Origin of the sequence: Microcoleus sp. B6-A1 (assembly GCF_036705085.1) — a bacterium.
Classification (GTDB): Bacteria; Cyanobacteriota; Cyanobacteriia; order Cyanobacteriales; family Microcoleaceae; genus Microcoleus.
In genome coordinates this window covers 1-57671 of the sequence record NZ_JAUBTU010000011.1, presented here as the reverse complement: position 1 = coordinate 57671, position 57671 = coordinate 1, and the positions used below count along the sequence as shown (strand labels likewise).

The following is a 57671-nucleotide window of genomic DNA, read 5'->3' as shown; positions in this document are numbered from 1 at the left end:
ATAAAAATTAATATTCCCTTTAAATACAGTAGTTTGAAGTTAACACTAAGGGCTGGCAATTTTGCCAGCCCTTAATTTGTTTTAGCGTTTGACCAACTTCTTAGAAACCTTCCGCAAGCGAATTGATTGTGGCGTTACTTCCACCAATTCATCCTGACCGATGTACTCCAAAGCGCGCTCCAAACTCATATCGACTGGCGCTTGCAATTGTGCCAATTCTTCACCGCCAGATGCGCGGTGGTTTGTCAACTGCTTTGACTTGCAAATATTCAGCTCCATGTCTTCATCTCGGTTGTTTTCTCCGATAATCATCCCTCTGTAAACCTTGGTTCCGGGGGTAATGAAAAATACGCCGCGGTCTTCAGCATTTTTCAGTGAATAAGTAGTTGCAACTCCTTCTTCAAAGGAAATCAATACTCCGTTGCGACGGGCGATAATTTCTCCACCGAGGGGGCGATAGTCGAGGAAGCTGTGGTTCATAATTCCAGCGCCGCGAGTCAACCGCATGAACTCGCCTCGGAATCCAATCAAACCGCGAGCGGGGACTGAAAATTCGATTTGGGTGCGACCGGTGCTGCTGACGTGCATATCTTGCATTTCTGCTTTCCGCTGACCGAGGCGTTCGATGCAGCCGCCGACTGCTTCTTCGGGTACGTCTAACACCAAACATTCAAAGGGTTCGCAGGGACGACCGCCGACTTCGCGGAAGATTACTTGGGGCTGGGATACTTGAAATTCGTATCCTTCGCGACGCATATTTTCGATCAGGATTCCGAGGTGGAGTTCGCCACGGCCGGATACGAGGAATTTGTCGGGAGATTCGGTTTCTTCGACGCGCAAGGCGACGTTGGTTTGGAGTTCTCGCATTAGCCGATCGCGAATTTGACGCGATGTTACCAAACTTCCTTCTTGACCGCAGAACGGCGAATCGTTCACAGAGAAAGTCATCTGCAAAGTCGGTTCATCTACCTTGATTAAAGGCAGCGCTTGCGGGTCGTTGGGGCAGGTAATTGTCTCACCAATATAGGCATCAGCAAAACCAGCAACGGCGACAAGATTACCAGCAGAAGATTCTGGGATATCAATCCGCTTCAGGCCTTCAAAGCCCATCAATTTGGTAATTTTTGATTTGACAAGCGCGCCGCTTTCTGTGATTAAGACTGCTTGTTGACCGATTCTAATCGTGCCGTTGTGGATGCGGCCGATGACGATACGACCGACGTATTCTGAGTAATCTAAGGTGGTTACTTGCAGTTGTAGTGGCTTGTTGGGGTCGCCTACGGGGGGCGGTACGTGGTCGAGGATTTCTTCAAACAGGGGCTTCATATCTACCCCTTCGTCTTCGAGGTGTTTTTTGGCGTAACCGCTTAAGCCGGAACCGAAGAGATAGGGAAATTCGCACTGATCGTCGTCAGCACCTAGTTCGAGGAACAGATCCAAAACTTTATCGACGGCTTTGTGGGGGTCGGCTCGCTCGCGATCGATCTTATTGACAAAGACGATCGGGCGCAGTCCTTTTTCGAGGGCTTTTTTGAGCACGAACCGGGTTTGGGGCATCGGGCCTTCGTTGGCGTCTACGATCAGCAGACAGCCGTCAACCATGCCGAGAACTCGTTCGACTTCTCCGCCGAAGTCCGCGTGTCCGGGGGTATCGACGATGTTGATCAGGGTTTCTCCGTACCTGACGGCGGTGTTTTTGGAAAGGATGGTAATGCCACGTTCGCGCTCGATGTCGTTGGAGTCCATGACGCAATCTGGGATTTCTTCCCCTTCGCGGAAGATCCCGGACTGTCTGAGGAGAGCGTCCACAAGGGTGGTTTTGCCGTGATCGACGTGAGCAATGATGGCGACGTTGCGAATGGGAAGACTCATAATGCGTCTGGAACGTTAAACGGATCTAACTAAAGATTTCTTAATAATTGTAGCGCATGAAGTCAAGGGCCGATCGAGCGCGGCTGTAAGATTGGAGTGCGATCGTCGCTAGAATCAAGATTATGGAAGCGCAACAAGCGTGAAATAGAGCGTTACACCACGCCTGACGGCAGAGTTTTTTTCGATCGGTGATCTTGAGTTGGCCCAGGTGAACAAGGTTGGATACGGGGCGATCGCCGGTATTAAGATGAGGGTGCAAGTTCGATCGACTTTATGGAAGTACAACCCAGAGATATTCAGCGTTATATCAGACAAAATGGCACAGTTCCCTTTGCAGAATGGTTTACAACCCTGCGGGATGTTAACGCTAAAATTAGGATTGATAAAAGGCTTCAGCGGGTTAGCGGTGGCAACTTAGGAGACTATCGCTCAGTTGGCGCAGGAGTCTGGGAATTAAGGATTGACTATGGCCCGGGCTACCGAATCTACTTTGGACAAGCGGGAGCTACGATTGTGCTTATCCTGTGCGGTGGAGATAAAAGCACTCAAGACCAAGACATTGTTAAAGCTCAGGAATACTGGAGAGATTATGAAAGACGCCAAAGTGCCGACGAGTGATAGTTATCATTCTTTTAAAATTTCCAATTTCAAAGACCCAAATTATGCTGCTGCTTACCTCTCACTGATCTTTGAAGAAGAGGAAGAAGGCGATTTAGAGATGGGAATAATGCGAAAATCGCTTCGAGATGTATTTGAGGCTCTGGGCGAACCAATTATGTCTGATGAGGAGGCCTCATTGCATCTGGAAAAATTAGATGTTTTGTTGTCGCAGAATGGAAGCGCCACAATTTATGCTTTGGCTAATTGGCTGAAGGCTTTGGGATTGAAGTTAACGGTTGTGGTTGATGAAGGGGATAAAGGGGAAGAGGAAGATTCTGTTGGTACTGCTGAATTGGCGGAAGTTGGTAATGTTTGATGACTCGCCCATTTCCCAAACATGGCTTTTTAAGTTTTTTTGATTTTAGGGTAGCACTATGTCAGAAACCGAACTAGATTTAGTATCAATAGCCACGAGAGTATTGCAGATTGAAGAAGAGCAAGTTATTCTGAAAAAATATTTAGCCAAACTTAAGAGGCAGTTAGAGGCACAGGAACAGCGATTTAACGATCGCCCTGAACCGCAAATGCTAGAAAGTTTGACTGCTGAAATTGCGTCCCTGCAACAGCCGTGTGATTTGGGAAATGGCGATATGTCTGTCATTGCCGATCGACCGATCGAGCTTGACACCGAGACAGAAAAGCAAAAGTCAGACTTTAAGTATCAGTTAGTATGCGATCGTCCTAACAGTCGCGCTGTGTTGATGGAAGCTTTATCACTAGCTCAAGAGCGGCTGATTATTGTTTGCCCTTGGCTCAATTGTAACAGCATTAATGATGAATTGCTGCAAAAATTTAGAGCGTGTTTGAACCGAGGATGTTTGATAAATATTGGTTGGGGTTATCTGGGAGACAGGCAAAAAATCGGCAAGGGATGGCGCTACAATGCTTTGGCAGATTTGCAAGAATTAGCCAGCGAATATCCCGATCAATTTTGTCTCTCTTTATTGGGAACTCACGAAAACTTTTTAGTCTGTGATTATAGTTTTGCCATGTTGGGTAGCCATAATTTTCTGACTAACAGCGATGAAAGTGCAGAAAAAGAAATGGGAATACGCACGAATGACTGCCAAATTGTCAAGCAATTAATTGAGCGCTTTGACAGCAGCGAAGTATTAAATGAGGAGGAGATAGAAAGGCGGTTTGTAGCGAATTCGGATTCCATCGATCGAGCTGATTATTTGGAAGGCTTGGCGGCGGATGCTGAAGATATTGCTTTAGAGCATAGCTGTGAGGATGTGGAGGATGAGTCTGAGGAATGTCTGGAACCTGTTGTTAGTGTTGAGGATTTTTGGGAACGTTACACTCAGGGAGAAAGGGATTTTACAGGGATTAATTTAGCTGGTGCTAATCTAACCGGTAAAAACCTAGCTTCTGATGTCAACCTGAGTAAAGCTAATTTGAAAGAAGCTAATTTAAGGGGTGTTAATTGGCAGAGCATCAGCCTCAGCGGGGCAATTTTGAAGGGAGCAGATATGAGAGATGGCTCTTTCTCTAGCACAAATTTTAGCGAATCTAAATTATGCGGCGTCAACCTTTCTAAGTCTACTTTATCCAGTGCCAATTTGAATCAAGCCAATTTAGTCAATGCCAACCTCGATCAGGCTAATTTATCCAGTGCCAATCTGAATCAAGCCAACTTAGTCAATGCCAATCTTTCTCAGGCTAGTTTATACAGTGCCAATCTGAATCAGGCTAACTTATCAAGAGCCAACCTCGCTCAGGCTAATTTACAATCAGCTAAACTAGAAAAAGCCAAATTAAGCAAAGCAAGCTTAAGAGGAGCTAAACTAGAAAATGCAAATTTTACTGAGGCATATTTGAACGGTGCAAACGTTAGCGGGGCGAAACTTAATCACCAAACAAAATTCACAACTGCCAACCTGGCTCAAACTAACTTAAGCGGGCTATACTTGAGGAAAGTAGACCTAAAAAAGGCTGATTTGACAAATGCAAATCTGAGTAATTCTAACCTTTTAGAAGCCAACCTCGATCGAGCAAATCTCAAAGGAGTTCAGCTTCAAGGAGCGATTTACAATGAAGCAACTTTATTTCCTACTGATTTCGATCCCGTGAAAGCGGGCGCTTACTTAATTGCTCCTTATGTATCGCTGCCAAATGTCGATCTAACTGGTAGGGACTTGAGCAGTGTTAACTTGATGGGAGCCAATTTACAAGGTGCTAATTTGATTTCAGCAAAATTGAATAATTCCAATTTGAGAGATGCGAATTTGAGTGGGGCAAAACTTCAGGGAGCAAGTCTAGACGGCTGTAATTTGAGTCGGGCTAATTTGAGGCAGGTAAACTTGAATGATGCGAGATTAGTTAGTGCAGATATAACTACAGCCGACTTAACTGAAGCTGACTTGCGGCAAGCTGATTTATACGGTGCAAAACTGCGTGGTGCTGACCTAATTTCAGCAGACCTCCGTGCAGCAAACTTAACAAATGCAGACTTATCTGGCGCTAACTTAACAAATGCAAAAATAGGAGGAGCAAACTTGGGAAATGTTAAACTCACTGGTGCAATTATGCCAGATGGAGCTACTCACGAATAAAATTAGTTAAGGGGTTTGCTAAACAAACTCTACTCAACAAGCGTGAATACACTCTTTCACCACACAATAAATATTCCGCAGCCCCTCTACCTGGGATGCTAACAACCCTTGCTTAATCTTACCTACTAATTTGCCCCAGTTGTAGAGTTCTTCCACACTACGAGACTGCCGGAATTTCCCCTCATAAAAATCTACCCAAAATATCGGTGCTTGATGTTGGCTGCTTCTCCAGCGTTTCCGCCACCGAATGCAATCTTGCAGCGTCGGCGGTTCGACTCCTAAAATTGGCGGCATATCTCCGTAGCTGACAAATCGACTGATCCCAACTCCCACAACGTGGATGACGTAAGCCCAGCAGCGAATCTCGCGGATCAGTTCGGGCTTGACTTTCAAGACTTTGGCCACTGCTTCTTTGGTTACAAAGCGAGAGAGTGGATTTATTTGCTTGGCTTCTGAGTTTTGTTTTGGTATCATGGTTGGTGAATGCGACTTTTTTGGGGTGAATGCGACTTGATGTGGGTGAATGCGACTTGTTTGGGGTGAATCCGACTTGATTTTGGGTGAATCCTACTTTTTGTTGGTGAATCCTACTTTTTGTTGGTGAATGCCAAATTGTCGGTCATTTGAATAAATAGCTGTTCGCTCTTCAGTTTTCGAGGCCGGGGGGCGATCGCTATTTATGATGTAAATATTTTAAGACCAATACTGGCCTGTTGTCAAGAATGGGATTGATTAAGTTGCGGATTCGAGAGCTGGCTGCCGAGAAGGGTTGGACTTTGACAGAGGTTTCTGAGCGATCGGGAGTTCACTACAGCACGCTTAAGAATTATGCTCGTTCGCCCGGGTTAGCAACGGTTGACGTTACTCATTTGCAAAAATTAGCTCGAACTTTTGACCTGTTGATTGAAGATTTGTTTGAGGTTGTGGAAGATTAGGCGCCGGGAATGCGGTTGCGGTGGTCGGCGCTTTCAATCTCATATATAGGTGAGGTGAAATTTCACCCTGATGTCAAGAGGGGAATTGGTTAAATTGCGGATCAGAGAGTTTGCTGCTAGGGAAGGCTGGACGCTGAAGGAAGTAGCCGATCGCTCTGGAGTATCCTACAATACTGTTAAAAGTTATGCCCGATCGCCCGGTATGGCAATGGCTGACATCGGTGCTCTGCTAAAATTGGCCCGGACGTTTGATGTGTCGATCGAAGAATTGTTGGATTTTGTCGAACAACAGTAACAAATTACACTTAAAATAAACCAGCGCTACCAGCGCCAACCAGTTCGACCTCGCAGGGACGATCGACTGTGGGCCCAAGCAACAGATTCGAGAGTTGGCGGATGGGACGGGGCGAAGTGTGAAAGAGATGATATATTCTCAGCGGCAATTGTAGCTGTTCGATCGCCCAAATCGGTCTACAATTTGTAACGTTGAGCCTTATTGAAGTGCAGGAGTGGAGCTGGCTTGGATAACGCTAGTCTGTCAAGAAAACCCCCGCAAGCCTCGGAGCTTGTCGCCGACGAAATTCCAGAAGCAGTGCGAGATCACCCATACCCAGAAGCAGGGCAGAGTCAGTCTAAGAAAAAAGGGCTGATTTGGAAACTGCTAGGGTTGGCCGCCTTAGCCTTTGGGGTCAGCATCTGGCTGCACCTCAACTTTAACTTGTTCCCAGCCACCAGTCAGGCAGAGCAAACTCAACAAGACTCAGCGCCCACCAGTTCCGCGTCTCCGTCTGTCCCAAGTCCAGCTACCACCCCCAAAGCCACCGCCCCCGGCATCCCAGAAAACCTGCTGGGACACTTGCCGTACCCAGAAGCACCAGCAAAAGACTTGGTAAGCGTCACCTCCGACGGTAGCGTCAAACTCCGCACCTCAGCAGCAGCAAAATATCAGGAAATGGTCAACGCCGCAGCGGCATCAGGCATCTATTTCGCTCCCATATCCGGCTTTCGCTCCCTGCAAGACCAACAGCACGTATTTTTTGACGTGAAAGCCGAACGCAGGCAAAACGCCAGCAAGCGAGCCGAAGTCAGCGCCCCACCAGGTTACAGCGAACACCACACCGGTTATGCGATCGACATCGGCGACGGCAGCGCCCCGGAACACAACCTCAGTCCCAGTTTTGAAAATACCGAAGCATTCAAGTGGTTAGAAGCCAACGCCGTCGCCTTCAGCTTTGAAATGTCCTTCCCCAAAAACAATCGCCAAGGCGTCAGTTACGAGCCTTGGCACTGGCGGTTTGTGGGCGACAAGCAAAGCCTCGAAACTTTCTACAAAGCTCATTCGATGAAAAAGTAGAAGGAAGAAGGAAGAAGGAAGTTCGGCAACGGATTCTGTAACGGATGTAACGGATGTAACGGATGTAACGGATGTCCGTCAGAAGAAGGAAGAAGGAAGAAGGAAGAAGGAAGATTTTCCACATCTCCGGCTTTGCCACTCTGCCACTCTCCCACTGCCCCACTATCCTACTCTCCCATTCCCCTACTCCTCCACTCCTCCACTCCCCCCCACTCCGTTGAGCCAAACTCGTGATTGCAATCTATCCAGGCAGCTTTGACCCCATTACCTTCGGTCACGCAGACATTATCGAGCGGGGATCTAAACTGTTCGATCGGGTAATTGTTACCGTAGTCAGAAACCCCAGCAAAACCCCTCTGTTCACCGTAGAGCAACGGATCGAGCAGATCCTGCGCTCTACCCAACACTTGCCAAATGTAGAAGTAGACAGTTTTGAGGGTTTGACAGTAAACTATGCTAAGATTCGACAAGCCAAAGTGCTGCTGCGGGGGCTCCGGGTATTAACAGATTTTGAAATGGAACTCCAGATGGCCCACACCAATAAAACCCTTCTGGGTGAAATTGAAACAGTTTTTTTGGCAACTTCTAACGAGTACAGCTTTTTAAGTAGTAGTGTAGTTAAAGAAATAGCCAAGTTTGGTGGCTCCGTAGATCATCTTGTTCCGAAACACGTCGCCCTAGATATTTACAAATGTTACGCCAGCAGGAACCAACTCGCATCGAACCCGACACTACCGGACGCGGCACTGAGAACGAATCACCTCAGAACACAGCCACCTTCGGAGACCCCACCCGAACCGCAGGAGTAGACATCCAGCGGGAATTGAACAGGCTTGAGGAAATTGTTCTCGACAGTCCGCGAATTCCCATGACCAGACGCACTCTGGTGGATGAAGAACAGTTGCTCGATCAGTTAGACTTGGTGAGGCTAAATTTGCCGATCGCCTTTCAGGAAGCCGAGACGATCATCCGGCACAAGGACGACTTGCTTCAAGAGGCAGAACTTTATGCTCAGGAAGTGATAGAAGCAGCAGAACAGCGAGCTGCAGAAATTTTAAACGATATGGGCCTGCTTCAGCAGGCGAAGATAGAGGCAGATCAGTTGCGGCAGCAAGTTTTGCTCGACTGCGAGGCAATTCAGCAGGCGACGCTGGCGGAAGTCGAACAAATTCGCTACCAGGCTCAAGAGGAATTGGAAGAGATGAGAGTCAGGGCGATGGCTGAATGCGAGGAAATTCAAAACGGAGCCGATGATTATGCCGACCAAGTGCTCGATAATATCGAGCACAAGTTGAGCGATATGCTGCGCGTGATCCGCAACGGGCGCGAGCAGTTGGATAGTGTTTCTGCGTCGCACATCCATCACAACAACGGTTAGCCAACAGTGAACTCATTGCTTGAACATTTCTAAAAGTCTACCTAATTTAGGTAGATTTTTTTTCGCAATAGTTTTTATAGTTTTTATTCCTCAATCCCAGCACTCGGTGACTTGTTTTTGCCGACATAAGTTTTGTGAATATCAAAGCAAGTATAAAATTTTATGATATCCTACTATTCATACCAAATCCGGCTTAATTACCCCCTTTATCTCGCTTGTGCGTGGGAGGGCAGTTCCCTTGACTATTGAGCGATTTCAACCGCCGAATGATAAAAGGGATAGCCAACCCGGATTTTGTATCAGAAAAAACATTCCTAATTTGACTCAAATTGTGGCAATCTAATTTGAACCATGCAAAAAGTTTCTAATCGGTTCGCTGAATTTGATTTGATCCGAGCTTTAGCTATCGTTAGTGTGGTGATTACTCATGCGGGGTTCTTTACATTTCGCGATCGCAGAATTTTATTTGTGGCGATCGATACATTTCAACTATTTTGCGTACCAGCATTTTTATTGTTGAGCGGTTTTTTTCTCACCAACAAACTGGAAAACCAAAATAATCCCGCACTGGTAGTCAAAAAAAGACTGTCCAAAATTATACCCCCTTATCTGTTTTGGTCAGTAGCTGTGTACGTCTTAAATAATTTGGGAGAAATCCAAAAATTTGATTTACTTTCACTACTCAGAGATATCTTGACGGGTTCAGTAATGCCTCCCTATTACTTCATCGTTGTGATTGTTCAATGCTACGGCTGGTGGTGGCTGCTAGTGAAATTCAGAGTTTTAGAACCCAGAAAAGTTTTGGCTTTGGGCTTAACAATTCAAGCAATTTTTACAATCTTCTTCTACTTAACCGCTTTCAAATATATATCAATACCTCTACCTTTGATGGAGCGCTGGATTTTCAGTTGGATTTTGCCATTTTCAACAGGTCTATTTTTGGGCAGCTCGTATGACAGAATTCAACCCGTTCTCGAACGTAAAAAAATGCCAATTTTAGGGGCAACAATCCTTTTTTATCTAGCGAGCATTTGGGAATATTACCTGATAAGTGGAGTTAATTCGGAGGGATGGTTTCTCCGCTCGTTTTTTAAACTATCTGCTCAAGGATACGCAATTTTGTTCGTATTATCTATCCTCGCATTTTCTAAGAGTATCGCACTTCCCAGTAGAGTATCTGGGTTAGTCAAAATATTGGCTGCTTACTCATTCCCTATATATCTCCTGGATTCGACAGTAGTGATATATGTGTTGTTAGTGTTTTATAAGTTTATTGACCCGGTAAATCCCCTGCTGAAGCTCGGCTTTTTAGTTACGGGGACTTTGTTAGGTTGTTTGGCGATTATTTACCTGTTGGAAAAAGTTTTGCCCAAAAATTACAGGCAGTACATTTTGGGAATTTAATCAAATTTTCGGTTTCAGCGGATGTCTTCATAAAACTGCTGGAGATACCTTGGGGAAACGCCAAAACCCCACAAAAAACCAATCGCAAGATAGATCGCAATTGCTTTAAATTCGCCCCAATTCGCCACTCGTCGATCGCTACTTTCCACTACCCGATTGACTAACTTAAGTCTCCCCCGTCGCACTAACTTCAAACACAAATCCGCTTCCTCCATAATTGGCAGCGCAGCATCGAAACCCTCGCATTCCCAAAAATCGGTACGGCGACAAAAAATAACTTGGTCGCCAAACAGCAGGCGCAATCCTTGGAAAAATAAATGAGGTCGAAATAACAGCGGCGCGTAATAAGTTTTCAGGTAATTGTGGAGAGAAAAACCCCATCTTGTTTGCTGCGAACCAGCCATCAGGGAGATAAACCCGCCGCCGGCAATTTCGGCATCGGACAATGTTTTCTGGATGACTGCTACAATGTCGTCGGGAACTAAAGTATCAGCGTGGAGAAAGCACAGAATTTCACCGGTGGCGACTTGAGCACCTAAGTTCATTTGCAGGGAACGTCCGGCTATACTGCTAGAAATAACGCGGATGCCGGCGGAAAGTGCGATCGCGGCTGTGTCGTCTTGACTGCCGCCGTCTACCACCAACACTTCCCAAGCGGGAGGATTAAGGATGCTGAGTTGGCGGAGGGTGCGTTTCAGACAAGTCGCTTCGTTGAGGGCTGGGATGATAATAGAAACGCGATCCATCGGGTTGAAATTTATGCCAGAGATATTATAATAAAAAACTGTGGCGATTCACAACTAACGAGAACATAGAACTTACGCGCACAGATTCAAAAACCCGGTGTCTGCCTGTGAACTCGTCACGAAACATCCGATTTTCTACAGAAATTGGTTTTTTTGGCGTCAGTCCTATAAAATCACGCAAAAGTGCAATCGCCATCTATATTTTCCACTAATCAGGACTGAGAAACCGTGCAGAAAACAGAAGTAAAAAATGACTTAGAATTTTACGAGGAAAATGCCGATAATTGGTGGGACGAAAATGCTAAAATTTATGCCTTATACCATCTAAATAAACCCAGATTTGAGTTTTTCGACAGACACGCGACTAATTGGCAAGGGCTCAAAACCTTAGATGTCGGGTGCGGCGGCGGTTTTTCCTGCGAGTTTATGGCCGAGAGAGGTGCTATTGTTTCTGGAATAGATCGATCGCAAAAATGTATTGTAGCGGCTCAAAATCACGCAGTTACTAGCGGTTATGAGATTGACTACAAGCAAGGTTTTGCCGAAAATATGCCCTACGAAGACAATACCTTTGATGTTGTAATCTGCGTGGATGTTTTGGAACACGTGGCCGATTACAAAAAAGTTGTGTCTGAGGTTCACAGAATTCTGAAGCCTGGAGGATTGTTTTTTTTTGATACAATTAATCGAACTTTTTCGTCGCAAGTTGTGATGATTGGGCTGATGGAAAATATATTGCAGGAAATTAGGCGCGGTGTTCACGATTGGGAAAAATTTGTTACCCCGGATGAACTGTCTGTGGTAATGCGCGATACGGGTTTCGGCAAGATTGAAATTAAAGGTTTTGATATGTTTGGAGAAATGGGCGCTATTTTAGCCCTGATGCACGGTTTTTGGGGGAATCTTACAAGTGGAAAGCAGCTATTTCCTTCGGGGGAGAGTTTCCAACAAGTTTCTCAAGTGCTAATCTCTAATATCGCTAACTATTTTGATTACAAAAAGTCGGGCTTGTTTAAAATCAAAATTAATGAGGATACGTCGATTATGTATGTGGGCGTAGGGGCGAAGAATTAGTCGGTTAATTGGTGACTCTTGTCATTAGGGGCGGGTTTTAGACTGGTTTTTGCGATCGACAAATCCGGCTCAAACCCGCCTCTATTGCATTTTTTAGGGTACGCACGCAGCGGTACACCTTATCCTGTTGAGTGCAATACACATATTCCGTAGGCACGGTGCCGTATCCTTACTATATTGCGGGCAATTGAGAATTGCTATATTGGCGATCGCACGACAAACCTCAGCCTGGGCTGAGGGATACTGAGTATCGATCGAATTTTAATGACTCGCCCCAACTCCTCAAATAGCGATCGAGCAAGCATATATACTTAAATGTTAGGGCGGACAGAGTGGCATCGCCCCTACCGATTCACAATTTATCAAGAATTATGCCAGCAAGTTTTCTGCCAAAATCGATCGCACAACTCACAGAATCTACCTCAATTGCCTTAGCCCAAAGCATTCAACAAGCAGCAATTACAACTCCCCTATCTTCTGGGCCAATTGCCACAACCTATGTGCGCCAAGGCAGTGGCAACACACCAATTTTGCTAATTCACGGCTTCGACAGTTCCTTGTTTGAATTCCGCCGCCTGTTGCCGCTGCTAGCTGCCGAAAATGAAACTTGGGCGGTTGATTTATTGGGTTTTGGCTTTACAGAAAGATCGGCTGGTTTGGCATTCAGCGCGAGGGCAATTGAAAGTCATCTTTACTATTTTTGGAAAACGCTAATTTCGCAGCCTGTAATCTTAGTCGGTGCTTCAATGGGAGGTGCAGCAGCAATTGATTTCACTCTCAATTATCCCGAAGCTGTAAAACAATTAGTGTTAATAGATAGCGCAGGTTTTGCCATCAGTTCTAATAAGGGAAAGTTTTTAATTCCTCCTTTAGGATATTTGGCAACTTCATTTTTACGCAATCCCAAAATTCGCCAGCGAATTAGCGTCAATGCTTATTTCGATAAAAATTTTGCTTCTGTTGACGCTCAAACTTGTGCTGCTTTGCACTTGGAAATGCCCAACTGGAATCAAGCTTTAATTGCGTTTACCAAAAGCGGCGGTTACGGTGGTTTTGGGGAAAAATTATCGCAAATTCAGCAGCAGACGCTGATTTTGTGGGGAAAACAAGATCGGATTTTGGGGACGGCAGATGCGGAAAAGTTTGCAAGGGCGATCGCAAATTCTCAACTAATTTGGATACCCGACTGCGGGCACGTTCCCCACTTAGAAAAGCCACAGATTACCGCGCAGCATATTTTAGAATTCATCACCAAAAGCGGACTCACGCAAAAAAAATAAACTTAGGGTGCGCTGCGGCGCACCTTAAATATATGTTTTCACTTGCACATTTGATATAGTTTGAGGTCAAATAGACAGGTTTCAAACTTTCGGCAAATACTTTTGTACGATCGTCCATCCTGTGAGCAACACAGTCACAAATCCCCCAAACAAGGCCAAATTAGTGCCGATGTGGAGGGGACGCGCCCAAGGATGTTTAGGGCCAATTTGCAGCCCGCTTCCAACAGAAACCAACACCAAAGCCACAACAGCTAACCCCGCCGGTAAATGAGCCGAGTGACCCAAATTGCCGTAGTATCCTAGGGTACCGACTACACCAATTCCCAGCAGTAAAATTACCAAAGTCGCCATCCCCGCACCAGTGGCTAAATGAAAGGGACGCAGCCATTTTGGGCGCTGTTTTTTGGTACTCCTAGCGGCAAACATCCACGTTCCAGTAACGGCCAGCAACAGGTAAGCCAACAGGGAAACACCCATTGACCAAGCCGCTATTTTCCACAACCACAAGAAAGAAGGCAGATTCATCGGTTGCATCCCTAATTAGGATTTTCCACAAAAGGTTTCTTTCCGATTTTACCTGGACTTGAAAGCAAAAATGAATTATTTTGAGAGAAAGTGCGATCGGACTATCCACAGATTGCATCCGTCTTACCTTGAAGTCAAACGAACTTTCTCGGATACTCAGCTTAATTTATGCTAGAGATTTGTGGCTCACCTTTTTAGGAGCCACCTTTCCATTCTAGCTGGCTGGTTTTGCTCTCGATGAAAGGCATTTTATAAAACCCTAATTTTTGTTCTAAGATTAATCGGAAAAAAGGCAGACCTTCAATCAAATATCTTTTCCACAACCTTCTCGGTTCACTTAACAGTCGGTACGCCCATTCTATGCCGACTTCGCTCATCCATTTGGGAGCTCTAGCTTTGCAACCAGCTTCAAAATCAATGGTTGCACCTACGGCTAAGAAAATTTTGACGTGTGTTAATTTGCTCCTATATTTAACCAGCCATTTCTCTTGCTTGGGCGCTCCCACTCCTATAGCCAGAACTGTCGCTCCTGATTTATTTATATGGTCAATTATTTTTTCACATTCTTCTTCATTGTTTTCAAAGCCAAAAGAAGGAGAATGTGCTTCAACCACTATTTCTCTACCAATTTTTTGGTTAATTTTTTCCTGGGCTTTCTTAGCAATACCTTCAGCAGCTCCTAGCAAAAATATTTTAATCTTCTCGTTATCCTTGTGATACATATAAAATGCAGGAAACAAATCCGAACCAGAAATCTTTTCTTTGAGAGGAGTACCCAAAAACTTGGAGGCATACATCAATATTTGACTGTCGCAGACTCTATAAGTAGATGTATTGTAAGCTTCATAGAAGTCGCGGTCATACTGCAACTTAATCAAGTGGTCTACATTTGGCGTAAATACTACACCACCTTCGCAGTCGAGTTTTTCAAACAACTCTGTTATTGACAAGTTATCGATGGAGACATTCAATAAATTAACTGTTTTCATTTATTATTCCCTTCCCGCCTTATATTAAACTACAACTCAAACTATTATAACCCACAATACAGTTTCGTGTTTTAGCTACTTGGGCGCTTCAGTGAACATACTTTTCTCAGTATATCCTCCTAGACCATGCCTGTCTAGTCAGGATTTTTAAAGATTATGTAAAGAATCAGATCGTTTGAGAAAAAGTGTATAAAGCCCCTTTTTAAGTTTACAACTGGCAACACAGTTTCAATAAAAAAGCCATCCCGTGCTAATACTTGTTGAAGCACGGCAAATGAAGGTAAAAAAGAGTTTATGAGATTAAAATTTTAGCCGACTGAGAAATATCTCGCAACTTCTGAACTTGATTGCATACAAAAAGGGTAGATTTTTTAGTTTTTGTATTCAGCGAATGCAAGATATTTTCAAGCTTTGAGTGAAGCCGCGATCGCATTCCTGAAAATCATCCTAATTTTTGGTGAACCAGCGACTGTCTTCTTGGTGGCGAACTGGTTTTCTTGGCCTTAAGACTTTCTGGAGCTTTTAAGACCAGACCCGATATTCCTCCAGCAATCAGCGCAAAAATCGGGTTAGTCATAGCGTTCAAAACACAGTCAAACACGTACATAGTTAAGGCTACTCCCAGGGCTGCCGCGGGCGCTACTTTGGGATTAGACCAGGTTCTGGCGGGATACTTCACGCAAAAGACGATAACAGGAAGTAACAATGAAGAAAATAAACTAACTAAACCGACTGCACCGTTGACGCCAAATGCAATAATCCATAAGCTGTCGGTGACCGAGATATCATTACCGTACCCGTCGTACACGCGGTTTCCGCCGGAATCTCCCCAGCCAAAAAGAAATCTTTGCCGCGCTTTTTCCCCCAATATCTCTTCCATGTCAAATCTAAACTTCAAAGAGCCGGCTCGTTCTTCGCCAAATACTTGAGTGATGAAATGAATCACGTCTGTGCTCGAAAATTGACCCGATGCAGCTATGTACAGATAAAACACTATATATCCAATTATGAATAGCAGGGGCAAAGAGGTGCGAAACCACTTTGCCGAGAATAATAAGAGTAACGCGATTGCAAATAAACTGTAGGCGCCAGTAGAACGGCACAGGAAAAAAGCGATAGTTAATATAATTGCTAAAGTCTTGATGTTACGGCCCATAAACTTTTTAAGCGTCCCAGTTTGCCACAGCCAAACAGCCATTAAGGCGGCTGTCATCATCCACAGGCCCACCATCAAACCGTGCTGCATAAACACTACTGGTCTCCACCCCCCCAAACGCCTTGCTTGACCCCAGTCCTCAAAGGCATTGACGCCGTAAATCATTTGGTGCAAAATTGGGCCCCTAACCCCTTCAATTAAAGTAAAAGGAATGTAGGCTAACCCACCTGCAAAAATGCCGATCGCCAATTGTCGCAGCCCGTCTAAACTACCCACATACAAGCGTCCTAAAAAATAAGGCAAACCCCAAGTAACGATTTGGTTGAAAGTCGGAGAAATCGGGCTGCCACCATTACTAAGTTGTGAAACGATTGGGCACAAACACCAAATTACCATTGGCACATCCAGCCAACCGGGCTTAAAAGATGTGAGGCGCGCAGTATCGTAGATAAGAGTCCCCAGCAAAATGCCGTAGCAAGCTGCAGAGATTTTGGTATACGGTGGCAATGAGGGGATGGGATAAGAAGCTTGCGGCAAAAACAGCCATGCTACCACAAAACTTATAATTACTGCCCGCTGAGCCGGAAACCTCACAAACAGGTAAAAAACGACTGGAATAAAGCCGAACATAGCAAGTGGGATTAATGCAACCATAGGTCTTTTTTGGCAGTAAAATTGTAGAAAGACAACTGAAATTGCCGGATAAAAATTCTCGCTTAAACGATCGCCCAATCCCAATCTTTTAAATCCACCTCAATTTTACGTCTTGTTCGTTAATTGTGCTTGACGTTCCAAAGCAGTGTATAGTGCCGCCTCGAAGAGATTAGTTGCATCCTCCCAAGTATAATTTATCACCTTTTCCAAAGCATTCTCGGACATGGCGCGCCATTCGGCATCAGGCAACTGACAAATCTGCTCGATCGCTTTTGCCATATCCTCTGGGTCTTCTGGCTTGACAAGTATGCCACCCCCGCCAGCAAGTAGTTCCGGAGCCGCACCAGCAGGAGTGCCGATGACTGGAGTGCCACAAGCCATAGCTTCTAAAATTGGCAAGCCGACGCCTTCGGATCTGCTGGAAAACAGCCAAGCATCACATTTGCTGTAAAATTCTTTTAGTTGGTCTTGAGTCGGTTTCTTATTATACTCAGTGCCAGGCGGCAGAAAATTGGGAGGAGGAGTATGGCCGGAACCAAAGGCAACTAAACGAAGGTGGGGAATTTTTTTAGCAGCTATAGAGAAAGCTTTCAGGGCAATATCGCAGCCTTTCCAAGGAGTTGTAGTATAGTACATCCCGACTGTGGGAACTAATTGCTTGCCTCGCGGCTGCTTCGCTCGCGACTGGGGGTCGAAAAACTGTTTGGTGTCCACGGTGGGAGGGACGAGAGATACAGACAAATCGCCGTATTCATTCCGAGCTATATCGGCCAGCCACTGGGCCACAGCGATTTTGTGCATCGGCAGCCTCCAAGTTGCCTCTACTCGACCTTTTGGTACGTAGTCAAAAGCCTCGTAGTGTTGGAGAAAATATACTTTCGTTCCTTTGCTGGGAGAGAGTTTTGCCACCCACTCGGCAGTTTCCCACCAAGTAGCCATGACAATATCGGCATCAGGTACGTCCAGGTCGGTAATTGGACGGTAGGTTTCGAGAACTCGGTGTTCGACATCCACCTTGTCAAAGTGAGAGTGTTCTTTCTTTGGAGCGGACTCCCAACCCCTACCTCTGAGCAGCGAGCGCAATTGTTGGAGCCCAGTCGGTTGCGGCGGGGGCGTGGAGACGATCAGTATTTTGTGTCCTCGCTTTTGAAGAAGTTTTGTGTAGATAGATAAAACTCTCATGCCACCTGTAAGACCAAGGGTAGGAAGGACAAAAGTAATTTTCATGAGTAGATGCTGAAGATTGATACTGGTTAAAACTCCTCCATAACAAAAAGTTCGCACTTACCAGCCTCTGTTTGGCTTTTCTGCGGGGTGCGGATCTCTGCAGGAGGCGATCGTAACTCGATAGTCGAGCCGATCTTACTTTGTCGTCAGGGACTTTTCCCCATTACAAATCGGGAGATGTTTGACGACTAGATAAGTTTAACCTGTAACGGAGCCAGCCTTAAAACCTCCGTTGCCCTCTGGTTCAGATTTGGGCAGAGCAATTTATAACCAGTATTCCCTCGTCGGTGCGGTCAGAATTCGTCTCTAGACTGCGGCGTAGAAAACAGGACAGAGGCGATTTTAGTTGTGGCAAAAGCACCCCACCAAACGATATTGAGTTTCTCCCCAGAATCCGGCGCCGAAAACGCCCGTAGCGCCGAATTTCAAAGGGCCGCGCGGCACTTAGCATCCAACCGGAATTTTTCCTTGGGTTACATCGTAGTAGGGAGAACAGGAAACTATGTTAACCTCGCGCTGCTTAGATTTGTCTACAGCAACTTTCAATGCCGCTTCAAAATGATCCGTGGCATCTTCCCAAGTATAATTGTTCACCTTGGCATAGGCGGCGTCCGACATGGCTTGCCACTTGGAATTTGGCAACTGACAGATAGACTCTATGGCTTTGGCCATTTCTTCGGGATCTTCTGGTCTTACAAGTATGCCAGTACCGCCGCTCAAAATTTCAGGAGCAGCACCTGCTGGGGTACTGATGACGGGAGTGCGGCACGCCATCGCTTCGATAATTGGCAAGCCGAAGCCTTCTGAGCGGCTCGCCAGCAGCCAAGCATCGCATTTGCTGTAATAGTCTTTGATTTTGTCTTGGTCGGGTTGAATTACATACTCGGCATTGGCCGGTAAGGGCAATTCCGAGGATGGGGCCCCTGTACCGAAGGCAACCAGACGCAGGTTGGGGATGTTTTCGGCCGCTAGGGAAAAAGCTTTGAGGGCGATGTCGGTTCCTTTCCAGTAGATTGTAGAGTACATTAGGCCAACTGTAGGAACCGATTGTTTGTTGCGAGGACAGGCGTAAAATTGCTTGGTGTCCACGGTAGGAGGAGCTAAGGAAACTTTGCTATCGCCATATTTAGTCCGAGCTAGCTCAACTAACCACTCTGAGATCGTAATTTTGTGCAGGGGCAGCATCCAAGTTGCTTCTACTCTACCTTGAGGTAGATAGTCAAAAACTTCGTGGTGCTGGATAAAATAAGCTTTTGCTCCTTTGCTGGGAGAGAGTTTTGCTACCCACTCGGCGGTTTCCCACCAGGTGGCAACTACTACGTCAGCGTCAGGTACATCTTTGTCTTCTACCGGGCGGTAGCGATCGGTAATTTTGTGTTCTACACCTAACTTATCGAAAAATGAGGGTTCGTTTTCAGGTGGGGAAATCCAACCCCCTCCCCGCAGCAGCGACTTGACTTGCTGGCGCATACTCGGCTGGGGACGGGGTACAGAGATGACGAACACGGAGTGTCCTCGCTTTCTCAAAAGTTCGGCGAAAATAGATATTACTCGTATTCCACCAGTCAGAGACAGAGTAGGAAGAACAAAGGTGATTTTCATTTTTAAGTCCCGCTGACGACTTTAACTCGCTTTCGGCGCTGCTACCAGCGCTGATGTTAGATCCCAAAAGGAAAGGGGGGCGGGTGAATATTAATTACCGCTTTCCTGGTGTTTACATAGAATCTAACCGATCGACTGTTCGCAACACCCCAACATCTATCTGCCAAAACTTCACTGTCATTGCATTGATAATAACGATTGATGTGATCGCGAAACAGTTCCTATAGGGATAAGTTGCCGAGCAGCGAAATTTCCTTCTGAAGATAGATCCCTCATCAAATAGGAGCTTTGTTCGCGACAAACACCAAGCTAGACAACACCCTCTGTTAAAGATAACATCATTTACGATCAAACAGACAGGGATGTACGGTAAACCGAATATCAGCCAACTTTTAATGTGGGGGATAAAGGTAGCATTAGCAACAATATGCAGTAGATTGACATCGCCTTTGGCAAAATTTTATACTGCATTCAAGAGGGAAATTCTTATCTTGAGAATGTTGATGGCCCCATTGAACTAACAGATATAAATACCATCAGTGGCTGTGATTTTTTGGTAACTGTGCAGTCGGCATTGCTTGATACACTATCCTATTTTGTCAAGATTCAGAGATGGTGGTTTTCTCAGATACCTGCAGGGGCGCGATCGCGCGAATCACCGTCGTGGACGTGCGAATGAGGGGAGAAACCCTGTTTTTCAAGCGATATCCCTCGCCCTCACTTGTCGTATGTTCCTGAAAAAACCTGCTTGAGGCGTCCACTGTTTGAAAAAATAGGTTTCCCAATCGTGCTACAGAACATAGAGTTTCACCAATATAAATTTAATTAGCTGCCTGAGTTTTAAATTTGTTAATAAAAGGCGATCGCCTGAAAAAATTCCCAAAAGAGACTGCCACTGCGGGGCAGAGTATATGTAGCGTTCCTGCCCAATTCCTGTCTAAGTAATTACCGTAACAAAACTTCAGCAGAAATTATCAAATCACCCTATAAAGATCAAAGGAATACTCAAGGTGGATCGGCCTATATCGTGCAAACTTTGACTCCTAAGCAGTAGCAGCAGCTTCGTGATATGTATCAAACGATTTCGCCTACAAAAAATTGGATGTTATGAAAGCATAATTTTTCCTAAGTTGGCAATTCCAGATGACAATCGGTGTGATCTTGGGGGCCCGGCCGCCGATGCTTGTAGCGATATGTGGGCCAGTTTTCATGCAGCTAAAATTATGCGATCGCCAGCAAAACCCAACCTAGAATTAAAAGCAGATGGCTGAACGGAAAGCATCTTCCTGTGGGAAGATATGAAGGTTAGATTATTGCACAGCATCAGTCAAGAACCCAGTTCGGATATTCCGGCTGCTGAAGAATGGATTAGTTTCACAGTCAGCGATACTGGAATTGGAATGAATACAGAGCAAATTGAGAGAGTATTTCAAGGTTTTACGCAAGCGGACGAGTCTACTACTCGCCGTTACGGCGGTACGGGTTTGGGATGGGCAATCGCCCAGAAATTCTGTGTGATGATGGGGGGAGATATTAGTCGGGAGAACGAGTTGGAAAAACTGTCAATTTTTACTGTATAATTGCCGACGATATTCGCTGAAAAAGCAGCTAGTTAAAGAGGATTTGCCAACCAATAATTGCCAGGGCTAAATCTGCGATCGCGTGGCTGATATAACTCGACCACAGCGAACGGTAAGTCAGATAAGAATGCGACCAAATTATCCCGGCGGCGAAGACAGCTAAGGAACCTAAGATCACAGCCGGCCAGTCGCTGTAAGCTGCTATTACAAAAATGTGGTGGAGCGTGAAAAATAGCGAGCTCAGAAATATTGCTTTTGTTCCCGGTATGAGAATCTGGCACTTGTTGCAGACAAACCACCGCCAAGTAAATTCTTCGATTAATGAGTTAACTAGCACAAAATATGCTTCAACAATTAAGTAAATATTAGGGCTGCTAATACCTAATTGGTGCGATTTTTGTTTAGCAACTACAGGATCGATCCAGTGCTGGCCGAAAAGCCGATAGATACCTAGAATCATCGCAAACATGAATATTCCCCAAATAGCTCCTGCCAGCAATTCTTGGCGCTTGGGCAGGGATAAATGCAGCTTTTTGCGATCGACAAAAACAGACCACGCGATCGGAAAAACTAGCAACCAAACTTGACAAAAGACTGACAGTGTTTGTCCCCAGCTTCCAGGGGCAATATACAAGGCTGCTACTATACCAATACTAGCAGCAGGGACAAGCAGTGTTAGAGCCAATAGTGCTGTTTTGCGATCGCCCATATCCAGCATTTTGCACGCTTCCTTTAAAAATAGGATTGAGATCAAAGGAAAAAGCTTGGTGGCGGCGGACAAGTTATACCACTTTCAATAAACAATGCAACTGTATGCCCAAATTCCCAACCCTTATGCAGTCAGTCATTCTCAATTTTTTAATCTAAAATGTAAAATGGTATGAGTTTTGTACAGTTTACAAAAGTTGCGCTTATTTGTTGCCACAAAAATATGCAGTTGCACAAAATTGAAGACTCCGCCGCTAAAGCTGTTCCAGTTGTAACAAAATCTTTATTCAAGCACAATTTGAGAATCTATTTGCATTTGCCGCTCCAAATACCATATTATAATCTAATCCCTAGTAGCTGTGTATTTTGGCTGAATGACGATCGCAATTGACTTTGGAACTAGCAACACCGTCGTCGCTCGCTGGAATCAAGTCCTCCAGCAGCCCGAAACTTTAAAATTACCGGGATTGTCGGCAATCTCGGCTCAAAATCCGCCCCTAATTCCCAGTTTACTCTACGTTGAGGACGCTGCTCAAAGTAAAGTCATACTCGGTCAGCAAGTCCGCGACAAAGGCCGGGATTTGAGTGGAGATTCTCGGTTTTTTCGCAATTTTAAGCGGGGAATTGGCACTTCTGTTCAGGGTTTTGTGCCGGAACTTGACGGACAACTTATTACTTTTGAACAAGTAGGTGAGTGGTATTTGAGTCAAATTGTGAACTCAATTCGCGAACTGCCCTTGCCGATCGATTCTTTGATTTTTACTGTGCCGGTAGATAGTTTTGAAGCTTACCGCCATTGGTTGGGCAAAGTGTCACAATCTCTGCAAGTAGAACAGGTGCGGATGTTGGATGAACCTACGGCGGCTGCTTTGGGTTACGGTTTAGCCGATCGCGAAAATCTGTTAGTCATTGATTTCGGGGGTGGCACTCTAGACCTTTCTTTAGTGCGTTTGGACGCTTCCGCCGACAAAAAGCCCCTCGGTTTTATTCTTAAGTGGGGCGAAAAGTTATTAGCTGAATCTTCAGCGCAAAAAACAAAAGTTGCCCGCGTTTTGGCTAAAGCCGGACAAAATTTAGGCGGTTCTGATATTGATAATTGGCTTGTTGACTATTTTTTCAAAACAAAAGGGCTGGCAAAATCTCCGATTACAACGAGATTGGCAGAACGGTTAAAGATTCAGTTGTCTTTGGTGAATCAGGCAGTTGAGGTTTATTTTGATGACGAAAATTTTGAGAGTTACGAATTAGAATTAGACCGAACTCGTTTTGAATCTATCCTCGCGGAACATCAATTTTTTGACAAACTCGACGACTGCATGAATCAAGTATTGCAGCAAGCGCGGCGCCAAGGCTTAGAAATTGGCGATATCGATGCAGTTTTGCTAGTTGGCGGTACTGTGCAAATTCCCGCTGTCGGGCGTTGGGTGCAGCAATATTTCGAGCCGGCCAAAATTCGCTGCGACAAACCCTTTGAGGCGATCGCCCAAGGTGCTCTGCAACTGAGTCAAGGCATAGAAATCAAAGATTTTCTCTATCACAGTTACGGAATTCGCTACTGGAACCGCCGCGACAATTGCCACAGTTGGCACAGTTTAATCAAATCCGGCCAGTCCTATCCGATGAGCGAACCGGTAGAATTAGTCTTGGGGGCTTCTTTAGAAAATCAGCCAAGTATAGAATTAATTATCGGCGAATTGGGAGCGGAAACTGGTGGCACGGAGATATATTTTGACGGCGACAGGCTAATTACTCGCCAACTCGCGGGCCAAACATCGGTACAGCCTCTAAATGATAAAGAAGGAGCCCGCAGTATCGCTCAATTGACGCCGCCTGGGTATCCAGGGAGCGATCGCATAAAAGTTTTGTTCCGCGTTGACGAACAGCGCTTTTTACGCATTACGGTGGAAGATTTGCTGACAAATGAAACTTTGTTAGAGGATAAACCAGTGGTGCAGCTAAGTTAAGCATTCCTGAACGCATAGGAGCTCAGAAACCGGGTTTTTTAGGAAAATCATTCGTTGCAGCCCGCCGATTAAGTGAAAAACCCGGTTTCTTTGATGGAGTGTGTCCAAGACTAAAATTATTAAAAGCAGATGAACTACAAACTAGAATGTCCACTCTCTCCAGAACTAGAAAAGTATCGCGACAGAATCGAAGCTACCATTAAACCTTACATCGAAATTCAAACCCAGAATAATGATGACGTTAATTGGTGGCAGAGTAAATTTGGGGGATTGCCCTATTTACCTAAAGGCTTTGAATATCCCAAAACTTGTGACGGTAAATATTTATTTTTGCTAGCGCAACTCAACTTTGATGAAATACCGCCTTTAGATGGTTTTCCCGATCGGGGTATCTTACAGTTCTATATAGCTGACGATGACCTATATGGTTTAGATTTCGGCAATTACGCCAATGTAGATAATCCCGCAGTCGAGCAAAAAATCAAAATAATCTATTTTCCTCAGCCAGACTTCCAAGTTGAAAATATCATTACCAATTATGATTTTTTGCCAGAACCCGAATACTTTCCTGTTGATGGCTGTTGCAGCTTGCAGTTTACTAAAAAATATGCGCCGATTAGTACCAGTGACTACCAATTTACAGAAATTTTAGGCGCGGAAATTGAAGAGTTATTTATGAGCTCTGAAATAGAGGATGAGTACCTAGACATATGGCCTTCCTTTGGTCATAAAATAGGTGGTTATCCTGATTTTACACAAACCGACGTAAGAAAATATAGGAGTAACTCCACTCAAAAACAAAAGCCAGACATTCTTCTATTCCAAATGGATACCGATTGCAATGAGACAGTAGATATCATGTGGGGAGACGGTGGTATAGGTAATTTTTTTATTGATGAATCAGCACTCCGGGAATTAGAGTTTAGTAAGGTTTTCTACAATTGGGATTGTGGTTGAAGGCAGCAGTTAAGCAAGTACGCGTAAAAAACCAGTCCTAGACGCACTACGACCAAAGAAACCGGGTTTTTTACTCAATCTAAGGGCTGTACCAAAGTATTTCCCAAAAAAACCCGGTTTCTGACCATCGGTGCATAAGTTCTAATAATGTTCGACTATGCCCCATGCCCGATGCCCAATTCCCAATTCCCTAAACCTGAGATTTGTGCACAACCACAGGTGTTCCCACCGAGGCCCATTCAAATAGCCATTTAGCGTGATTGACAGCTACATTTGTGCAGCCGTGAGTAACGGGATTGCCAAACAAATTGTGCCAGTAAGCGCCGTGAATTGCCATGCCTCCGTCGTAATACATTGTATAGGGAACGTCGGGTACGTCGTAGTCCGGCCCAGTCATTCTAGTAACGCGGTGTTTGGTTTCAACGGCAAAGGTTCCCGTGCGGGTGGGAGTCGATGATTTGCCGCTGGAAATAATCACCGCGTAAACAGGTGTATTTCCTTCCCAAGCTATTAATCTTTGTCTTGACAAATCTATTTCAATCCAGCGTTCGCTGGATTGCTGCAACAGCATAATTTTATTGGCAATTATGTTGTGCTGTTCGCTGGCAAATGCGGTCATTGAACCGCCGCAGAATGTAGCAAAAGTGAGGGCGCAGCCGGCACAGAAAGTTCCAGCGCGACGGAAGTAAGTTGAGTTAATAATCCTGTTCATTTCTCACACCTCGTACTATTTTAGATTTTAGATTTTAGATTGGCTTGTCCTATTTTAGATTGTAGATTTGAAAAGTTGGATTGGGAAACAGGGCTTAACAAGTTCTTAAATTTTGGGCGAGAGTTTGGGCAATTTGGACGATCGCGCGCCAATCGCGATTTTCCACTAAGTGTTTAGGAAATAAGTCTCCGGCTAAACCAACGGCGATCGCCCCGGCGTCAATAAATACTTTCGCATTTTCCAGCGTCACCCCGCCAGTGGGAATTAAAGGAATGTGTCCCAGGGGGCCTTGCAGGCTTTTCAGGTAAGCCGCGCCTCCCAAAGCCGATATCGGAAATACTTTAACGCAGGTAGCGCCTGCTTGCCACGCGGTTACAATTTCCGTGGGAGAAAAAGCACCGGGGACGATCGGCACTCCGGCGTCAACTGCTGTTTTAATCATAGTTAAATCGGTGTGCGGTGTAAATAGAAATTGAGCGCCGCAGTCGATTGCTTGTTGCAACTCTTCTAAGTTTAATAAAGTGCCGGTGCCAATACTAAAAGTAGGGAATTTAGACCGGAGTTCGGCAATTAATTCAGCGGCTTTGTGGGTGTTCCAAGTAATTTCAATAAACTGGATTCCTCCGGCTGCTACCGATGATGCCATCTGCCAAGCAAGTTCCTTTTCTGAGGAACGGATGACTGCGATCGCCCGGTGTTTTTTTAGTTGTGTCAACCAAGATTGATGATTCATGCAATTTTAGATTTTAGATTTTAGATTTTAGATTTGGGAAGGCTCCCAAATTGTAAACTCATATCATTGTGAGTCGCCTATAATTTTAATACAGCTTACTAACTTCGATATATGGCAATTTACAATATGCACGGCGTTCAAATTTTAACTGACAAGTTAGGTAAAAAACTGCTGCAATTGTTGACCTCAAAGAACACAGAGATTTTTGGGCGGACGTGCTGGCTGAAGGTGGCGAACCGATCGACTTTCAGTTCTTAGTTGACTCTCAAGGCTAAAAAGTCGCGGTGCTGCTTGACTTCGAGTACCCAGGCGAACTTTGGGAGGATGTTTACGACTGTGTGATTATTGAATCTCGAAAAGATGAACCAAGAGTTCCCTGGGAAGAATTTAAGCGCTAGCTGCTGGAAAAAGGTATGCTGAATGTCTGATATCATGTCCGATCGATTGACCATAATATCCCGGCCGGGCGGGTTTTTGAGATTGTCAATTATTGGCCGATATTATTGGTGAACCCGCCCCTACCTGATTTCGGGCGAAGCGACCGGACATAATATCATTCTTTAGATTTAATCTAAAATCCAAAATTTAAAATCTAAAATCGATCGATCGCACTCATAAAAAAATCGGGGCGATTCCAGACAATCCCAGAATCACCCCAATTATTGATTTCAAACTTTAGATTTAATCTAAAATCCAAAATCCAAAATCCAAAATTGATTAGGCGATCGTCGCCATTTTCACATCGCTATTAGCTAACAAATTTTGCAATTCATCCGCATCCACAGTTTCCTTTTCAACTAGCATATCTGCCAAAGCATTAAGGACATGGCGGTTGCCAACGAGTACATCTTTAGCGCGACGGTAAGCTTGTTCTACCAACAAACGCACTTCATCGTCGATCGTCGCTGCGGTTTCTTCCGAGAAATCCCGTTCAGCCATGATATCGCGACCCATGAACATATTGCCTTGTTGGCGACCGAGAGCTACAGGGCCTAGCCGATCGCTCATTCCGAAGCGAGTCACCATTTGGCGCGCTACTCTTGCCACTTGCTGCAAGTCGTTCGACGCCCCAGTCGTTACTTCTTCTTCGCCGAAGACAATTTCTTCAGCAATGCGGCCGCCCAAAGCTACCGCCATTTGATTTTGCAAGTAAGACCGAGAATACAAGCCAGAATCCATCCGATCTTCGCTGGGTGTGAACCAAGTCAAACCGCCAGCGCGGCCGCGGGGGATAATGCTAATTTTCTGCACGGGGTCATAATCGGGCATCAGCGCGCCGACTAAAGCGTGACCGGCTTCGTGGTAAGCTACCAAAGTTTTGCGCTTTTCGCTCATCACGCGGTCTTTCTTTTCTGGGCCAGCGAGCACGCGGTCGATCGCGTCGTTGACTTCATCCATTGAGACTTCGGTCAAGTTGCGACGGGCGGCTAAAATTGCTGCTTCGTTGAGTAGGTTGGACAAATCCGCACCGGTGAAACCGGGTGTCCGGCGGGCGATTTTTTCCAAGTCCACGTCTTTTGACAAAGTTTTGCCGCGGGCGTGAACGTTGAGAATTTCTAGGCGGCCTCCGAAGTCGGGGCGATCCACTACAACTTGGCGATCGAAGCGACCCGGACGCAGCAGCGCCGCATCGAGTACATCGGGGCGGTTCGTGGCAGCAATCAGAATGATGCCAGTATTGCCCTCAAAGCCGTCCATTTCTGTCAGCAACTGGTTCAGGGTTTGTTCCCGTTCGTCGTTACCACCGCCCAAACCAGCGCCCCGCTGGCGACCTACGGCGTCAATTTCATCGATAAATACGATACAAGGAGCGTTCGATTTAGCTTGTTCAAACAAGTCGCGGACGCGGGAAGCACCGACACCCACAAACATTTCCACAAATTCTGAGCCGGAAATCGAGAAGAAGGGAACGCCTGCTTCTCCAGCAACTGCTTTTGCGAGCAGGGTTTTGCCAGTTCCGGGAGGGCCCACCAGCAGTACGCCTTTGGGGATTTTTGCTCCGACTGCGGTGAACCGGTCTGCATTTTTCAGGAAGTCCACGACTTCTGCGAGCTCTAGCTTGGCTTGTTCGATGCCGGCCACGTCGCCGAAAGTCACCTGAGTTTGTGGCTCCATTTGGACTCTAGCTTTGGATTTGCCGAAGTTCATGGCTTGGTTGCCGGGCCCGTTTTGCGCGCGCCGCACCAGGAAAAACAGTCCCACCAAGAGCAAGATCGGGAAGAACAGGCTGCTGAGGGCTTTTACCCAGAAGCCTTCGTCGCTTTGGGGCAGAACTGAAATATCTACGTTATTTTTGGTCAGGATGTTGATCAGTTCTGGGTCGTTTGGCAGGTTAACGAGTACCTTGTTGCCGTCCTGGGCTGTGACCAGGGCTTTGCTGCGATCGGAACTGATATTTATTTTGTCTACTCTCTTGCCTTCGACTTCCTGAATGAATTGACTGTACTTCCAAACTTCGCGGCTTGGGGGCTGTTTGTCAAAAAAAGCCGTTGCTAAGGCAATGACTACAATAGCCAGCAGTGCGTACAGGCCAGCGTTTCTCCACCGTTTATTCACCGAGGTCGATCCTCCTAATTTTTAGTCCCTGTGATTTGGGAATTTTTATTTATGTTCATCAATCTTAACGTAATTGTAACTTGTTTTTGTGTGGTGAGGAATCCCGGCCATGCTGCGGCGGTCTCAGGTGAGGTCGTGGAATTGACCTCGTGGGCTGTAACCAGTACACTCTAAAATGGAATTTGTCAATGTCTAGATGAGTAAGGGCGATCGGGTTAATCCCTTTTTCGGTTAAACTCATATCTTGCACCATTATCAAGAACAGGCCGGAGATCCCGTTCCACAAGAGATAAATTTTTTTGTGGAACAGGCCGGAGAGCCTGTTCATAAAAAGCTGATTGAGCATGATGCAACATCTCAGTTAAATAGTCCTGGACGCAGAAACCGATTTTTTTAACGGAAATACTGCATTTGAGTCTTTAGCAGTTGTAAACAATCCGATTTATTTGGTATTTATGCGTAAGTTATATTAGACTGTTAAAGTGAAGCTGGACTGACCTATCAACCAAGTTTATTTGCCAAAAAGAGTTATTTAATAATTTTAACAACAGAGGTATCTATGCCAAGTCTTTCAGTTTGTATGATTGTACAAAACGCCGAAAAAACTCTCGCGATCGCCTTGACATCCTTGGCAAATGCTTATGATGAACTCATTATCGTTGATGGTGGTAGTACGGATAAGACTTGTGAAATAGCCGCTCAATATGGAGCAAGAATTATTCACTCTCCGTGGCAAGGGAATCACTCTCAACAGCGAAATATTTACCTACAAGAAGTTAAAACAGACTGGGTATTTGTAATTGATTCCGATGAATTTATAGATCAAAAAACTTTAGACTTCCTACAGCAGTTAAAATTAAATGGGAGTACCGCAAAAACAGATAACTTTTGGATTACTCGTAAATGGATTAGCCCCTTTAGCAAAAATCATTATGTATCAAGCCCTCCCCATTATCCTGACTGGCAGCGCCGGATATTTAGATATAACCAGTCTCTAACTTATAGCGGTCAGATTCACGAAATCATTCACGGGCTCACGAAACCGGGCGAAACATTGTTAGACTTATGCGTGTATCATTTAGACTTATTAATTAAAAGTGAATCGCAGAGGCAAGAAAAGGTTCGCATCTATAGCTCAGTAAATGAGAAAGATGGAATGCCCCATTTTTATTTGCCAGATATTAGGCAGCTAACTATAGACCGATGGAATCATCAATCTCTCCTTTCTCAAGTTAAGAATTTACTATATCATATGCCCCTGAAATGCAAAGTTTGCGAAGCCGATTCCCATCATTTTGCCCAGGGTAAAGTTCTGGGAAAATATGATGTAGATTATTTTCAATGTTCAAACTGCGGATTTATTCAAACTGAGGAACCCTACTGGTTAGACGAAGCTTATTCTCAGCCAATAGCTAGCAGTGATGTAGGCTTAGCGTTCAGAAATTTGTCATTTTCACAAATAACCAAAAATTTATTATTTAACTTCTTTAATCATCAAGCAAGATTTCTCGACTACGGCGGTGGCTATGGTCTATTTGTCAGGCTGATGAGAGATGCGGGATTTGACTTTTACTGGCTAGACAAGTTTTGTCAAAATATATTTGCTCAAGGATTTGAGATTGATGCAGCCGCAAATAACCAATTTGAATTAGTCACGGCATTTGAAGTATTTGAGCATCTGGTTCACCCCATAGATGAGCTGGAAGAATTGTTAAAGATTTCCCGAAATATTTTACTGAGTACAGAATTGCTGCCACAAAGCAATCCTAAACCTAATGAATGGTGGTACTATGTGCTTCACGAAGGTCAGCACGTTTCTCTTTATACAGCTAAATCTCTTTCAATCCTTGCTGCCAAGTTTAATCTCAACTTCTACTCAAATGGTTCGTCTCTTCATTTACTAACAGAAAAACACTTGCCGGAAGATTTATTTGAGCAATTGGCAAAAGGAGAATTAGCGGCGGTTAATAAGGAGTCGTTTTTACCGAAAGACTTCTTAAAAGCTTCTAGAAAAATTACTAATATTCAACAAGAAGCAAAGATACCGCCTTCTGAAATAGAAGAGGATGGTGACTCGCGAAGCGGGTTAACAATACTGGTTGATGGTGTATTTTTTCAACATAATAATACAGGCATTGCTCGCGTTTGGAAATCCCTCTGGCAAGAATGGGCTAATACGAACTTTGCTCAAAATATTATCATTTTAGATCGAAACGGAACTGCCCCAAAATTTCCCGGTATCCGTTATCGAACTATTCCCCTTTACGATTATGGTAATACCGATCGCGATCGCGCTATGCTCCAACAAATCTGCGATGAAGAAAAAGCCGATTTATTTATTTCTACTTATTATACAACGCCTTTGTCAACGCGATCGGTATTCATGGCCTACGACATGATCCCAGAGTTGATGGGACAAAATATTGGTCATTCCGAGTGGAGAGAAAAGCATTGCGGTATCCGCCACGCCTCTGCTTACATCACCATTTCCGAAAATACAGCCCGCGATTTAATTAAGGTTTTTCCGCAGATTTCTTCAAATTCTATCGCTGTAGCGCACTGTGGCATTGATGCCAATTTTTCGCCAGCCGATAGAGAAGAAGTTTCAGGCTTTAAGTCAAAATACAGCATTACCAAGCCCTATTTTCTTTTGGTAGGCGAAAGAGTAGGCTGGCATGGTTACAAGAACGGAATATTATTCTTCAAAGCCTTTTCTCAACTTACCAACAAGTTTGACTTTGATATAGTCTGTGCAGGTGGCAAACCTATATTAGAACCAGAGTTGAAATTGTACTGTTCTGGGAATACTGTCCACACGCTGCAACTAAGCGACAGCGAACTGAGATCTGCTTATTCTGGTGCTTCAGTGTTAGTTTATCCGTCGAAATATGAAGGCTTTGGGTTGCCAGTCCTTGAGGCAATGGCTTGCGGTTGTCCAGTCATCACCTGTCCAAACGGTTCGATTCCTGAAGTAGCAGGACAAGCAGCGGTTTATGTAAACGGGGATGATGTTATTGGGCTTGTCAATGCTTTGCGGGAAATACAGCAGCCCGCTGTCCGCAACTCATTAATTGCGGCGGGTTTAGAGCAAGCTAAGAAGTTTTCTTGGTCGAAAATGGCTGCAATTGTTAGCTCAGCTTTGGTTCAAGTAGCTGAGCACGCACATTCGGAGAATGCTTCCGTTCAACAGCCAACTGATGCAGCCTTGCAGGGGGAATTAGGGAATGGTGAGAACTCGCAGCCTCTCCCCTCCGCTTTTAAAGTATCTGCGATCGTTTCTACTTACAATTCGGAAAATTTTATCCGCGGCTGCTTGCAAGACTTGGTAGAGCAAACTCTGTACAAACAAGGTCAACTCGAAATCATAGTGATTGACAGCGGTTCCCAAGAAAATGAACAGTCTGTTGTGCGGGAATTTCAAGCGAAATATCCGAATATTGTGTACGATCGCACTTCTGAGCGCGAAACACTATATGCAGCCTGGAATCGAGGCATTAAGATGTCGCGCGGAGCTTACATGACTAATGCTAATACCGATGACAGACACCGCCCCGATGCCCTAGAATTCATGGCGAAATACTTGGACGAAAAAGCCGAAGTAAGTCTGCTTTATGCTGACCAATTAATCACCAGCACAGCTAACGATACTTTTGCAAAAACCCAAGCAGAAAAGCGCTGGAAGTGGCCAGCATTTGACTACAGCGAACTCGAACGGCGCTGCATTATTGGCCCTCAGCCGATGTGGAGAAAATCGCTGCACGAAAAACACGGCTATTTCCGAAGCGAATTTACGGCGGCTGGCGATTACGAATTTTGGCTGCGGATTGGCAAAACCGAAAATATTGTGCACCTGCCAGAAATTCTCGGCTTGTACTACGAAAATCAACAAGGTTTGCAACATTCATCGCCAATATCGTACCAAGAAACTCGGCAAATATGGGATGAATATGGAATCACTCGCCGAGGTGTAAAACCAGCCACTACATTACCTGTTTCACTCTCTCCATCACAGCTAAATGCCATGCCCTACCGCACCTCCGCAGAAACACTCGTCAGCGTAATCATTCCCTGCTACAATCACGCAACTTTACTCAGAGAAGCTGTTGAAAGTGTTGTCAGTCAAACTTATCCAAACTGGGAGTGCATAATTGTCAATGATGGCAGCACTGATGATACCCGTAACTTCGCCAATTATTTAATTAAACTGTATCCTCAAAAATCGCTTCGCCTCATAGATAAACCCAACACGGGACCCGCTGATTCGAGAAATGTTGGCGTTCAGCACTCATCAGGAAAGTTTATTTTATTCCTAGATGCTGATGATAAACTTCATCCCAAATTTCTAGAGGAGTGCGTGGAAATTTTATTAGCCAAACCCAAGGTTGGTTTTGTCTATACAGATGTGCAGCACTTCGGAGTAAACTGCGATTTAGTTGTTCACGGTGACTTTGATGCCAATCGGTTTTTGAGAGACAATCAAGCCCCTGCTACTTCCCTATTTAGAAGGGAGATTTACGAGCAAGTAGGTGGCTTGAAAAAAGTGATGAAGCTGGGATGCGAAGATTGGGAATTTTGGGTGTCTGCCTATGAAAAAGGCTGGTTAGGCGATCGATTACCTAAGCCTTATCTCTATTACAGGCAGCACGGCGACGGCTCTAGCAGAACCCAAAAAATGGCTGGCGATCGCCCAAAATTAGAATTAATGAGAGCCACAATTATTCACCTCCACTCTCAACTTTACAAACCCGAAGAAGTGCGTTGGTCACAGCAGATTTTGCAGCAACACGGCAATTTAATTGCTAACGAATTAGTTGAATTAAACAAACCCGAACAATTTTTAACTTTGCTGTCCCAATATGTGGGAGAGTATCAAAAAGACCAAGCTAATGAAGTAAACCTCGCTAACCTCCGCCAATCCCGGCAGCAACTTGCCAATTATTGGCTGAATCTGCCTGCTGAACAACTGGCAAATGCCTATGGCGGTGATGCAGGTAAGGCGCAGCAGCTACTGCTCAACAGTAACATCAAAGATGAAGCGGTGACAGATGCCGAAAAGACTGTTATCGATCGACTAGCGGCACATCTCTCCCAGGGAGTTAAAAATCCCAAAGATATTAACTACCTACTAGCAGCCTCTCTCTATCGTCGTGCTGACCAGTTACTGCTGAACTATGAAAAGGCAGCTATACCTAATTGGTTTGTCAACGACTATCTCAAATTTATGTTTGCTGCGCCTACTCTCTTTCAAGAAATAGGAGAAGCTGACAATTATTGCCGGTATGTGCAGGGATGGGTCAGTTATTTGCATAGCAATATATTCAAGAACCCAAACTCAAAAGTCTGGCAGGACATCGCTTGGTTTTTTACCCAAAGTGCTAACTTTATTCCTCTGTACTTCAATAGTAAAAATCTCAAGGATATATACACAAAGCGGGCAGATATTATTGAATATGCCATGAAAAATCGTGGCGCTGCGATTGATTGCATTTTTCCGGCTAGACCTGCAAACAGGCAGAAAATTCGCCTCGGTGTCCTGACTAAACATTTTGGGGCGATGACGGAAACTTTCGCCACGTTACCCGCTTTTGAATATCTGAATAGAGAGCAATTTGAAATTTTTTTATACGCTCTCAATCTCGACGGGAATAAACTCGAACAGTATTGTCAGAGTCGCGCTGACAGACTTGTTAAACTGTCTAATGACTTGCCAAGTCAAGTTCAGACAATCCGCGCTGATGACTTAGATATTCTGCTGATTGCTACCAATATTACTGCGGTTACTCATCCGATTAGTTTACTAGCATTGCATCGATTGGCGCGGGTACAAACTACCTGTTTTAATTCTCCCATTACCACAGGAATGCGACACATTGACTATTACATTGCTGGTAAGTTGATGGAACCTGCAACTGAAGGACAAGAGCATTATCGCGAGGAATTAGCAACTATTGACGGGCCTGGGTGCTGTTTTAGCTATACCCTCGAACCTTACACTCCTAACGTTAATTTCACCCCAAATAGTATCGGCATTTCCGAGGAATCGGTTGTCTTTATTTCGAGTGCAAATTTGTATAAGCTAGTGCCGGAGTTAAGGGAAACATGGGCAAAAATTATGGCGGCTGTTCCTAATTCTGTGCTGTTTTTAATGCCCTTCGGCCCTAGCTGGACTAATCATTATCCTGGGGGGGCTTTTGTGAATAATATGAAAGCCGTTTTTGCTAAGTATGGCATTGAGAGTAATCGTTTGCGGGTGTTGAAGAGTTTTCCTAACCGTGCGGATGTTAAAGAAGTTTTGAAGTTGGGAGATGTTTATTTGGATTCCTATCCCTATGCGGGGACTACTTCGCTTGTAGATCCGTTAGAGGTGGGGATCCCAACTGTGGTTAGGGATGGTGATACTTTGCGATCGAGAATGGGGGCCGCTGTGTTACGATCGCTCTCTATGCCGGATTTAATTGCCAATAGCGAAGCATCTTACATTCAGCTAGCCGTTACCCTCGGCACTAACCCGCAATTGCGGCAGCAAAAACGGCAGGAAATTCAGCAAAAAATGCAAGCTAATCCGGCTTGTTTTGACAGTGTGGCATATTCTGGGGCGATCGGCAAATTATTCCAAGAACTCTTTGGCAACTGGCAAACCAGCCACCTGGAAGCATCGCGCAACTTACAGGATAGCATTCCCAAGCAGCCAGATTTTGACGAGATTCTCTCGAACAACGTCCAGCTTTACCAACGAAACTCCTCAAACATCTCAGCCATATCCGAACTGCGTCAAATCCGCAAACAAATCGCTGATTTTTGGCTGAACGTTCCCACCGAAAATCTCGAAACCGCCTACAGAAGTGCGCCCGGTAACAGCTATCAAATCCTGCTCAAGAGCGGCTTTCAACGTCAAGCGATGATAGAAAGCGAACAAATATTTTTGCAGCAATTAACCCAGATTAGCAAAGGATTAGTGCATCCCAAAGCTGTCAACGCCTTGCTCGCGGCGATGCTGTATTTCCCAGCGGAAACCATGCGAATTCCCGACGCTCGCAACCGTTTGCCGCACTGGTTAATTGGGGATTACGAACAAGTTTTTGAGACAGAATCTGCCGTCAATTCTGAGTCAACTTCTGACTTGCTAGCTAAATACATTCAATCGCCACAATTTGCGAATCAACTGTTAGGATGCGTCAATCTTTACCGCATCGATCCGTCAGACGAATCGGTTGTTTTGGAACTCCGCCAAATCCGAAAACAAATGGCTGATTTTTGGCTGAGTGTTCCTTCAGAAAAACTGGCAACTTTTTATCAAGGAGAGGTTCGCAAGGGATATCAAGCAATACTTAGCTGCGGCTTGCAAGCAGAATCCATGACTGAAGCCGAACAGCAGTTTTTGCAGAAATTGACCGACATTAGTAAAGGGTTGGTGCATCCTCAAGCTATCAATGCTCTGCTGGGTGCGATGCTGTATTTTGTGCCGGGAAAAATGCGGGTTCCCGATGCTCGCACCCGCTTGCCGCAGTGGTTGCTTGAAGATTACGAAAAGGTGTTTGAAAGCGCATTTGCGACAACAGAACCAACACTTGTCAAACAAGATTATCTGCCGCAGTTTCTCAATCAATTAACTGCTGCCGTCAATCTTTATGAAATCGACCCGACGGCTGAATTGGTAATAGCAGATTTGCGGCATATTCGCAAGCAAATTGCCGATTTGTGGCTGAGCGTTGCCGGCGAACAAGTAGAAGTTTTGTACCGGAGCGATTTTGGTAAGGGTTACAAAGCAATGCTGGGCAGCGGGTTTATTAACGAGCCGCTGCATGAGAGCGATCGCGAGTTTTTTAAATCGTTGGTTGTTGAGTTGAGTAAAGGGTTTGGAGCGCCTAAAGCTGTAAATAATTTGTTGGCGGCGATGCTGTATTGTCGCCCTGGACAGTTGCGGGTTCAGGATGCGAATACTTGTTTGCCTCCGTGGTTGTTGGAGGATTACGAGCAGTTGGTTGGGGGTGCGGTTAAGGTGGCTGTGAAGTAAACGAAGGTAATTTGTTATCGGCTCAATAATTCGGGGCGGACTACCCACTCAGGAGCGATTTTGCGTCATTTGATGTGCATCCTTGAGCGATTTACCCCGGATTATTGAGCGGATACTAACCAAAATTATGTCATTTTTAGAGTAGCTGGGCATAAACATCATCCTCAGTATTGTCCCAAACTGTATCTAGTGATGTTTGACTGGCTTGAAGCCAAAACTCAGCTTCTTCATCAGGTAAAACTGTTACTAATACTTTTGCCCCTTCGGGTAATTCGGATAACTCCAGCAGTTCTATTTTCCCTTGTCGAACAGTAGCCCAAAGTGTTTTTAGCATATCCACCTCCTAAACTGTGCTTTATGCAATTTGCAGATTTCTGGTACATTGTCGCACTGAGCGACTAATTACAACCTAACACAGATAGATCGAGGAAGTATTTAAGCCTGATTTAGGATTAATTCAATACGAGTTCTGGATGTTGCGGCTCAAATAAGGGGCGAGTTACCTGACGCACTAGCACTGTTTCTAAACTGCCTTCTACTACATTTTCTGCTTCTATTTCCAACTCGCCCCACAATAGCCGATCGCCTGGAGTGGGCATTTTACCTAAATTGTGGATCACGAATCCGGCGATGGTTTGGTAAGCTTGGTTAGTTGGCAGGTTTAACCCGAGTTTTTCGTTAACTGCTGTCACTTCCCATAGACCAGAAATTAGTGCTGAATGAGCATCTTTTTGAACGAAAGTTGCCTGGGAAGGTGACATCAGCGGTTGAGACTCTTTACTGGTAATCCAACCGGTCAGCAGCCGCACGGTACCGTTGAGAATTGCTAGCAGCGGCCACAGTAATTTTGAGCAAAGTTCGAGGGCTGGCATCAGCAGCAAAGCGGTGCGTTCTGGGGCGTGGGTTGCTAATACTTTGGGGATTAGTTCTCCTAAGACTATTTCTACGTAAGTTACTAAGATAAAAGCTGCGGGAACTGCGATCGAATGAGCAGTCAGCACGGCCGACAAATGACCGATCGGCAATTTGTCGATCCACGGTTCGATCCAGTGTACAGTCGCTCCCTCACCCAACCAACCCAACAGCAAACTCCCTGCTGTTGTGCCAGTTTGAGTCACAGACAGGTAATGCGGTATGTTGTTTTGAGCTTGGTGGACGAGTTGGGCGGTTTTGGCGGTTGGGCGATCGTCCAAGTGGGCAAGTTGGCGGATTTGATGGCGATCGGCTGATACTAATGCTAGTTCTGACGCCACAAAAAAGGCTATTAAAAGTGTTAAGCCCACCAACATTGCTAATCTCAGCGTTGTTTGAGCGACTTCTATTTCCAGGCAAGTAAGGTTGTTCAAGATAGATATCTAATATGATAGATGTTTTAAGTTAATTATTTTATTTTAGCTGGGGATTGAGATAGATCGATCGCCAGACATTGTGGATCTCCGCACTACCCGTATTCGTAGGTGCGGCTGCACCTTACCCGTAGAACTTGTAAACTCTTTCTCTTCTCTTCCTTCGCGCCCTAGCGCTTACGCGCCGCTTCGCTAACGCACCTCGAAGCGGTTCGTTTTAACTGAGATATTGCACCATTCTCAATTACTTTTTTAGGAACAGGCCGAAAAGCCTGTTCCACAAGAAGACTCATTCTTTGTGGAACGGGCCGGAGAGCCCGTTCTTGACAATGGTGCAAGATATCAGTTTTAACTGAGATATTGCACCATTCTCAATTATTTGTTTAGGAACAGGCTTTTCGGCCTGTTCCACAAGAAAATTCATCTCTTGTGGAACAGGCCGAAAAGCCTGTTCTTGACAAGGGTGCAAGATGTGAGTTAAAAGAAAGAATCTAATTCACCAAACCGGAACTCATTGCTGTATCAACTCTCCCTTACTCCCCGGAGCGAGTTAATTTCCGTAAAAGTCTGCACCGGATCGGACTTCAACCCGCCTTGAATGTAATTCAACTTCACTTCTTCTAACAAATCCGACAGCAGCGACTGCAATTCCCCGATAGTTTTCTCATCTTGCAATTCCCGCCGCAAACTTTGATTAAATTCTTGGCTGAAATTATCGAGAATTTTTCTACCTTTATCGTCTTCATAAGTAGTAGATACCACATCAACAGCAGTTTGAGCCAAATAATTCGCTACCTGTTCCGTCATCTCAGTAGGCAAAATGTTAATCGGAGAGAAATTTTGCAGCATTTGATAAAAATCCGACTGTTTGATTGTTGTTTCCAAATTGTGGTGCAGCAATTCTTCCAAATCCGGTTGCACCTGCGGCAAAACTTTGTAAATTGTCAGATCCAAAATCCGCTTGGTAATTTGTTCGATCGTATTTTCCTGATTGACGTGAAGGTACGGCTGCTGCGCCAGCAACATCTGCGCGGCGTCGCCCTGTTTGATCGAACTTTTAGCTTGATTGATAAACCGCACCATCATGTATTCCGACATGGTATGGGCTAAATAAGCCACCGGTTCATAGGTAACTTGAGCAACTACGCGATCGAGATTCACCAAACCCGACTTGTGCAGCCGCACCAATACCGGCAGAATGCGGCACTCCTGCCAAATCGGGATCACCAGAAACACCTCGTACCAGCGCCTCAGCAGAAAATCAAACCAAGTTACCCCCGGTTTACGGCGGGTGTGGAACAGACTTTTAATCAAAAATTCCGCCCCAAAAAAACCGATAAAAAACGTATCAATTCGCCAAAACTGGTCAGCGCTTTTCAAATATTCGGGATTTGCTAAACTCGAATCAATGCCTTTAATCGGGTCATAAATTTTAACTAAACCCGGAAAAAAGCTCTGATAAACAGGGCGCAACTGAAGGTAACTGAAATGGAAAAGCACCAGCAAGAAATTGACCACCGCTACTAAGGCGCTCAATTTAGCCCAAGAAATTGCTTTTTTGGACTGTTTTACATCGGTGTTGTTAACAGTTGTGTGGGAATCTGACATAAAAGTAATTTTCCGAATTTGCTAATCGATAAATCTATCTTGTGGCCGACGCTAAAAAACTCCTAATCTATTAAAATCCCTTGGTGAACGCTAAGTATAAGGAAAGCAAAGACCGTGAAATTAAAAACAGTCATATCGCTGCTCAAACAAACTTTTACTGAATGGCAAGAAGATAAAGCGCCAACCCTAGCCGCCGCCCTAGCCTATTACACAGTCTTCTCTCTCGCCCCGCTGCTAATTATCGTGATTGCGATCGTCGGTTTAGTCTTTGGTGCAGACGCAGCCCAAGGTCAAATCGTCGCCCAACTCCAAAGTTTAATCGGCAAAGATGGCGCCCAAACCGTCCAAGAACTCATCCTCAAAGCCTCCGAACCCAAGTCGGGAATGATTGCTACTTTAGTCGGCATCGCTACACTTTTGTGGGGCGCTTCCAACGTGTTTACTAATCTCAAAGAAGCCCTCAATACTATTTGGAATGTTTCACCGCCCCCCGGACGCGGGATATGGGGATTTCTGCAAGACCGCGTATTGTCTTTTGCCATGATTTTAGGCATAGGCTTTCTACTGCTAGTATCTTTAGTAATTAGCGCCATTTTAGCCGCCGTTAGCTATTGGTTGAACGGCTTGCTGCACTTACCAGTCGGCATTTGGCAGATTGTGGACTTTGCTCTCTCCTTTGGCGTAGTTACGCTGCTTTTTGCCTTAATTTACAAACTTTTGCCTGATGTCCATCTTGCCTGGAATGATGTTTGGATCGGCGCCGCCATCACCTCAGTGCTGTTTACGATCGGCAAATCCATAATTGGAGTTTACCTCGGAGGTAGCGGTATCGCCTCTACCTACGGTGCTGCGGGATCGTTCGTCATTATCCTGCTGTGGATTAATTATTCCGCTCAAATTCTCTTCTTAGGTGCCGAGTTTACCCAAGTTTGGACTAACCGATACGGTTCCAGAATGCCTGGTTCGCGAAACAATATACTCAACAGCGAAAACGGGGAATCCTCCGCACGCAAACAGCGGAAGAAGTCTTAACATTAGACAAACGGGAAATTTGAGGTTAAACTCGCACTTCTGGTTTGACAGAAGAAGCAAGAAGGAAGAGGGAAAAAGGCAGAAGGTGCAAGGCGGAACGAAAGAAAAATTTTGAATGCAATAACTTTGCTTTTTTTTTCGCTTCCCCTGTAACATTCGGTCTTAGGGACGACCGACTTCTGCTTTCTAGAAAGCCCTACTTATTTATTCAGAGGGGTAAAATTCTACCTTCGGCTGACCTCGCATCTCTAGCAGCAAGCTGAAAGCAGGCTCTAGTTAGATATGGCTGAATCTGCGAGTTTGACAAAGGCAAGAATACGGAAAATTCCCTTCACCCTCGTTCATTTCTATTTAAATTATCTATAGTTTTATCTGCTGCACGTCTCTGTCAGCAGAAGGAAGTCGTCTGTCAATTTTTCCCTGTAACTTATCCCTGAAGGATGATTACTCGATCCCGCATTTTCACTTTAATACAAATTAGCTAGAAGATGACAGTCCCGGCGCAGCAGCCAAAATTGCACTTTCAATCTTCTCCTGAAATATTTTTAATATTTGGTAAACAATCATGATTTCATTAACTAAAAAACGCATCGCTCTCATATCCGTACACGGTGATCCCGCTGTGGAAATTGGCAAAGAAGAAGCGGGCGGACAAAATGTTTACGTGCGTCAAGTAGGAGAAGCTCTGGCTAAACAGGGCTGGCAAGTTGATATGTTCACCCGCTCATCCGATCGCCAACAAGCAAGAATTGTACAGCACAGTCCGAATTGCCGGACAATTCGGCTAGTAGCAGGGCCGCAAGAATTTATTCCCCGCGACGAAATTTACGGATATTTGCCAATCTTTGTTCAAGAATTTCAGAAGTTTCAGTTAGAGTCAGGCTTTCAATATCCCTTACTTCACACAAATTACTGGCTGTCTTCTTGGGTGGGAATGGAGTTGAAAAAATCGCAACCTCTGCAGCAAGTTCACACTTACCATTCTTTGGCTGCTGTTAAATACAAGTCGGTTTCGACAATTCCGATGATTGCCAAAACCAGGCTGCAAGTCGAAAAAACAGTTTTGGAAACAGCCGATCGCGTGGTGGCTACCAGCCCTCAAGAAAAAGAACACATGAGGTCTCTGGTTTCCTCAAAAGGCAATATTGACATCATTCCCTGCGGTACCGACCTTGAAAGGTTCGGCTCGATCGCCCGATCGACCGCCCGTCGCTACTTGGGAATAGCCCCCGAAACCAAAGTCGTGTTGTACGTCGGCCGTTTCGACCCCCGCAAGGGCATCGAAACCTTAGTCCGCGCAGTCAGTCTGTCGGCGGTGCCCAAAGCCGATTTAAAACTCATAATTGGCGGCGGATGGCGTGCGGGGGAAAGCGACGGCAAAGAGCGCGATCGTATCGGCAGCATCGTTGAAGAACTCGGGCTGAGCGAGATTACCAGTTTTCCTGGCGCCTTGAGCAGCGACATTCTCCCCGCTTACTACGCCGCCGCCGATGTCTGCGTCGTTCCCAGCCACTACGAACCCTTCGGTTTAGTCGCCATTGAAGCGATGGCCAGTGGCACACCCGTAGTTGCCTCCGACGTGGGAGGGCTCAAATATACTGTATTGCCCCAAGAAACAGGTTTGCTCGCGTCGCCCAAAAATGAAGCAGTCTTTGCCGATGCGATCGATCGCTTGTTAGCTGACTCAGTATGGCGCCAGCAACTCGGACACACAGCCCGCAAGCGCGTCGAAACCTATTTCAGTTGGGACGGTATCGCCTCCCAACTCAGTCAACTTTACACTCAACTGCTCGAACAATCGGCCCTTGAGCTTGACCCCGTGAGCGCTTAGTAGTATCACTTAGTATGGTTGAAGCCAGTTTCCCTTGATCCCTGTTTCACTCATCCGTTCTAACTGGGAACCTTCAACTATAAGTGATATCAGGAGGTACTCTTGTACGCGCCAGAACATCTGGGAAGCCATCTGCAACCCATTTCAGACATCGAGCTAATTCGCCTCTGGGTGGAGCGCAAATCCCCCCGCAGCAAGCGCTTTAGCTGGCAGGCGGCCAACCATTTTCGGCTGTTTGTAGAAAAACCGCTGGCAGAAGTGACTCTGACTGATGTCGAGACTTTCGCAGCAGCAATGAGATCTCGGAAACTTGCACCCGGTTTCTACAAGCAAACCTTGCTAGCGCTGAAATCGCTGTTCGCCTTCGGCCAGCAAACGGGAATCTTGCCCGCAGCCCTCCCTCTGCACGGGTGGCCGGTGCGGCAGCGCAGGCAACTGTCAAAACGCCTCCGTTTTAGAATCTCTTGGACTTTATTAATCTGTTTGTGCTTTTTCTTAGGTCGAATGACGCCGAGACTGTGGGGGCAATCGGTCTCGGCAGAAAGCTCGCCCGCCCCGAAACGCCTGCAGGAAGTTGCGGCCCTCGACTCACCAGACAAAGGAGAGGATAACATCGATCGCGATCGATCGCCCGAAACTCCAACCCTGAATTCACCAGAGCCCATACAGGATAGCAGACTCGATAGCATCGCGCCCGAACTTCGAGTCAAAGCCTTTCTCGACACCATAGCCGCCGCCGAAGGAACCGCTAGCCCCGACGGCTACCGCATCCAGTACACCGGCACGAAATTTGTCAGCTTTCAAGATCATCCCAGGGAAATGAAATGCGGCCGTCGCTACGGCAAAAAACTCTGTTCCGACGCAGCGGGGCGATATCAGTTTCTCAGCACCACTTGGGACAGATTTGCCAAAAAATTTGGCGTCCGCGATTTCAGCCCAGGAAATCAAGATTTGATGGCTATAGAGTTAATCCGAGAAAAAGGTGCATTAGAAGATATAGAAGCGGGGAGATTGGAGTCAGCAGTCAGAAAACTCGCTTACATCTGGCCTTCTTTTCGCCGTTATGGCGGTTCTGTAGAATCGTCGATGCCCAAACTCGAAGCAATGTACCTGCAAAATTTGGGGATTTACCGGCAAGGATTGGTGGTTAGCAATTAGTCAAAAGTTCAACGACGAGTTTAGATTCGAGTTTGGCAATTTTGGATTAAATTTTGACATCCAAAATTGAAAATGGGGGGGGTTATGGGTGATGTCTATTCTGGTTGTATCGGAATGATTAAACCACAGAGGGCACAGAGGACACAGAGAAAGAGAATAGAGAGATAATAATTCCGATGTCAACGGATTAGATATGATGTCTATTCTTCGGAAATTTTAAAATCATGCTAATTTTCCATCTTCCATGTGAACGATGCGATCGGCAATATCCAAAATTCGGTTATCGTGGGTTACTAACAAAATAGTACAACCCTGTTCTTTGGCTAGTTGCTGCATCAAATTCACCACTTCGCGACCGGATTTGCTGTCCAGGGCGGCTGTTGGTTCGTCAGCTAAAACAATTTGCGGTTGACTGACCAAAGCGCGGGCGATCGCAACTCTTTGTTTCTGTCCTCCCGACAAGTCATCGGGATAATAGTTAAGCCGCTGTTCCAGTCCTACTAACTCTAGCATTTTTGCAGAGCGATCGCGCATTTGGGAACGCGACAAATTCCCGTGAACTTCCAAACCCATCTGCACGTTTTGCAGCGCCGTCAAACTGCGGTGCAAGTTGTGCGCCTGAAAAATATAGCCAATTTTCCGCCGCGCCTTTACCAATTGGTCTGCACTCGCTTTGCACATTTCTTGACCGAGAATTTTGAGACTTCCCGATTGACCGGATCTCAATCCGCCAATCAAAGTTAAAAGCGTAGTTTTTCCCGAACCAGAAGGCCCCGTCATCAGCACGATTTCACCTGCTTTAATTTCGAGATTAATGTCAAAAAGTACCTGTTTTCGCAGTTGACCTTGACCGAAGTAGTGGTCGAGTTGGTGCGCGAAAATTATAGGCTCAGGAATCTGTAAGGCGTTGGTTGTCGGGTAGAGAGTAGTAGAATTCATAAGTTCTTGGTTTGAGGTTTGAGATTTAAGAATAAACCGCTTTCTTCGCCGAAAATGCAGAGGAAACACAACAGAATGATTACAAAAAATATGTGTGTACTCAGGACTTTATACAAAATCTGGCTTTAATACCCCCTTTATTCTTTAGTCCGCGCAGGCGGACTTCGTTTGTGTAGTAGCGGTTTCAACCGCCGAATCTTATAAACTGATTCATTTTCCCTTAAAACATATCTGCCGGATCGGCTGCTTGCAGCTTGCGAGTGGCAATTGCTCCAGAAATAGTGCACATAATCACGTTCAAAAGTAATACTATAAATGCTCTAAGCAGCGTCATATAAAGGGGTAAATTTGTAGCTTGGCGAGTTAAAGAGTAGAGTCCGAAAGAAACTCCTACTCCCGGCAAAAAACCGAGGACGGAAAGAATTAGAGCTTCTTCAAAAACGATGCCGAGTAAATAAACATTGCGGTAGCCCATCGCTTTGAAAGTAGCGTATTCTCCCATGTGGTCGCTGACATCGGTTGAGAGAACTTGATAAACAATAATCACACCCACTACAAAACCCATCGCCACGCCTAAATTAAACACAAAGCCGATCGCAGTATTCTTAGCCCAATAGTTTTTCTCAAAATCGATAAATTCTTGTTTGGTTAATACCTTGACATCCGGCGGTAAATATGCTTTCAAAACTTGTTGAACTTCCACGGGGTCAGCACCCGGTTGCAGTTGAATTAATCCGGCATTAACACTCGCGGCGTTTTGTCTCGCAAACAGGCGCAGGTAATTTTGATCGCTAGTCATCAAAATACCGTCGGCGGCAAAAGATGCTCCAACTGTGAATAAACCGCTGACGGTAATCGTGCGTCGCTCTACCTCAGCTTTAACAGACTTTCCTTGATTAATTTGTGCGATCGTCCCTTGGTAATCTCCCCTAGAAGCTCGATCGAACAACACAGTATCCGGCAATTTAATCGCGCTCAAATTTTGGTTAACTTCTGGAAGCGCAAACGCAGGGCGATTCGGATTGAAACCCACCACCATCAGCGACGTTTCGCGCCGAGTTTCGGGATTTTTCCAGTTAGCAATTTTCACGTAAAGCGGCTCGGCTGATTTCACGCCCGGTACGTTCATTGCTTGATACAATCTGCGCCGGGGGAAGGAAGACAAATTAATCAGATTTCGCGCTTGGGGGTGAATCAAAACTAAGTCTGTTTCCAAGCTTTGATGCAGCCGGGTATTGCTGGTGTAAAGCGCATTTTGAAAGCCTAACTGCATGAACATCAAAACGTCAGCAAAGGCAATTCCGGCTACTGCAACCAGCATTCGCCCTTTGTCGTGACTCAGTTGCAGCCATCCGAGGGAAGTTCTGCGTCTTAATTGTTGTAAGGGTTGGATGAGTCCAAGCATATGATTTTAGATTTTAGATTTCGGATTTTGGATTAAAGACAGCAACCTGATGTTGGAACAATTCTTAATCTTTAATAATTAAGTCAGAATGATTCATCTCTCTATTCTCTTCCTCTGTGTCCTCAGCGCTCTCTGTGGTTAAAAAATTCTTAATCCTTAATTTCCCCGATCGCCACTTTGACTTGCAAATTGGTGAATCCCGCTACTTTCTGGCTGGAAGCTTCATCTAAGCGCACTTTTACTTCCACAATTCGACCATCAATATTCGCCGAAGGATCGGTGTTAACAATGTTTTGCCGCTGCACTTGCAAACCAATATGTTCGACAGTTCCCCGCAATTCGCCTGTCAAAGCATCGCTAGTAATTTTGGCGGTTTGTCCGAGGCGTACTTTGTCCACATCGCTTTCGTAGATTTCCGCAACAGCCAGCATCTCGCGAGTTTGTCCGAGTTCGACAATGCCGTCGTTTCCCACTTTTTCCCCCGGATGCGTATGAATTTTCAGGACTTGGGCGTCTCTGGGAGCACGGATGTAAGCTAGATCCAGATTGGCTTTGGCTTGTTTGGCGGCTGAAGCGGCGGAACTGACTTCGGCGGCGGCTGCTGCTATGTCAACGGGACGCACTTCGGCGATGCGATCGAGATTTGCTTTGGCTTCGTCGATTTGCTGTTGTCGAGATTGCTCAACTTGGCTGAGTTTGGCTTGGGCTTCGTTAATTTGTTGTTGGCGAGATTGTTGAATTTGATTTAGTTTGGCTTGGGCTTCGTTAATTTGTTGTTGGCGGGATTGGCGAATTTGATTCAGTTTTGCCTTTCCTTCGTTGATTTGCTGTTGGGCTGTTTCGGCGGCGAGGCTTTTGCTGTCGCTAGTTGAGGCGGAAATTGCTCCCTGTTCATACAGTTGGGAGTAGCGCTGATCCTCGCTTCTGGCGTTGCGGAGTTCGGCTTGTAGACGGGCAATTGTGGCTTGTTGGGTTTGAATTTCTCCTTGTTGTTCGGCCCTCAACCGCGCAATTGTGGCTTGTTGCGCTGCTATTTCGGTGCTGCGATCGATTTCTAGACGCGCCACGATCGCCTGTTGCGCTGTGATTTCGTTGCTGCGATCGGCTCTTATGCGGGCAATGGTTGCTTTCTGGGCTTGAATTTCGCCGTTTTTGGCTCCAGCTTTCACTTTTGCTAGGTTTGCCTCGGCGACGCGCACTTGTTCTTGAGCTTGGTCGAGGGCAGCTTGCTGGCGATCGCGGCTGTCCAAAATTGCGATCACCTGACCTGTTTTCACCCTGTCTCCTTCTTTGACTAAGAGTCGATCGATCCGGTTTCCTTCGGCTGCACCGGAGGCGGAGACTTTAATTACTTCTCCTCTGGGTTCGAGTCGCCCCAAGGCTGTAACTGTTTTTAATTGGGATGCTGTGACGGCTGCTGCTGCGGCTACGGCGTTGGGATCGGGTATGCGCGATCGCCAAATCGTGTAGCCTGTTGTTCCCGCTGCCCCCAGGGTTGCTACTGCTGCCACAACTAGGAGTTTTTTAACTAGGGATGGATTTGAGGATAAGCCGTCTGCTGTTGGTTGGTGTACCATGACATACCTCTTTGTGAGAAAATAAAACTAAACGGTTTAGTTACGATATGTTTTAATACTAAACCGTTCAGTATAATAATGTCAAGCTCCCAAATAAAAATTACAGAAGCAAGGTATGGCAAGGACAAAACCGATCGAAGCAGACGCAGCAGGAGGTGACAAGAGCGAGCAAATCCTGCAAGGTGCGATGCAAGAATTTTTAGCCCACGGCTACGCGGGCACGAGTATGGACAAGGTAGCGAAGACGGGGGGAGTTTCCAAAGCCACGGTTTACAGCTATTTTGCAGATAAAGAAGGATTATTCGCGGCTTTGGTACAGCGGCTGGCGCGAGAAAAAGTCCATTTTACAGTTCTGGATGAAGAACCGGCCGTAGCGCTGCGATTCGCAGCCACAACTATATTGGATCAGGCGACCCATGAACCAGAATATCTCAATTTTGTGAGGTTAGTGATTGCGGAATCAGGGCGTTTTCCCCAGCTAGCGCAGACTTTTGTGAAAAACTTAGCTAAACCGGGTATCGAGCGGCTAGCGGATTATTTGGCATCGCATTCAGAGTTACAATTGCCCGATCCCGAGGCAACTGCGCGGATTTTTATCGGAGCTTTGGTATATTTTCAGTTAATGCAGCATATGATGCACGGTAAAGAGATTATCCCAATGGAGCGCGATCGACTGATCGATGGTCTGCTGCATTTGATTTTAGGCCCGCAGTCCAATTCCTAAAGTGCGATCGACAAAATCTAGGAATTTTATTGGATAATTATTTAAATGCCATAAAGAGCGAGCTCCCTTTATGGCTGCGATCGCAGGTTTTAGTCAGGTGTTTTTCCTAACCTGTCCCTCAATTCATCCGCCGATAACTGTGGCAGTTGTTCTACAAACAATGTCAATTCTGCCACAGGCAAGGCCAATAAATTAGTAACGGCTGTAGGCAGAATAGCGCCCAATTCAGGCGATCGTATTTGCAAGACGCTTTCAGCCAGCAATTTTACTGCTAATTCCCGTCCAGATTCATCGACTGTCAGCATGGATATTGCCAGCAACAGCACTGTAAATTCCGCCGCAGCCAACTTTGATATTGGAGATAGAAAAGCAGTCATTTTCGGGCTTAATTCTCCAAATCTGACTTGCAGAAAGTTTTCTAAGATTAAGCGCTGTTGTTCTTGTCTGCCTCGTTCTAGTCCTCGTTCTAGTCCTCGTTCTAGTCCTTCTTCTAGTCCCTGTTCTAGTCCTTCTTCTCTAGCTTGTTGCTGTGCTGCTTGTATTTGTTGTTGAAAAAGTGGTGCAATGGCCATAATTAACTCCCGCTCTTCTGGCTCTAATTCTTGTGGCACATCGGTTACTAAATTTGACTGTAACCGATACAGCAATTCTAGCGCGATAATCCGCAACGGATCGTCTGTTGCTAAAGCGCTTAATTGGGAAATAGCCCTTTGCTGCACTCCCCCTTTGCCCAAAATCCTCAACCACAGCGTGTCTGGAGTTTCTGGCAACTGGTGAATCGCCACAATTGCAGTCCGCAAAGATTCCCCCAAAAAATAGATTCCCTGTATCCAATTCTCTGTGTCTGGTATCGCATTAAAGCTATCTACCAATGCTTTCGATGCTGTGGGCATCAAAATCCAGAGTTTGGGTAACTGAGCGTCATCATAGCGAGTATTTTCTCTCCTAAATTTTCGCTCCAATTCACCTCGCACGTCCAATAACTTGCCCAGACAGCTACAAATTTCGCTGACGTTTGCCGGATTGCGAAACGGTTCAAAAATTGCCGTTGTGTTTGCCATTTTTCCCAACAATCCCAGGGTTTCTGAGTATTCGGGAATTGCGGTGCTGGGAGTGAAGTAAACATCTATTTCTCGAACTTCGGAAGCCACATCGCGACCGATATTAACCGTTCCGAGCGGTGACAGCAATTCCTCCAGGTATTCTTTGGCAAAGAGATCGTGAATAAATCGCGTCATAGAAATTATTTCAAACACTAAATAGATTTTTTACCCGTTTTCTCACCCATTCTACAGGATTTTCATCCTCTTCTGCTGCATCTACAAATTCCATTTCTCGCAATAATTGCTGTCTCTCGCTGAGTTCTTCTTTGTGTTTGACTATTTCTTGAATAATCTGTTCAGATAAATCCGGTCGTTCAGTTAAAACTTTCTGGAAACCTTCTTTATTGATCGCAAATAAAATTGTTTCTTCCAAAGCTCTTACCGAAGCAGTTCTGGGAATTCCCAACATCAAAGAAAGTTCACCGAGAAACTGACCAGTGCCGAGGTTATTCAGGTGTTTGTCAATAGCTTCTACAAAAACTTCGACTGAACCTGAAAGAATCATGTAAAAAGCATCTCCGGGGTCGTTTTCGTGAAACAAATATTCTTGCGATCGCAGCCGTTTGCGGTATCCAACTTCAATCAATTGCCGCAATTCAAGATCAGTCAGATTTTCAAAGTATTCCACCTCTCGCAGCAAACAGCTAAGGGACGATGGCTTTTTCAATTTATCTGCAAAAATTGGCGGTTTTTGCTCATTTTCTGAGTAACTGTTCGGGAGGTCTATTGCAGTTTCTTTTTTGTTGAACATTGACAACAGAACTTCGGGATTTTGCAAATAAATTTCTCTGTCATTGAACGGAAATTCGATTTTATGCTGGCGGAAATTGTATTCAATTGCAAAATTCAAAGAACTTTTAATTACTTCTCTTTCAGTCGGCTTGTCCGTCCCAACTAAAAGTTCAAATTTAAAACTATCATCACCAAACTCGACAAACAATACTTTCGGATTCGGTTCGTATAAAACTCCCGCTTCCGCGTAAGCAATATTTAATAGAGTTTCTGTCACTAACAGCGGGTTACTATTCTCCGCTACTTCTACGGGAACTCGCAGACAGAGTAGCGAGTTTTCGTAACTCCAGTTAACAATTTTGTTGCTAATCATTTTGCTGTTGGGAACTATGACGCTAGAGTCCTCAGTAGTTTGGATGATGGTCGATCGAATCGAGATTTTTTTGACGATTCCCATTAATCCTTCTAATTCCACAAAGTCTCCGACTTTCACAGGTCTGTCTAAAAGCAGCGTTAAGCCACTGACAAAATTAGTTGTTAAATCCTGGATCCCGAAGCCAATTCCGACTCCCAATCCCCCCGCAACTACTGCAAAAGAAGCGAGGTTAAAGCCGATGCTTTGGATGGCGACTATTACCCCCAAGGCTACTATTAAATACCCAATAATTACTGCGATGGCTTCCCGGTTTCCCTCGTCAATTCCCAGTCTGACTAGCAAGCGTTCCTTCAGGAAGTTTGTAAAAGAGCGTGCTATGACAAGGATAGCCATAAACAAGACTATTAGTTCTACCAGTGACTGCAAGGATACTGGATTGTCACCTATTTTAAATAGGGTAGCTGTAAATATTTGGGATATCTGTGTCAATACTTCTTCTGGTATTGTAGTTAATTTAAATTCCGGGAATAAGGTTTTTTGTGTAGTCATTTTTTAAGGAAAGTAGTAAAAAAGAAAGTCCTCAGTACCAAATCTAAAAATCAAATACTGAACTCGTTATCATAAATTTTAACCTGTTTTTAGTGTAAAAAAATTGAATTTTTTACATAGATATGGGGTTTCTCATAATACGCAGTTATCCCTCTGGCTAATTTTTAGGATACCTTGTCTTCGCAGACCTGCGGTTAGTGTGCCATTTTTTCGCGATCCGAGAGCCGACTCATCTATTATTAAAGCGATCGCTCTAGTAACTTTAGTCAACATTAACTCGATTCGAGTTTATCATACTCTCCACTAATTTTTTTTTGAAGTCCCGTTATCAACTTAAGCGGGGATTATGCAATGACTATTTAAGTGGACAAGTCAAATATCCAAGTATTACAATGACTTTAACTGCTAGGAGAGATATTGCTATTACTCTGCCAGTTGCGTCCGTATTGTGTATATCTAATTGAAAATTTAACGGATCTAGCTAAAATTGATAACGTTCCAAGAATACTTGGCATTCTACCGACATGGGGGACAAACTATAACTTAAGTGCATTTGTCAATCCGTAATTTTACTTAAAATACTGCTTGTTTAGGAGTAGAAAATTGGCGATTAGGGGGTGGGTGGGGATAGAGAGCATCTCACTTTTGCCGCCAAGCTAGAAATTCGAGCTAGGAGTCAGGAGTCAGGAGCCAGGAGAAAAGAGGAAGAAGGAAGAAGGAAGAAGGAAGGAGCCAGAAGAAGTGTTTTTACAAATATGAGATGCTCCCGTGGGGATAAATATGCCGATCGCCATTATTCCTCGATCGCCCACATCTAAGTTTGCCACGCAAAATCTAAGTAAATGCTGAGCATAATTGCTGATAGACAAATGCTTCCCTAGGTTAAGTTGTCAGCAATGTTCTACCAATAGGATTGATTAGGAATAGAATTGATGAGCAATAGAAATACTTGGCGATACATCCGAAGAATTAAGGGAAATAGTGTCGCAAGGGATACATATATCGCAGATTGAAAGCCTAATGGTCGCGCTACTGAACGTTTTCTTCAGTACCAAAATTGGAGGCAAGGAAAACCTTGCGATCGCGCAATGGGACAGAAGTTCTAGAATAAAAGCTGAAATGCACGATCGAACATGAGCAACTTCCCACCAGAGAACACCCAACCGCCACAGCAAGAGAGCGCAACAGCACAGGCATTGCGACAGGCTCACTTCGAGGCTTTTTTTGCTGGTGCCAACGCCGGAATGGTGATTTTTGACCGCCAACTCCGCTACGTCCAAATAAACGAAGTTCTGGCAGAGATCGATGGCATTTGTGTGGCAGACTATATTGGTCGGTCGCTGCCTGAAATGCTGCCAGAATTGGCTCCGACTCTGGAACCGATGCTGCAAGGCATTCTGGATACGGGCCAGCCGATACTTGAGTGTGAAGTAGTGGGTGAAACGGCGAAAGAACCAGGCATCATCCGCTACTGGGAAACATCTTACTATCCTTTGCGGGATGAAAATGGCATCATTTTTGGTATTGGTGGGATTGTAATTGAAATTAGCGATCGCAAGCGGGCAGAACAAAAGCAGGCAAGACTGACGGCCATTTTGGAAGCAACTTCGGACTTAGTAGGAGTTGTGGATGTGACTGGGCATAGCGTCTATCTCAACAAAGCCGGACAGAAAATGCTGGGGATGTCCCCAGAGGAAGCACGATCGCCCTTTACTATAGATTCTGTATTAGCTCCCTCGGCAAAAGCAAAGTTCCACAACGAAATAATTCCCGCTGCTTTACAAGAGGGTAGCTGGGGTGGTGAAATTCTATTTTTGTCACGCGATGAGCAAGAAATTCCCGTCTCCCAGGTTTTAATCGTTCACAAAACAGAAGCGGGCGAAGTCGAGTTTATTTCCACTATTGTGCGGGATATTCGCGATCGCAAAAACGCAGAAGATGTCCTGAAACAAAGTGAAGAACGATTTCGTTCTTTGATCGAAGCTACCGCTCAAATTATTTGGATCGCTAATGCTGAGGGCGAATTGGCCAGCGAGCAACCTACTTTATGTGCATTTACAGGACAGACATTTGATGATTACAAGGGAGGGGGTGGGCTCAACGCTATCCATCCAGACGATCGCTCGTCTATTGCCACTGCCTGGTCAACTGCTGTTGCTAATCGATCGTTCTATGAAGTTGAATTTCGTATGCGTCGCTATGACGGGGAATATCGCTACATGAGTTGTCGTGGTGTCCCAATTCTGAACGCGGATGGTTCAATTCGGGAATGGATTGGGGCTAATACAGATATTACCGATCGCAAGCAAGCAGAAGAAGCTCTGCGCGAACAGCAAGCTGCGCTGCGCGATCGCAACCTCTTGCTGAGCTCTATTTTGGAAAGTACGCCAGACATAATAGTTGTTAAAGACCGGGAAGGCCGATATGTTGCCCTTAATTCCGAGGTGGCAAAATCCTTTTACGGTAGATCCATTGAGGAAATTATCGGTAAAGATGATTCGGAACTCCTTCCCCCGGAGGCCGCCGTTGCAATAATGGCAAAAGACCGCCAGATCATGAAAGCAGGCATTACTGAAACCTACGAAGAAGATGTTTCTAATGGTAAGTGCATCACTTCTTTTTTAACCACAAAAGCCCCTTGGCGGGACGCTCAGGGCAATATTATCGGCCTGATCGCCATAGCACGAAACATTAACGATCGCAAACAAATGGAAGCAGAGTTGCGCGATCGTAATGCACTGCTAAAGTCAATTTTGGAAAGTACACCAGACTTCATTGTCGTTAAAGATCGGGAAGGGCGTTATGTTGCCGTTAACTCCAATGTGGCAAACTTCATGGGCCAGCCCATTGAGGAAATCATCGGCAAAGATGATTTGGAATTCCTACCGCATGAGAGTGAGAGTGTCCGTGCAATTATGGCAAAAGATCGCCAAGTGATGGCAACAGGAATCGCTGAGACTTACGAGGAAGAGGTCTCTCAGGGTGAGACCACCGCGACCATTTTCACTACCAAGACTCCTTGGCGGGATGCTAAGGGCAATATCCTCGGCATTATCGCCATATCACGAGATATTAGCGATCGCAAACAAGCGGAAGATGCGATAAAACAAAGCGAAGAACGCTATCGTTCGCTAATCGCTGCTACATCCCAACTTGTCTGGACAGCGGATGCTGAAGGAAGATCCGTGGATCAACCGAGTTGGAGAGCTTACACCGGACAAACCGAAGCCCAGATGGCTGATGGTTTTGGCTGGTTAGATGCAATTCACCCGGACGATCGCGAACGAACGGCTCAGGTGTGGATGGAAGCAGTGCAAACGAAAACGCTGGTTGACATAGAATATCGAATCCGGGGAGCGGATGGAAACTATCGTTATTTTCAAGTTAGAGGGGTGCCTATTCTGAATGAAGATGGTAGCATCCGGGAGTGGATTGGCACTTGTAGCGATATCCACGATCGCAAACAAGCCGAAGATGCTATCAAACAAAGCGAAGAACGCTATCGATCGCTAACCCTTGCCATCTCCCAAATTGTCTGGACAACCGATCCTGAAGGAAGATGCCAGGATTCACCGAGTATGAGAGCTTACACCGGACAAACGGAAGCTGAGGGGGTTGGTTTTGGCTGGTTAGATACAATCCACCCGGACGATCGCGAACGAACAGTTCAGGTGTGGATGAAAGCAGTGCAAACGAGAAGCCTGTTTGAGATGGAATATCGAATGCGCGGAACGGATGGAAACTATCGTTATTTCCAAGCTAGAGGGGTGCCAATTCTAAATGAAGATGGCAGCATCCGGGAGTGGGTTGGCACTTGCATCGATATCCAGGATCGCAAACAAACAGAAATCGTACAGGCAAAAGCCAGGGAAGCCGCAGAAGCAGCTAGTCGGGCTAAAAGTGAATTCCTTGCTAACATGAGCCACGAATTGCGGACTCCGCTTAATGGCATCATGGGATACGCGCAGATTCTTCAGCGTTCCAAAGTCTTGAATGAAGAAGAGCGATCGCGCATTGATGTTATTTATCAGTGCGGTTCGCATTTACTGACCTTAATCAATGATATTCTCGATTTGTCTAAGATTGAAGCACAGAAAGTCGAACTAATGCCCACGGATTTTCATTTTCCGGCGTTCCTGCAAGGTGTCGCAGAAATGTGTCGCATCCGAGCTGAACTCAAGGGAATTCACTTTCATTTTCCATCCAGCCCCGAACTCCCGATCGGTATTCGTGCGGATGAAAAACGCTTGCGACAAGTGTTATTTAATCTTTTGAGCAACGCTATTAAATTTACGGATGAGGGCAGTGTTACTTTTATAGTCAGTTTTGCAACAGAAGGAAAAATTCGCTTTGAAATACGCGATACAGGTACCGGCATTGCACCCGATCAACTCCAAGCTATCTTTCAGCCATTCGAGCAGGTAGGAGATCGCAAACGGCAGACGGAAGGCACGGGATTAGGACTGGCAATTAGCCAAAGAATTGTAGAACTAATGGGCAGTACCATTCAGGTTCAAAGTGAGATGAATGTTGGCAGTATTTTCTGGTTTGATGTTAGTCTGCCTCAAGCCGATGAATGGGTGAAAACGTCTCAAATCGACCATCATGGGCAGATTATCGGCATCAAAGACCGCCAACCTAAGATTGTGGTTATTGATGACAAATGGGCTAACCGTTCGGTAATTAACAACTTGCTCAGTCCGATCGGCTTTGAGGTGTTTGAAGCCAACGATGGGCACGAAGGCTGGGAAAAAATTCTAGAGGTGCAGCCCGATTTAATCGTTACCGACTTAGTAATGCCCGAACTAGATGGCTTCGAGCTAATTAAGCGGGTTCGAGAATCGGAAAATTTCAAAGACATCATCATTATTGTCTCTTCTGCCAGCGTATTTGAAACAGATCAATACAGAAGTTTAGAGGCAGGAGGCAACGCCTTTATTCCCAAACCTGTTCAGGCAACGGAGCTCCTGCAAAAATTGCAACAGTATCTTCAGTTAGAATGGCTTTACGAAGCCAATGAAGCTCAACTGGCGATCGGCTCAGACACCAATGAGCTAATTGCACCGCCTGCTACAGAAATGGAAATCCTATACGAGCTGGCTATGAAAGGAAATTTCCTAGAAATAGTTAAGCAGGCGGTATTACTTGAAGAACTAGATCCCCAATACATTCCCTTTGCTAAAAGATTGCATCAAATGGCAAAGGACTTTCAAGACGAAGAGATTTTAACGTTTATTCAGTCCTACAAGTAAGGTTTATGACTTCAGAAATTCAAGCAAATGGTACGATTCTTATAGTTGATGACAATTCAGCTAACTTGGGTGTCTTATCTGATGCTTTAAGTCAGGAAGGATTTGAAGTTCGGGTTGCGAAATCTGGAAAGATGGCACTAGAGCGAGTCAAATATGCTCTACCGGATCTAATCTTGCTAGATGTCATGATGCCAGAGATTGATGGATTTGAAACCTGTCGTCGATTACAGGCTAATCCAGAAACTAAACAGATTCCCATTATATTTATGACTGCTCTCTCGGATACGGCTAATAAAGTTGAGGGGTTTAAGCTTGGGGCTGTAGATTATATTACCAAACCCTTCCAACAGGAGGAAGTATTAGCTCGCGTCAAGCTGCATTTAAAGCTTCATGTTTTAACTGAGAAGTTAGAAGAAAAAAATACATTATTGGAGCAAAAAGTTTTAGAGGTTAGCCAAGCCTATGAAGATTTAAAACAACTGCAACTTAAGTTAATTCAAAGCGAGAAAATGTCCGGCTTAGGGCAAATGGCGGCTGGAATTGCTCATGAAATAAACAACCCTATAAATTTTATCTCTGGCAATCTGGGTTATGCCCAAGAGTACGCTCATAACTTACTAAAAATAATACATCTCTATCAAGAAGATTATGTAAATCCCACCCCTCGGATTCAAGCAGCAATGGATGAAATAGAACTGGAATTTGTGGAGGAAGATTTTATCAAAGTTCTTAACTCAATCAACTTAGGAACGCAGCGCATCCAGGAGATTGTTAAGTCTATGCGAATCTTTTCTCGCCTAGATGAGGCAGAGGTGAAATCTGTAAATATTCATGAAGGAATTGATAGTACACTCACCATCCTGCATCATCGTTTAAAAGCAAAACCAGAGCATCCTGAGATTGAACTAATAAAAAAGTACGGTCAGCTTCCACCAGTAGAATGCCATGCCGGACAATTAAATCAAGTGTTCATGAATATTCTTTCCAATGCCATTGATGCTTTAGATGAAGCGAATCAGCAGCGTTCTTTTGCAGAAATCCAACAGCACCCGAACCGTATTCAAATTTCTACAAAAGTAATTGACGAGAATTGGGTTGCTATTTATATTAGTGACAATGGTCGGGGAGTTTGCGAAACTCTACAACAGAAGCTATTTGACCCATTTTTTACTACCAAACCTATCGGTAAAGGAACTGGGTTGGGATTATCTATAAGTTACCAAATTATCGTTGAAAAGCATGGGGGAAGATTATACTGCCAGCCTGGATTAGGAAAGGGAATAGAATTTGTCATTGAAATTCCTATTCGGCAGCAAGCTTGTAAAGCTGCTTAGGATCGCGAATTAAATAACTTACAATTTTAATTGTTATTGTGGGATGGGCGTCCCGCCCGTCCTTTTTGGA

42 protein-coding genes are annotated in these 57671 nt (G+C 45.2%); 22 read left to right on the top strand and 20 right to left on the bottom strand.

Annotated features, from left to right (window positions below; translation table 11 throughout):
- Window positions 1–81: 81 nt before the first annotated feature.
- Window positions 82–1872: a translational GTPase TypA gene (typA, locus tag QUB11_RS06090; RefSeq protein ID WP_333201558.1), complete on the bottom strand. Its 1791-nt coding sequence runs from the start codon at window positions 1870–1872 to the stop codon at window positions 82–84.
- A 273-nt stretch (window positions 1873–2145) separates the two neighbouring features.
- Between typA and QUB11_RS06085 the strand changes: the two genes are divergently transcribed.
- From QUB11_RS06085 to QUB11_RS06075, 3 genes are read left to right on the top strand one after another with little or no spacing between them, the layout of a single operon-like run.
- On the top strand, window positions 2146–2490 hold the full coding sequence (locus QUB11_RS06085) for a type II toxin-antitoxin system RelE/ParE family toxin (RefSeq protein WP_333140890.1): 345 nt from the start codon (window positions 2146–2148) through the stop codon (window positions 2488–2490).
- A complete protein-coding gene (locus QUB11_RS06080; protein WP_333140888.1) occupies window positions 2462–2848 on the top strand; it encodes a transcriptional regulator in 387 nt (128 codons plus the stop codon). Before QUB11_RS06085 ends, QUB11_RS06080 begins: the two co-directional genes overlap by 29 nt.
- 58 nt (window positions 2849–2906) lie before the next feature.
- Window positions 2907–5087, top strand: coding sequence for a pentapeptide repeat-containing protein (locus tag QUB11_RS06075; protein ID WP_333390029.1), 2181 nt, complete (start codon window positions 2907–2909; stop codon window positions 5085–5087).
- Window positions 5088–5120: 33 nt separating this feature from the next.
- Here the strand turns inward: QUB11_RS06075 and QUB11_RS06070 are convergent, their stop codons facing one another.
- Entirely contained in the window at window positions 5121–5561 is a 441-nt protein-coding gene (locus QUB11_RS06070; RefSeq protein WP_333390027.1) for a hypothetical protein, read from the bottom strand.
- A gap of 248 nt (window positions 5562–5809) precedes the next feature.
- Here QUB11_RS06070 and QUB11_RS06065 point away from each other — a divergent pair, with 248 nt between their 5' ends.
- From QUB11_RS06065 to QUB11_RS06040, 6 genes are all read left to right on the top strand, one after another.
- A complete protein-coding gene (locus QUB11_RS06065; protein WP_333319425.1) occupies window positions 5810–6022 on the top strand; it encodes a helix-turn-helix transcriptional regulator in 213 nt (70 codons plus the stop codon).
- A gap of 70 nt (window positions 6023–6092) precedes the next feature.
- Entirely contained in the window at window positions 6093–6317 is a 225-nt protein-coding gene (locus tag QUB11_RS06060; protein ID WP_333055442.1) for a helix-turn-helix transcriptional regulator, read from the top strand.
- Between the two features lie 225 nt (window positions 6318–6542).
- Window positions 6543–7376, top strand: a complete 834-nt coding sequence (locus QUB11_RS06055) for a M15 family metallopeptidase (RefSeq protein WP_333390025.1) — start codon at window positions 6543–6545, stop codon at window positions 7374–7376.
- Between the two features lie 230 nt (window positions 7377–7606).
- Window positions 7607–8185, top strand: a complete 579-nt coding sequence (coaD, locus tag QUB11_RS06050) for a pantetheine-phosphate adenylyltransferase (RefSeq protein ID WP_333201548.1) — start codon at window positions 7607–7609, stop codon at window positions 8183–8185.
- Window positions 8068–8754: a DivIVA domain-containing protein gene (locus tag QUB11_RS06045; protein WP_333201546.1), complete on the top strand. Its 687-nt coding sequence runs from the start codon at window positions 8068–8070 to the stop codon at window positions 8752–8754. The genes coaD and QUB11_RS06045 overlap by 118 nt, the downstream gene beginning before the upstream one ends.
- A 351-nt stretch (window positions 8755–9105) precedes the next feature.
- Complete coding sequence (locus QUB11_RS06040; RefSeq protein ID WP_333201544.1) at window positions 9106–10158, top strand: acyltransferase; 1053 nt, start codon at window positions 9106–9108, stop codon at window positions 10156–10158.
- Window positions 10159–10172: 14 nt separating this feature from the next.
- Here the strand turns inward: QUB11_RS06040 and QUB11_RS06035 are convergent, their stop codons facing one another.
- Window positions 10173–10904, bottom strand: coding sequence for a TIGR04283 family arsenosugar biosynthesis glycosyltransferase (locus QUB11_RS06035; RefSeq protein ID WP_333201542.1), 732 nt, complete (start codon window positions 10902–10904; stop codon window positions 10173–10175).
- A 228-nt stretch (window positions 10905–11132) separates the two neighbouring features.
- Here QUB11_RS06035 and ubiG point away from each other — a divergent pair, with 228 nt between their 5' ends.
- Window positions 11133–11978 carry a bifunctional 2-polyprenyl-6-hydroxyphenol methylase/3-demethylubiquinol 3-O-methyltransferase UbiG gene (gene ubiG / locus QUB11_RS06030; RefSeq protein WP_333201540.1) on the top strand — a complete coding sequence of 282 codons (846 nt, stop codon included), beginning with the start codon at window positions 11133–11135 and terminating at the stop codon, window positions 11976–11978.
- Window positions 11979–12349: 371 nt separating this feature from the next.
- Window positions 12350–13258 carry an alpha/beta hydrolase gene (locus tag QUB11_RS06025; protein WP_333201538.1) on the top strand — a complete coding sequence of 303 codons (909 nt, stop codon included), beginning with the start codon at window positions 12350–12352 and terminating at the stop codon, window positions 13256–13258.
- Between the two features lie 81 nt (window positions 13259–13339).
- On the opposite strand, the gene QUB11_RS06020 is transcribed toward QUB11_RS06025, so the two are convergent.
- From QUB11_RS06020 to QUB11_RS06000, 5 genes are all read right to left on the bottom strand, one after another.
- Window positions 13340–13783, bottom strand: coding sequence for a DUF4079 domain-containing protein (locus tag QUB11_RS06020; protein ID WP_333201536.1), 444 nt, complete (start codon window positions 13781–13783; stop codon window positions 13340–13342).
- Between the two features lie 194 nt (window positions 13784–13977).
- A complete protein-coding gene (locus tag QUB11_RS06015) occupies window positions 13978–14772 on the bottom strand; it encodes a WecB/TagA/CpsF family glycosyltransferase (protein WP_333201534.1) in 795 nt (264 codons plus the stop codon).
- Between the two features lie 442 nt (window positions 14773–15214).
- The gene (locus QUB11_RS06010; protein ID WP_333201532.1) at window positions 15215–16582 is read right to left on the bottom strand and encodes an O-antigen ligase domain-containing protein; all 1368 of its coding nucleotides are present in this window, start codon (window positions 16580–16582) and stop codon (window positions 15215–15217) included.
- 105 nt (window positions 16583–16687) lie between these two features.
- Window positions 16688–17809: a glycosyltransferase family 4 protein gene (locus QUB11_RS06005; protein WP_333201531.1), complete on the bottom strand. Its 1122-nt coding sequence runs from the start codon at window positions 17807–17809 to the stop codon at window positions 16688–16690.
- A gap of 444 nt (window positions 17810–18253) precedes the next feature.
- A complete protein-coding gene (locus tag QUB11_RS06000) occupies window positions 18254–19411 on the bottom strand; it encodes a glycosyltransferase family 4 protein (RefSeq protein WP_333201529.1) in 1158 nt (385 codons plus the stop codon).
- Between the two features lie 1298 nt (window positions 19412–20709).
- Here QUB11_RS06000 and QUB11_RS05995 point away from each other — a divergent pair.
- Entirely contained in the window at window positions 20710–20991 is a 282-nt protein-coding gene (locus tag QUB11_RS05995; RefSeq protein WP_445300756.1) for an ATP-binding protein, read from the top strand.
- A gap of 28 nt (window positions 20992–21019) precedes the next feature.
- Here the strand turns inward: QUB11_RS05995 and QUB11_RS05990 are convergent, their stop codons facing one another.
- Entirely contained in the window at window positions 21020–21709 is a 690-nt protein-coding gene (locus QUB11_RS05990; RefSeq protein WP_333201525.1) for a CPBP family intramembrane glutamic endopeptidase, read from the bottom strand.
- 364 nt (window positions 21710–22073) lie between these two features.
- On the opposite strand from QUB11_RS05990, the gene QUB11_RS05985 reads away from it, so the two are divergent.
- On the top strand, window positions 22074–23663 hold the full coding sequence (locus QUB11_RS05985) for an Hsp70 family protein (RefSeq protein ID WP_333201523.1): 1590 nt from the start codon (window positions 22074–22076) through the stop codon (window positions 23661–23663).
- A 129-nt stretch (window positions 23664–23792) separates the two neighbouring features.
- Complete coding sequence (locus QUB11_RS05980; protein ID WP_333201521.1) at window positions 23793–24620, top strand: YwqG family protein; 828 nt, start codon at window positions 23793–23795, stop codon at window positions 24618–24620.
- Between the two features lie 190 nt (window positions 24621–24810).
- Here QUB11_RS05980 and QUB11_RS05975 read toward each other — a convergent pair whose 3' ends face one another.
- Both QUB11_RS05975 and QUB11_RS05970 read right to left on the bottom strand, forming a co-directional pair.
- Window positions 24811–25332: a L,D-transpeptidase gene (locus tag QUB11_RS05975; RefSeq protein WP_333201519.1), complete on the bottom strand. Its 522-nt coding sequence runs from the start codon at window positions 25330–25332 to the stop codon at window positions 24811–24813.
- A gap of 94 nt (window positions 25333–25426) precedes the next feature.
- Window positions 25427–26065: a bifunctional 4-hydroxy-2-oxoglutarate aldolase/2-dehydro-3-deoxy-phosphogluconate aldolase gene (locus tag QUB11_RS05970; RefSeq protein WP_333201517.1), complete on the bottom strand. Its 639-nt coding sequence runs from the start codon at window positions 26063–26065 to the stop codon at window positions 25427–25429.
- 111 nt (window positions 26066–26176) lie between these two features.
- Here QUB11_RS05970 and QUB11_RS05965 point away from each other — a divergent pair, with 111 nt between their 5' ends.
- On the top strand, window positions 26177–26323 hold the full coding sequence (locus QUB11_RS05965; RefSeq protein ID WP_333201515.1) for a hypothetical protein: 147 nt from the start codon (window positions 26177–26179) through the stop codon (window positions 26321–26323).
- 459 nt (window positions 26324–26782) lie between these two features.
- On the opposite strand, the gene ftsH3 is transcribed toward QUB11_RS05965, so the two are convergent.
- Window positions 26783–28621, bottom strand: coding sequence for an ATP-dependent zinc metalloprotease FtsH3 (gene ftsH3 / locus QUB11_RS05960; RefSeq protein WP_006633639.1), 1839 nt, complete (start codon window positions 28619–28621; stop codon window positions 26783–26785).
- 580 nt (window positions 28622–29201) lie between these two features.
- Here ftsH3 and QUB11_RS05955 point away from each other — a divergent pair.
- Window positions 29202–36635, top strand: coding sequence for a glycosyltransferase (locus tag QUB11_RS05955; RefSeq protein ID WP_333201513.1), 7434 nt, complete (start codon window positions 29202–29204; stop codon window positions 36633–36635).
- A gap of 136 nt (window positions 36636–36771) precedes the next feature.
- On the opposite strand, the gene QUB11_RS05950 is transcribed toward QUB11_RS05955, so the two are convergent.
- From QUB11_RS05950 to QUB11_RS05940, 3 genes are all read right to left on the bottom strand, one after another.
- Complete coding sequence (locus QUB11_RS05950; protein WP_006633633.1) at window positions 36772–36969, bottom strand: hypothetical protein; 198 nt, start codon at window positions 36967–36969, stop codon at window positions 36772–36774.
- A gap of 118 nt (window positions 36970–37087) precedes the next feature.
- Window positions 37088–37981, bottom strand: a complete 894-nt coding sequence (locus QUB11_RS05945; RefSeq protein ID WP_333201511.1) for a CNNM domain-containing protein — start codon at window positions 37979–37981, stop codon at window positions 37088–37090.
- 522 nt (window positions 37982–38503) lie between these two features.
- Window positions 38504–39589, bottom strand: coding sequence for a hypothetical protein (locus tag QUB11_RS05940; RefSeq protein WP_333390023.1), 1086 nt, complete (start codon window positions 39587–39589; stop codon window positions 38504–38506).
- Between the two features lie 114 nt (window positions 39590–39703).
- Between QUB11_RS05940 and QUB11_RS05935 the strand changes: the two genes are divergently transcribed.
- From QUB11_RS05935 to QUB11_RS05925, 3 genes are all read left to right on the top strand, one after another.
- Window positions 39704–40621 carry a YihY/virulence factor BrkB family protein gene (locus QUB11_RS05935; RefSeq protein ID WP_333390021.1) on the top strand — a complete coding sequence of 306 codons (918 nt, stop codon included), beginning with the start codon at window positions 39704–39706 and terminating at the stop codon, window positions 40619–40621.
- 565 nt (window positions 40622–41186) lie between these two features.
- Entirely contained in the window at window positions 41187–42452 is a 1266-nt protein-coding gene (locus tag QUB11_RS05930) for a glycosyltransferase family 1 protein (protein ID WP_333390019.1), read from the top strand.
- Between the two features lie 102 nt (window positions 42453–42554).
- Window positions 42555–43610 carry a glycoside hydrolase family 104 protein gene (locus tag QUB11_RS05925; protein ID WP_333390017.1) on the top strand — a complete coding sequence of 352 codons (1056 nt, stop codon included), beginning with the start codon at window positions 42555–42557 and terminating at the stop codon, window positions 43608–43610.
- Window positions 43611–43832: 222 nt separating this feature from the next.
- Here QUB11_RS05925 and QUB11_RS05920 read toward each other — a convergent pair whose 3' ends face one another.
- The 3 genes from QUB11_RS05920 to QUB11_RS05910 all read right to left on the bottom strand — a co-directional run bounded on the left by QUB11_RS05920 (window position 43833) and on the right by QUB11_RS05910 (window position 47531).
- Window positions 43833–44549: a DevA family ABC transporter ATP-binding protein gene (locus tag QUB11_RS05920; RefSeq protein WP_333390016.1), complete on the bottom strand. Its 717-nt coding sequence runs from the start codon at window positions 44547–44549 to the stop codon at window positions 43833–43835.
- Window positions 44550–44769: 220 nt separating this feature from the next.
- Window positions 44770–45954, bottom strand: coding sequence for an ABC transporter permease DevC (gene devC / locus QUB11_RS05915; protein ID WP_333201507.1), 1185 nt, complete (start codon window positions 45952–45954; stop codon window positions 44770–44772).
- A gap of 149 nt (window positions 45955–46103) precedes the next feature.
- The gene (locus tag QUB11_RS05910; protein ID WP_333201505.1) at window positions 46104–47531 is read right to left on the bottom strand and encodes an HlyD family efflux transporter periplasmic adaptor subunit; all 1428 of its coding nucleotides are present in this window, start codon (window positions 47529–47531) and stop codon (window positions 46104–46106) included.
- A 115-nt stretch (window positions 47532–47646) separates the two neighbouring features.
- On the opposite strand from QUB11_RS05910, the gene QUB11_RS05905 reads away from it, so the two are divergent.
- Complete coding sequence (locus QUB11_RS05905; protein ID WP_333201503.1) at window positions 47647–48255, top strand: TetR/AcrR family transcriptional regulator; 609 nt, start codon at window positions 47647–47649, stop codon at window positions 48253–48255.
- 89 nt (window positions 48256–48344) lie between these two features.
- Here QUB11_RS05905 and QUB11_RS05900 read toward each other — a convergent pair whose 3' ends face one another.
- Window positions 48345–49493: a flagellar assembly protein H gene (locus QUB11_RS05900; protein WP_333201501.1), complete on the bottom strand. Its 1149-nt coding sequence runs from the start codon at window positions 49491–49493 to the stop codon at window positions 48345–48347.
- A 10-nt stretch (window positions 49494–49503) separates the two neighbouring features.
- A complete protein-coding gene (locus QUB11_RS05895) occupies window positions 49504–51015 on the bottom strand; it encodes a mechanosensitive ion channel domain-containing protein (RefSeq protein WP_333390014.1) in 1512 nt (503 codons plus the stop codon).
- Between the two features lie 1133 nt (window positions 51016–52148).
- On the opposite strand from QUB11_RS05895, the gene QUB11_RS05890 reads away from it, so the two are divergent.
- Window positions 52149–56267, top strand: coding sequence for a PAS domain S-box protein (locus QUB11_RS05890; RefSeq protein WP_333390012.1), 4119 nt, complete (start codon window positions 52149–52151; stop codon window positions 56265–56267).
- Window positions 56268–56272: 5 nt separating this feature from the next.
- Window positions 56273–57601, top strand: a complete 1329-nt coding sequence (locus tag QUB11_RS05885) for a response regulator (protein WP_333390010.1) — start codon at window positions 56273–56275, stop codon at window positions 57599–57601.
- Window positions 57602–57671 lie beyond the last annotated feature (70 nt).

Coding starts and splice junctions, on each gene's coding strand:
- QUB11_RS05940 (WP_333390023.1), bottom strand. CDS start 39,589: ATGTCAGATTCCCACACAACTGTTAACAACACCGATGTAAAACAGTCC.
- QUB11_RS05985 (WP_333201523.1), top strand. CDS start 22,074: ATGACGATCGCAATTGACTTTGGAACTAGCAACACCGTCGTCGCTCGC.
- typA (WP_333201558.1), bottom strand. CDS start 1,872: ATGAGTCTTCCCATTCGCAACGTCGCCATCATTGCTCACGTCGATCAC.
- QUB11_RS05885 (WP_333390010.1), top strand. CDS start 56,273: ATGACTTCAGAAATTCAAGCAAATGGTACGATTCTTATAGTTGATGAC.
- QUB11_RS05905 (WP_333201503.1), top strand. CDS start 47,647: ATGGCAAGGACAAAACCGATCGAAGCAGACGCAGCAGGAGGTGACAAG.
- QUB11_RS06060 (WP_333055442.1), top strand. CDS start 6,093: ATGTCAAGAGGGGAATTGGTTAAATTGCGGATCAGAGAGTTTGCTGCT.
- QUB11_RS05965 (WP_333201515.1), top strand. CDS start 26,177: ATGGCAATTTACAATATGCACGGCGTTCAAATTTTAACTGACAAGTTA.
- QUB11_RS06040 (WP_333201544.1), top strand. CDS start 9,106: ATGCAAAAAGTTTCTAATCGGTTCGCTGAATTTGATTTGATCCGAGCT.
- QUB11_RS05990 (WP_333201525.1), bottom strand. CDS start 21,709: ATGCTGGATATGGGCGATCGCAAAACAGCACTATTGGCTCTAACACTG.
- QUB11_RS05975 (WP_333201519.1), bottom strand. CDS start 25,332: ATGAACAGGATTATTAACTCAACTTACTTCCGTCGCGCTGGAACTTTC.
- QUB11_RS05900 (WP_333201501.1), bottom strand. CDS start 49,493: ATGACGCGATTTATTCACGATCTCTTTGCCAAAGAATACCTGGAGGAA.
- QUB11_RS06035 (WP_333201542.1), bottom strand. CDS start 10,904: ATGGATCGCGTTTCTATTATCATCCCAGCCCTCAACGAAGCGACTTGT.
- QUB11_RS05950 (WP_006633633.1), bottom strand. CDS start 36,969: ATGCTAAAAACACTTTGGGCTACTGTTCGACAAGGGAAAATAGAACTG.
- QUB11_RS05995 (WP_445300756.1), top strand. CDS start 20,710: ATGAAGGTTAGATTATTGCACAGCATCAGTCAAGAACCCAGTTCGGAT.
- QUB11_RS05895 (WP_333390014.1), bottom strand. CDS start 51,015: ATGACTACACAAAAAACCTTATTCCCGGAATTTAAATTAACTACAATA.
- QUB11_RS06000 (WP_333201529.1), bottom strand. CDS start 19,411: ATGAAAATCACCTTTGTTCTTCCTACTCTGTCTCTGACTGGTGGAATA.
- QUB11_RS06045 (WP_333201546.1), top strand. CDS start 8,068: ATGTTACGCCAGCAGGAACCAACTCGCATCGAACCCGACACTACCGGA.
- QUB11_RS06075 (WP_333390029.1), top strand. CDS start 2,907: ATGTCAGAAACCGAACTAGATTTAGTATCAATAGCCACGAGAGTATTG.
- QUB11_RS06080 (WP_333140888.1), top strand. CDS start 2,462: ATGAAAGACGCCAAAGTGCCGACGAGTGATAGTTATCATTCTTTTAAA.
- QUB11_RS05910 (WP_333201505.1), bottom strand. CDS start 47,531: ATGGTACACCAACCAACAGCAGACGGCTTATCCTCAAATCCATCCCTA.
- QUB11_RS06085 (WP_333140890.1), top strand. CDS start 2,146: ATGGAAGTACAACCCAGAGATATTCAGCGTTATATCAGACAAAATGGC.
- QUB11_RS05890 (WP_333390012.1), top strand. CDS start 52,149: ATGAGCAACTTCCCACCAGAGAACACCCAACCGCCACAGCAAGAGAGC.
- QUB11_RS05920 (WP_333390016.1), bottom strand. CDS start 44,549: ATGAATTCTACTACTCTCTACCCGACAACCAACGCCTTACAGATTCCT.
- QUB11_RS06020 (WP_333201536.1), bottom strand. CDS start 13,783: ATGAATCTGCCTTCTTTCTTGTGGTTGTGGAAAATAGCGGCTTGGTCA.
- QUB11_RS06005 (WP_333201531.1), bottom strand. CDS start 17,809: ATGAAAATTACTTTTGTCCTTCCTACCCTTGGTCTTACAGGTGGCATG.
- devC (WP_333201507.1), bottom strand. CDS start 45,954: ATGCTTGGACTCATCCAACCCTTACAACAATTAAGACGCAGAACTTCC.
- QUB11_RS06015 (WP_333201534.1), bottom strand. CDS start 14,772: ATGAAAACAGTTAATTTATTGAATGTCTCCATCGATAACTTGTCAATA.
- QUB11_RS05980 (WP_333201521.1), top strand. CDS start 23,793: ATGAACTACAAACTAGAATGTCCACTCTCTCCAGAACTAGAAAAGTAT.
- QUB11_RS05930 (WP_333390019.1), top strand. CDS start 41,187: ATGATTTCATTAACTAAAAAACGCATCGCTCTCATATCCGTACACGGT.
- QUB11_RS06010 (WP_333201532.1), bottom strand. CDS start 16,582: ATGGTTGCATTAATCCCACTTGCTATGTTCGGCTTTATTCCAGTCGTT.
- QUB11_RS06070 (WP_333390027.1), bottom strand. CDS start 5,561: ATGATACCAAAACAAAACTCAGAAGCCAAGCAAATAAATCCACTCTCT.
- QUB11_RS06065 (WP_333319425.1), top strand. CDS start 5,810: ATGGGATTGATTAAGTTGCGGATTCGAGAGCTGGCTGCCGAGAAGGGT.
- QUB11_RS05970 (WP_333201517.1), bottom strand. CDS start 26,065: ATGAATCATCAATCTTGGTTGACACAACTAAAAAAACACCGGGCGATC.
- QUB11_RS06025 (WP_333201538.1), top strand. CDS start 12,350: ATGCCAGCAAGTTTTCTGCCAAAATCGATCGCACAACTCACAGAATCT.
- QUB11_RS05955 (WP_333201513.1), top strand. CDS start 29,202: ATGATTGTACAAAACGCCGAAAAAACTCTCGCGATCGCCTTGACATCC.